Annotated in this window: 51 protein-coding genes, 1 tRNA gene and 2 pseudogenes (1 of these 54 running past the window's edge); 23 read left to right on the top strand and 31 right to left on the bottom strand. The window is 44.0% G+C overall.

Translation table 11 applies throughout. The annotated features are described in order from the left end of the window. Positions 1 to 260 carry the 5' portion of a helix-turn-helix domain-containing protein gene (locus tag BTV99_RS08300; protein ID WP_011512377.1) on the bottom strand. The gene continues 43 nt to the left of window position 1, outside the view, so only the first 260 of its 303 coding nucleotides appear in the window; its start codon is at positions 258 to 260; the stop codon falls past the left edge of the window. A 1-nt stretch (position 261) separates the two neighbouring features. Beyond that, positions 262 to 609: a type II toxin-antitoxin system RelE/ParE family toxin gene (locus BTV99_RS08295; RefSeq protein ID WP_075101971.1), complete on the bottom strand. Its 348-nt coding sequence runs from the start codon at positions 607 to 609 to the stop codon at positions 262 to 264. A gap of 243 nt (positions 610 to 852) precedes the next feature. Between BTV99_RS08295 and BTV99_RS08290 the strand changes: the two genes are divergently transcribed. Next, on the top strand, positions 853 to 1,443 hold the full coding sequence (locus BTV99_RS08290; protein WP_075101903.1) for a recombinase family protein: 591 nt from the start codon (positions 853 to 855) through the stop codon (positions 1,441 to 1,443). Positions 1,444 to 1,519: 76 nt separating this feature from the next. Here the strand turns inward: BTV99_RS08290 and BTV99_RS08285 are convergent, their stop codons facing one another. Further along, entirely contained in the window at positions 1,520 to 1,768 is a 249-nt protein-coding gene (locus tag BTV99_RS08285) for an antitoxin VbhA family protein (protein WP_075101902.1), read from the bottom strand. 128 nt (positions 1,769 to 1,896) lie between these two features. After that, positions 1,897 to 2,880: a hypothetical protein gene (locus tag BTV99_RS08280; RefSeq protein WP_143507107.1), complete on the bottom strand. Its 984-nt coding sequence runs from the start codon at positions 2,878 to 2,880 to the stop codon at positions 1,897 to 1,899. Positions 2,881 to 3,273: 393 nt separating this feature from the next. On the opposite strand from BTV99_RS08280, the gene BTV99_RS08275 reads away from it, so the two are divergent. Continuing rightward, entirely contained in the window at positions 3,274 to 3,483 is a 210-nt protein-coding gene (locus BTV99_RS08275) for a helix-turn-helix domain-containing protein (protein WP_075101900.1), read from the top strand. A 166-nt stretch (positions 3,484 to 3,649) separates the two neighbouring features. Here BTV99_RS08275 and BTV99_RS08270 read toward each other — a convergent pair whose 3' ends face one another. Together BTV99_RS08270 and BTV99_RS08265 are read right to left on the bottom strand one after the other, a co-directional pair. Then, positions 3,650 to 5,308 carry an ATP-binding protein gene (locus BTV99_RS08270; protein ID WP_075101899.1) on the bottom strand — a complete coding sequence of 553 codons (1,659 nt, stop codon included), beginning with the start codon at positions 5,306 to 5,308 and terminating at the stop codon, positions 3,650 to 3,652. Next, positions 5,305 to 6,399 carry a DUF4297 domain-containing protein gene (locus BTV99_RS08265; protein ID WP_075101898.1) on the bottom strand — a complete coding sequence of 365 codons (1,095 nt, stop codon included), beginning with the start codon at positions 6,397 to 6,399 and terminating at the stop codon, positions 5,305 to 5,307. Before BTV99_RS08265 ends, BTV99_RS08270 begins: the two co-directional genes overlap by 4 nt. Positions 6,400 to 6,890: 491 nt before the next feature. On the opposite strand from BTV99_RS08265, the gene BTV99_RS08260 reads away from it, so the two are divergent. From BTV99_RS08260 to BTV99_RS13895, 7 genes and pseudogenes are all read left to right on the top strand, one after another. Further along, positions 6,891 to 8,438 carry an anti-phage dCTP deaminase gene (locus BTV99_RS08260; RefSeq protein ID WP_075101897.1) on the top strand — a complete coding sequence of 516 codons (1,548 nt, stop codon included), beginning with the start codon at positions 6,891 to 6,893 and terminating at the stop codon, positions 8,436 to 8,438. A gap of 176 nt (positions 8,439 to 8,614) precedes the next feature. Beyond that, positions 8,615 to 11,047 carry an EcoAI/FtnUII family type I restriction enzme subunit R gene (gene hsdR / locus BTV99_RS08255; protein WP_218607500.1) on the top strand — a complete coding sequence of 811 codons (2,433 nt, stop codon included), beginning with the start codon at positions 8,615 to 8,617 and terminating at the stop codon, positions 11,045 to 11,047. A 90-nt stretch (positions 11,048 to 11,137) separates the two neighbouring features. After that, positions 11,138 to 12,559, top strand: a pseudogene (locus tag BTV99_RS08250) (N-6 DNA methylase); the annotation flags it as partial. A 281-nt stretch (positions 12,560 to 12,840) separates the two neighbouring features. Continuing rightward, positions 12,841 to 14,658 (top strand): restriction endonuclease subunit S, encoded by a 1,818-nt coding sequence (locus BTV99_RS08245; RefSeq protein WP_083608594.1) that lies wholly within the window; start codon positions 12,841 to 12,843, stop codon positions 14,656 to 14,658. A 218-nt stretch (positions 14,659 to 14,876) separates the two neighbouring features. Then, a pseudogene (gene thyA, locus BTV99_RS08240) lies at positions 14,877 to 15,161 on the top strand (thymidylate synthase); the annotation flags it as partial. Between the two features lie 48 nt (positions 15,162 to 15,209). Then, on the top strand, positions 15,210 to 15,779 hold the full coding sequence (locus BTV99_RS08235) for a dihydrofolate reductase (protein ID WP_075101894.1): 570 nt from the start codon (positions 15,210 to 15,212) through the stop codon (positions 15,777 to 15,779). Between the two features lie 3 nt (positions 15,780 to 15,782). After that, positions 15,783 to 16,160, top strand: a complete 378-nt coding sequence (locus BTV99_RS13895) for a TonB family protein (RefSeq protein WP_075101893.1) — start codon at positions 15,783 to 15,785, stop codon at positions 16,158 to 16,160. 136 nt (positions 16,161 to 16,296) lie between these two features. Here BTV99_RS13895 and uvrC read toward each other — a convergent pair whose 3' ends face one another. Next, positions 16,297 to 18,141: an excinuclease ABC subunit UvrC gene (gene uvrC, locus BTV99_RS08225; protein WP_075101892.1), complete on the bottom strand. Its 1,845-nt coding sequence runs from the start codon at positions 18,139 to 18,141 to the stop codon at positions 16,297 to 16,299. 141 nt (positions 18,142 to 18,282) lie between these two features. After that, positions 18,283 to 19,809, bottom strand: coding sequence for a DUF3360 family protein (locus tag BTV99_RS08220; protein WP_075101891.1), 1,527 nt, complete (start codon positions 19,807 to 19,809; stop codon positions 18,283 to 18,285). A 440-nt stretch (positions 19,810 to 20,249) separates the two neighbouring features. Between BTV99_RS08220 and BTV99_RS08215 the strand changes: the two genes are divergently transcribed. After that, complete coding sequence (locus tag BTV99_RS08215; protein ID WP_083608592.1) at positions 20,250 to 20,813, top strand: DUF4442 domain-containing protein; 564 nt, start codon at positions 20,250 to 20,252, stop codon at positions 20,811 to 20,813. Positions 20,814 to 21,103: 290 nt separating this feature from the next. On the opposite strand, the gene rplS is transcribed toward BTV99_RS08215, so the two are convergent. The 4 genes from rplS to rpsP all read right to left on the bottom strand — a co-directional run bounded on the left by rplS (position 21,104) and on the right by rpsP (position 23,618). Beyond that, complete coding sequence (gene rplS, locus BTV99_RS08210; RefSeq protein ID WP_075101890.1) at positions 21,104 to 21,526, bottom strand: 50S ribosomal protein L19; 423 nt, start codon at positions 21,524 to 21,526, stop codon at positions 21,104 to 21,106. Positions 21,527 to 21,730: 204 nt separating this feature from the next. Further along, complete coding sequence (gene trmD, locus BTV99_RS08205) at positions 21,731 to 22,495, bottom strand: tRNA (guanosine(37)-N1)-methyltransferase TrmD (protein ID WP_075101889.1); 765 nt, start codon at positions 22,493 to 22,495, stop codon at positions 21,731 to 21,733. 129 nt (positions 22,496 to 22,624) lie between these two features. Then, positions 22,625 to 23,158, bottom strand: coding sequence for a ribosome maturation factor RimM (gene rimM / locus BTV99_RS08200; protein ID WP_075101888.1), 534 nt, complete (start codon positions 23,156 to 23,158; stop codon positions 22,625 to 22,627). A 190-nt stretch (positions 23,159 to 23,348) separates the two neighbouring features. Continuing rightward, on the bottom strand, positions 23,349 to 23,618 hold the full coding sequence (rpsP, locus tag BTV99_RS08195) for a 30S ribosomal protein S16 (protein ID WP_075101887.1): 270 nt from the start codon (positions 23,616 to 23,618) through the stop codon (positions 23,349 to 23,351). 250 nt (positions 23,619 to 23,868) lie between these two features. Here rpsP and BTV99_RS08190 point away from each other — a divergent pair, with 250 nt between their 5' ends. Beyond that, positions 23,869 to 25,359: an ATP-binding protein gene (locus tag BTV99_RS08190; RefSeq protein ID WP_075101886.1), complete on the top strand. Its 1,491-nt coding sequence runs from the start codon at positions 23,869 to 23,871 to the stop codon at positions 25,357 to 25,359. A gap of 46 nt (positions 25,360 to 25,405) precedes the next feature. On the opposite strand, the gene BTV99_RS08185 is transcribed toward BTV99_RS08190, so the two are convergent. The 13 genes from BTV99_RS08185 to BTV99_RS08125 all read right to left on the bottom strand — a co-directional run bounded on the left by BTV99_RS08185 (position 25,406) and on the right by BTV99_RS08125 (position 38,350). Further along, positions 25,406 to 25,585, bottom strand: a complete 180-nt coding sequence (locus BTV99_RS08185; RefSeq protein WP_075101885.1) for a hypothetical protein — start codon at positions 25,583 to 25,585, stop codon at positions 25,406 to 25,408. A 51-nt stretch (positions 25,586 to 25,636) separates the two neighbouring features. Beyond that, positions 25,637 to 27,325: an ATP-binding protein gene (locus tag BTV99_RS08180; protein ID WP_075101884.1), complete on the bottom strand. Its 1,689-nt coding sequence runs from the start codon at positions 27,323 to 27,325 to the stop codon at positions 25,637 to 25,639. 198 nt (positions 27,326 to 27,523) lie between these two features. Continuing rightward, positions 27,524 to 28,240: a response regulator gene (locus BTV99_RS08175; protein WP_071002805.1), complete on the bottom strand. Its 717-nt coding sequence runs from the start codon at positions 28,238 to 28,240 to the stop codon at positions 27,524 to 27,526. A gap of 599 nt (positions 28,241 to 28,839) precedes the next feature. Further along, positions 28,840 to 29,256: a F0F1 ATP synthase subunit epsilon gene (locus tag BTV99_RS08170; protein WP_075101883.1), complete on the bottom strand. Its 417-nt coding sequence runs from the start codon at positions 29,254 to 29,256 to the stop codon at positions 28,840 to 28,842. A 104-nt stretch (positions 29,257 to 29,360) separates the two neighbouring features. Next, positions 29,361 to 30,794, bottom strand: coding sequence for a F0F1 ATP synthase subunit beta (atpD, locus tag BTV99_RS08165; protein ID WP_075101882.1), 1,434 nt, complete (start codon positions 30,792 to 30,794; stop codon positions 29,361 to 29,363). A 38-nt stretch (positions 30,795 to 30,832) separates the two neighbouring features. Further along, positions 30,833 to 31,714 carry a F0F1 ATP synthase subunit gamma gene (gene atpG, locus BTV99_RS08160; RefSeq protein ID WP_075101881.1) on the bottom strand — a complete coding sequence of 294 codons (882 nt, stop codon included), beginning with the start codon at positions 31,712 to 31,714 and terminating at the stop codon, positions 30,833 to 30,835. 210 nt (positions 31,715 to 31,924) lie between these two features. After that, a complete protein-coding gene (gene atpA / locus BTV99_RS08155) occupies positions 31,925 to 33,469 on the bottom strand; it encodes a F0F1 ATP synthase subunit alpha (RefSeq protein WP_075101880.1) in 1,545 nt (514 codons plus the stop codon). Between the two features lie 93 nt (positions 33,470 to 33,562). Continuing rightward, the gene (locus BTV99_RS08150) at positions 33,563 to 34,186 is read right to left on the bottom strand and encodes a F0F1 ATP synthase subunit delta (protein WP_075101879.1); all 624 of its coding nucleotides are present in this window, start codon (positions 34,184 to 34,186) and stop codon (positions 33,563 to 33,565) included. Between the two features lie 13 nt (positions 34,187 to 34,199). Next, positions 34,200 to 34,670 (bottom strand): F0F1 ATP synthase subunit B, encoded by a 471-nt coding sequence (locus tag BTV99_RS08145; RefSeq protein WP_075101878.1) that lies wholly within the window; start codon positions 34,668 to 34,670, stop codon positions 34,200 to 34,202. Between the two features lie 117 nt (positions 34,671 to 34,787). Next, positions 34,788 to 35,036 (bottom strand): F0F1 ATP synthase subunit C, encoded by a 249-nt coding sequence (gene atpE / locus BTV99_RS08140; protein ID WP_010197960.1) that lies wholly within the window; start codon positions 35,034 to 35,036, stop codon positions 34,788 to 34,790. Positions 35,037 to 35,069: 33 nt separating this feature from the next. Then, entirely contained in the window at positions 35,070 to 35,936 is an 867-nt protein-coding gene (gene atpB, locus BTV99_RS08135; RefSeq protein WP_075101877.1) for a F0F1 ATP synthase subunit A, read from the bottom strand. 718 nt (positions 35,937 to 36,654) lie between these two features. Then, positions 36,655 to 37,053 (bottom strand): ATP synthase subunit I, encoded by a 399-nt coding sequence (locus tag BTV99_RS08130; RefSeq protein WP_075101876.1) that lies wholly within the window; start codon positions 37,051 to 37,053, stop codon positions 36,655 to 36,657. A 409-nt stretch (positions 37,054 to 37,462) separates the two neighbouring features. Next, positions 37,463 to 38,350: a metal ABC transporter solute-binding protein, Zn/Mn family gene (locus BTV99_RS08125; RefSeq protein WP_075101968.1), complete on the bottom strand. Its 888-nt coding sequence runs from the start codon at positions 38,348 to 38,350 to the stop codon at positions 37,463 to 37,465. A 249-nt stretch (positions 38,351 to 38,599) separates the two neighbouring features. Here BTV99_RS08125 and BTV99_RS08120 point away from each other — a divergent pair, with 249 nt between their 5' ends. The 6 genes from BTV99_RS08120 (at position 38,600) to gluQRS (ending at position 44,053) form a co-directional block, all read left to right on the top strand. After that, entirely contained in the window at positions 38,600 to 39,136 is a 537-nt protein-coding gene (locus tag BTV99_RS08120) for a Fur family transcriptional regulator (RefSeq protein ID WP_075101875.1), read from the top strand. Positions 39,137 to 39,216: 80 nt separating this feature from the next. Then, on the top strand, positions 39,217 to 39,990 hold the full coding sequence (locus BTV99_RS08115) for a metal ABC transporter ATP-binding protein (RefSeq protein ID WP_075101874.1): 774 nt from the start codon (positions 39,217 to 39,219) through the stop codon (positions 39,988 to 39,990). Between the two features lie 79 nt (positions 39,991 to 40,069). Then, the gene (locus tag BTV99_RS08110; RefSeq protein ID WP_075101873.1) at positions 40,070 to 40,894 is read left to right on the top strand and encodes a metal ABC transporter permease; all 825 of its coding nucleotides are present in this window, start codon (positions 40,070 to 40,072) and stop codon (positions 40,892 to 40,894) included. Positions 40,895 to 41,089: 195 nt separating this feature from the next. Then, complete coding sequence (locus BTV99_RS08105; protein ID WP_075101872.1) at positions 41,090 to 41,929, top strand: metallophosphoesterase; 840 nt, start codon at positions 41,090 to 41,092, stop codon at positions 41,927 to 41,929. 545 nt (positions 41,930 to 42,474) lie between these two features. Beyond that, positions 42,475 to 42,912 (top strand): RNA polymerase-binding protein DksA, encoded by a 438-nt coding sequence (gene dksA, locus BTV99_RS08100; protein WP_075101871.1) that lies wholly within the window; start codon positions 42,475 to 42,477, stop codon positions 42,910 to 42,912. Positions 42,913 to 43,096: 184 nt separating this feature from the next. Beyond that, a complete protein-coding gene (gluQRS, locus tag BTV99_RS08095; RefSeq protein WP_083608589.1) occupies positions 43,097 to 44,053 on the top strand; it encodes a tRNA glutamyl-Q(34) synthetase GluQRS in 957 nt (318 codons plus the stop codon). A 99-nt stretch (positions 44,054 to 44,152) separates the two neighbouring features. Here the strand turns inward: gluQRS and ftsW are convergent, their stop codons facing one another. Together ftsW and murD are read right to left on the bottom strand one after the other, a co-directional pair. Then, positions 44,153 to 45,349 (bottom strand): putative lipid II flippase FtsW, encoded by a 1,197-nt coding sequence (gene ftsW / locus BTV99_RS08090; RefSeq protein ID WP_172953132.1) that lies wholly within the window; start codon positions 45,347 to 45,349, stop codon positions 44,153 to 44,155. Positions 45,350 to 45,661: 312 nt separating this feature from the next. Further along, positions 45,662 to 47,095: a UDP-N-acetylmuramoyl-L-alanine--D-glutamate ligase gene (gene murD, locus BTV99_RS08085; protein ID WP_075101869.1), complete on the bottom strand. Its 1,434-nt coding sequence runs from the start codon at positions 47,093 to 47,095 to the stop codon at positions 45,662 to 45,664. A gap of 764 nt (positions 47,096 to 47,859) precedes the next feature. Between murD and BTV99_RS08080 the strand changes: the two genes are divergently transcribed. The 4 genes from BTV99_RS08080 (at position 47,860) to BTV99_RS08065 (ending at position 52,516) form a co-directional block, all read left to right on the top strand. Then, a complete protein-coding gene (locus tag BTV99_RS08080; RefSeq protein ID WP_075101868.1) occupies positions 47,860 to 49,359 on the top strand; it encodes a SulP family inorganic anion transporter in 1,500 nt (499 codons plus the stop codon). Between the two features lie 134 nt (positions 49,360 to 49,493). Next, a complete protein-coding gene (locus BTV99_RS08075) occupies positions 49,494 to 50,348 on the top strand; it encodes a universal stress protein (protein WP_075101867.1) in 855 nt (284 codons plus the stop codon). Positions 50,349 to 50,834: 486 nt separating this feature from the next. Then, positions 50,835 to 51,173, top strand: a complete 339-nt coding sequence (locus tag BTV99_RS08070; RefSeq protein WP_010197981.1) for a P-II family nitrogen regulator — start codon at positions 50,835 to 50,837, stop codon at positions 51,171 to 51,173. An 80-nt stretch (positions 51,174 to 51,253) separates the two neighbouring features. Next, positions 51,254 to 52,516, top strand: coding sequence for an ammonium transporter (locus BTV99_RS08065; RefSeq protein WP_075101866.1), 1,263 nt, complete (start codon positions 51,254 to 51,256; stop codon positions 52,514 to 52,516). A gap of 148 nt (positions 52,517 to 52,664) precedes the next feature. Here BTV99_RS08065 and BTV99_RS08060 read toward each other — a convergent pair whose 3' ends face one another. The 3 genes from BTV99_RS08060 to BTV99_RS08050 form a co-directional block, all read right to left on the bottom strand. Beyond that, entirely contained in the window at positions 52,665 to 53,048 is a 384-nt protein-coding gene (locus BTV99_RS08060) for a DUF2147 domain-containing protein (RefSeq protein WP_075101865.1), read from the bottom strand. 306 nt (positions 53,049 to 53,354) lie between these two features. Further along, positions 53,355 to 53,618, bottom strand: coding sequence for a hypothetical protein (locus BTV99_RS08055; protein WP_075101864.1), 264 nt, complete (start codon positions 53,616 to 53,618; stop codon positions 53,355 to 53,357). A gap of 66 nt (positions 53,619 to 53,684) precedes the next feature. Continuing rightward, entirely contained in the window at positions 53,685 to 54,575 is an 891-nt protein-coding gene (locus BTV99_RS08050) for a DNA/RNA non-specific endonuclease (protein ID WP_075101863.1), read from the bottom strand. A 157-nt stretch (positions 54,576 to 54,732) separates the two neighbouring features. On the opposite strand from BTV99_RS08050, the gene BTV99_RS08045 reads away from it, so the two are divergent. Both BTV99_RS08045 and BTV99_RS08040 read left to right on the top strand, forming a co-directional pair. Beyond that, positions 54,733 to 54,823, top strand: a tRNA-Ser gene (locus BTV99_RS08045). 282 nt (positions 54,824 to 55,105) lie between these two features. Continuing rightward, positions 55,106 to 56,467 (top strand): integrase arm-type DNA-binding domain-containing protein, encoded by a 1,362-nt coding sequence (locus BTV99_RS08040; RefSeq protein WP_075101862.1) that lies wholly within the window; start codon positions 55,106 to 55,108, stop codon positions 56,465 to 56,467. Here the strand turns inward: BTV99_RS08040 and BTV99_RS08035 are convergent. Further along, positions 56,464 to 57,273: a hypothetical protein gene (locus BTV99_RS08035; RefSeq protein ID WP_075101861.1), complete on the bottom strand. Its 810-nt coding sequence runs from the start codon at positions 57,271 to 57,273 to the stop codon at positions 56,464 to 56,466. The two genes, BTV99_RS08040 and BTV99_RS08035, sit on opposite strands and share 4 nt — an antisense overlap. Between the last annotated feature and the right edge of the window lie 398 nt (positions 57,274 to 57,671).

Genomic DNA, 57,671 nt, shown 5'->3' with positions numbered 1-57,671 from the left:
TCGATACGAAGCTTGCCACCCATAGCTTCAACATATTTTTTCATGGTTGATATTTTAAGATCATTGCCGCGATTTTCTATAGCAGACAATGAAGGCTGCTTAATACCCATGGTTTGAGCCAGTTCTTTTTGAGAGATCTCTAACTCTTCACGAATACGAGACAGCTGGTTTTCTAAAAGCAATTGCTCTGCCAGTTGTTTAATACGCGCTTGGCTATCCAAAGAGCGCTCAGCTAACATCTCTTGTAATGTCTTAGTCATGTTATGGATCTCCTAAAGTTCTGAGGTGACACTCATACTGCTGGTCTGCAGTGGCTAGCATTTCTTTATAAAAACGCTTTTTATTACCTTTATCACCAATACAAAGCACAATCGCTTGCCGCTTTGGGTCAAAGGCAAAAAAGGCTCTGAGTGGATTGCCTCTGTGCTGAATACGCAACTCTTTCATGTTGGTAAACTTTGAATCATACACCGTATCTACTAAAGGGCGACCCAAGCTTGGACCTTGCTGTTCTAAAACCACCAAAGCTGCCAGTACTTTTTCTTGCGTTGATTCATCTTGCTGATCAAACCATTGGTTGAACAGCTCTGTTGTGATGACAGTCCACATATAAAAACCAATATATAGATTACAGTCTATATTATACATCTAATCGAGACAGTCTGCAATTATAGTGAGCGGCTCTTAACAGCCTATTCTTATAGTAGCGACCATATTTTCTATCATTAACCTATACCTTAACAGTAAAGTAATTAAGTGATAATCAATCTATCATTAGAGTTGTTTTTACTATTAAACGATAGTATTATCATTAAACAATAATATTTAAGTCTAAAAGATATGTTGATACCCATGACAGTCAGAATATATGTGAGAGCTAGCACAAAAGACCAAGATGCTAAGAGAGCCTTGTCTGACTTGATTGGCTTTAGTAAAGATTATGCTGACAGTCATGTTGATTACATTGAAAACTATAGTGGTACTAAGTTAGATAGACCAGAACTTACTAAGTTACTTGATGATGCAAATCAGGGAGATGTATTGCTTGTTGAGAGCGTGGATAGATTAAGCAGATTGTCTCAAGATGATTTTGGTATTTTAAAACAAAGAATGAAAGACAAAGGCTTAAGATTAATCGTAGCAGACCTACCTACTACGCATACAATTAATACTGGCATGAGTGGAGAGATATTGGCTGTAATCAACAATATGCTAATTGATTTGTTAGCAACAATGGCTAAATTGGATAATGACAAGCGTAGAGAGCGTATTAAGCAAGGATTAGCTAATAGTGGTTATAAACCTACAGGCAAAAAAGCTAATACACAGAAGCACAAACGCATTAGAGAATTAGCAAGTCAAAACAATATGAAAAAAGATGAAATAGCTAAGGCCTGTGGTGTTGGAGTGGCTACAGTTTATCGAGTACTAAAAGATACGTAATACGTCAGGTAATGAACTTAAATAATTATGCTTTGCTGAATTACTATGTCTAAAAATAAAACAGTAGTCATAAGCATTAATTATCTGCAAGCGCTACCTTAGTATAGTGAGCGTGTAGCAGCGCTATTACTTCTTTGATAGTTGCGATTCTACCTTCCTGATAGTCTTTGAAGATATGCTGAGTATCTGGATTGACAGGAAGGTTGTCTACTGCGAAACTAGCCGAAGTAATAGCCATAATATAGCGTCGTTCTTCTATTTCTTGTTGGCTAACGAGGATAGGACGATCATCAGTAATTGATTCTTCGAATTTAGAGTCTTCCATACTAGCTCCTATTAGTAATAATAAATTTGCTCAGCAAATTATATAGTCTTCTATCTAGATAACTTTTCTCTCATTGCTATGTCTTATTCGGCTGATTTAATTGTATTAATGATTTAGACATCGGTAAATCATGATTGTTTAATATCAAGAGCGATTGTGACTGAATAATTCGTACTTCTAACATTTCCTAGAGTTGCGTAACTTACTTGCTCTAAAGTTTTTTGGGGCCTATATGGACTAAATAACTCATCAATAGTGTAGTGAAAACTACCATCATCTACTCCAAATACATAATCAAAAAATATTTTGGCCATTGCAGACTGAGGGTGGCTAGCATCGCGAAAAGATTTATTGCGATTCCAACTACCACTATGTATTTTACCGAAAACCCTTTCTATATTACCAGAAACAGAATTTGAAGCATGTCTTCGAGTAATACCTGGTTTTTGCACGTATGCAGCAGCATTTTCAACAGATTTCCAAATGACATAATGCATGGTTGATACAGCGCATTCAGCTAGACATGATCTGAGAATGCTAATTAGCTTGTCACCGATAGGCGGTGCTAGATAGTTCAGTCTTGACCTAGTAACCAGGTAGCTTAAACACTCTCCTAGCTGTAACTTTTCACACCAGCTCTTAAATTGACTATCCGCTACTAGAGCACTGGTATTTTTTTTAGATTTAGCGTTTATCAAGATTTTAGTAAGATTCTCAATACTATAAGCAAATTCAAAGATCGCTTGATAGAAATCTATCTCGAGCTCTTTTTCTTCGTTGATGGTTACGTATTCGTAGCTATTTTCAGGAGCGAGTATAAGCAGATTTCGGTTAAAGAGATGCTGTAGTATTTCTTCATCCAATCTAGAGAACGGTGATAAAGATAATGATAAATTGTCATGTAGAGAGACTGTATTCCTTAGATTATCTGCTCCTATACTCTCTACAGTCGCTGCAAGTAGAAGCTTATCCACATCATTAAGCTCAGTGATTGAAGGAATACTGCTTAATTGAATGCTTCTGCATTGATTGATGTACTCTAGAGCGGTCTGTCTCATCCCTTCTTCTAAACGCTTTTGTTTAAGACGATACTCTAAGTACTCTTGATCCATTCTTTTTTCAAGCGCCTCCCCGCAATCATCACACCGCCATCTAATAAGATCCAATCGAGTTAGCTGTGAGCGAGTATAGCAAATATTAGTTGTACCGCAGTCTATGCATTGGCAGTCTAGTACAACAAGATGAGCATTTATTTTAACGATACTCGGTATATCCTGATGCTTAACACCAAACTCTCGACCTATCTCTTTGCAGGTATATATAAAACCACTTCGTTTATCGCCTTCTCTTAACCAGTACCTCTCACATATAAGCTTATTAGTCTCTGTTATATCTGACTGATACTCTAGTTTAGTTTTCACGCTCACCTCTAAATACCGACTATATCCCGTGGATATTGTAACTTACCACTGTGAGTATTGCTATCTTTAGCAGTGGTTAATGAGATGACAACAGATGAGCGTATGATTGCCTTTGGAAGGCGTGTCCGTGAGATGCGAAAAAGCAAAGGAATATCCCAAGAAAGATTGGCGGAGATGGCAGGTATTGATCGTAGCTATATGGGAAATATTGAACGTGGTGAGAAGAATATTACGCTCAAGAAGGCATATGAGATATGTGATGCGTTAGATGTTGAGATACAGAATTTAGTCTGAGATTCTGATTAAATATCGTGAAATTATATATTCTTGAAATATTGATTCGACTATATCTAAGGGTTGGGTTGATAGCTCTTTAATTGAACCTCTAGCATTTAGATAACTAATGTCACTCAGCTCCTCTATATATTAGAAAGAGAAGTTGAGTGACGCTTAATGAGTATTAAACAGACTTACTAGTATAGATAACTCTATACAATAGCATTATTTGTTCATAAACCTCATCGTATAAATCTTCTGTTAGTAGACTATATTTATTAGTCATCTCAAGAGTCTTGTACTCATCAATATTTCTATCAAAGGACACGGAGCATATAATAAGCTGATTGTCTTTCGATAAGCCATTGACACATAGATCAAATATTTTTTTCGTAATACTCTTATCTGGATCTTGTTGTTTAGGCGAGTCAATTAAAACAGGAAGCATAGGAACTGATGATCTGCTCTCAATCGTTTTCAAAAGGGCGTAGTGATACGCCAATACCGATCTTGGCGCTCTACTTCCTGTTTCATTCTTTGTGATAGAGTAGTACTTAGTAGCATCACCTACAAAAGGATTTTTAATTCCCAGTTCAGTCTGAGCAAACTTTAGATGTTGTTTGAACTCACTATTAATTTCTGTAGTACGTTTCTTATTAGCATATTCAGACATTTCAATAACTAGCTTGTGTCTAGAAACATTTAGATAGTCGATTTCTTGTGCCAACTCTTCTATCTGCTGATCAAAAGTATACTCAACCTCCTTACTAGCTTGAGATCTAATTATATCTTGTAAAGTTAGTTCACCTGATGTGTTTTGCAACATTATTTTTAGTTCACGGCTTATTTTTTGAGCTTCTTTGAGTTTTTCTTGAATAATATCTATTTTTTTATTGTATTTGGACTTCTGCTCATAAAGTTTAGGTAAGACTTGTAGTAGTATTTCTTGGTTTTTGAGTACCGCATACTTATCTTCTAAGCTTAGTATATTGGATAGAGAGCTAGCATCATTTTCTGCAAGTTGCTGCTTAGACTCTTGAATATCAGACTCTATCGCATCTCGAAAAGATAATGCTTCTACTAGCTGTGTTCTATAATCCGTCTCTTCTCGATGTAACTTCTGAGATTTAAGGAGAAATCGCTGCAATAGCTCTTCATAATATTCAGAATCAACGTCAAAAAGAACTCTACCAAAAGATCCTTCAAATCGTACTCTGGCAGCTTCAAGAGCATTCAATGTCGCACTAATTTTAGCTAGTTCAAAGTCTATAGAGCTTATTTCACCTTGTAATTTATAGTATTCTTTTGGCGTAACACCTGTATGAAAACGAAGAATGCGCTTTTGCCAATCTTTATACATGCTTAAACGCTCGAACGACTCCAGTACTCTACTCCAACCATTATCTTGATCGATATAGAAAGGTAAATAAAGAGTAGCTGGGTATGCCTGAGATTGTACACCTGTTGAAGTTAAGCTTAGTTCTAAGTTGAAATCGAAAATTTTACCTACTACTTTGGCTATTTCCATACGTTGAGTGGACGAAACTAATAATTTATTGCAATCACTGAGATCAAATATAGAAATACACTTATCGTGGCGTATAAAAGCATAATCACGTTCATTGATACTTATAACTACTTTTGAAATAAAATTATCATCTTTCCATTCTTTATCTAGACGGACATCCGCTCCTAAAGTGTAGTATAAACTTTTGATTAGACTTGATTTTCCAGTATCATTCTCACCATAGATCAAATTAATATCTGGTGAGAATTCATAGAAGAATCCTTTTCCATAACGAAGAGAGAGTAAGTGAGTACTTTTAAAGTATATTTTTTTCATTGCTCACCTTCTAATAGCTTCTGAATTATTGAGTAAACCACGATGCATTCTTTTTTTCCTGACTTCTCCAGAGCTAGTGCGTAGGCTGGATAAGCCTTATCAATAGCACCTATGACATCTGTTATGTACAAACTCAAATTTTTTTCGATTCCATCTTTGTCATAAAGTGCATTAGCAGCATCTAAATAAACACTGGTTGGATTTGTATTGCTCTGGTTCAAATCCATACAAACCCGAGAAAAAATCCCTTCTAATCGTATTAAACGTAATGTGTCCTTATTCATTTCGCTAAAAATAATCTTCGCGGTTTCCCAACTAGGTCTTAAGCTATCATTAGTATTAAGAGAGTCAATAATCTCATTAAACGCTTTGGATGAAAAACCTTTTTTTGATACTAAATCTGCAATCTCAGTAATGTCACCTGATTTAAATTTTGATTTTTCTCTACATTCCGTAGTAAGTAAATTTATCAGAGGATCGATATGTAGGTTCGTACTTATCTCATATTTTTTACTCAAAAAGTCGCACAGCTTACCTTTCAGATGAATCAAGTGGTCATGTAAGCTTAAAGAAGACTGTACAAATTTTAGTGTTGAGAGGTCTATGTCTTGTTCGTTCATTACAGCTTGTTCTGCGACTGCTTGTTTTAATTTAACTTGCTCACTTGGCTGCAAAATGTTTGCATCAAAAGAAGTCTTTCCTCCAACTTTCGAGAAGTTTACAATTGCATTAGTTACGAACATAAGCTTAGGTGCTTTGGATGTATAGCCTAAAAATGCCTTTTGTAGCAAAAATTGTTTTGCAATAATTGAAATAGGGGCTTTTTTGGTAGCCTTATAGAGACTATTAGGTGTCCAGTGTGACTCTCTTGTCTTAACCTGTACGAAGGTTAAATCCTGAGGGTTATCTTCACGATCAAATATAACGACATCATCATGATATTCGAAGATAAATACATAATCTCTTTCTTTCAACTCATAGTCCAACATTTCTGATAATGCCCAGCAGCTCTGGTAGTCAAACCCTCGTTGAGCTATCTCGCCGCCTCTTTCAGTCTGTGGAATACTAATTAAAGCATCAGCTAAAACCATACATTACCTTATACTTTGTAATATGGATTGTCTGGAATTGAATTGTGGCACACTATAGCACTGTGCTCGTATTTTTACAGACATTTATCTATAATAATTCAGTAGTGTAGCAAGAAAACTGAAATACCAACCTATAAAAATATTTTTACATGCATAATGTTAGTAGCTCTCTGACTAAGAGCATGTTTACAAGGGTTAGCTGTTTAATTACTAGGTTTGATGGTGAACCAATCGTTTATGGGTGATCAATTTGTCACCAAGTCATAATTGCACTTATTTTTTGTCAGGATCAAAGGGAGCGGATGTTTTTTTTGTTTCTACTTAGAAGGAACTATCGCAGCGCGTTGAGATGCTGATGCTATTACTCTATAGCCAAGGGCTAAAATCCTTACTAGGAAAACGCCCTTGGTCTCATAAGAAAGTGATATGGTAAATAGTGATAAATCATTTAGTGTTAAAAATACAATTACATAAAATTAAAGAGTACAGTTATGAATATGCTAGATGATTTGATTCTAGAACGAAAATCCGATAGTTCGGAAGAAGTAGTTATTGGTCTTGTAGGAGCCATTGGAAGTAATTTAGCTGTTTTCCAAAATATTTTAAAAACGGAACTAGAAGATACGTTTGATTTTCATGTTTTCATAATCAAGATATCTGAAGATATATTAGCCACCCACCCAAATATTAAAGATGTTAAAGGTTTTGATTCAAAAACCAGTAAGTATAAAAGAATTGATTCCTTAATGAATTTAGGAAATAAACTAAGAGAGCTGTATGGTGACGATTATATAGCTTTAGAGGTTGCAGCAAAAATAAGAGAATTAAGGATATCGTACAGTGGTCATAAGAAAAGATTTGCGTACATTATTAACTCATTGAAGCATGATGCTGAAGTAGGATCGCTAAATAAGTTATATGGACACACTTTCTTCCAAATCTCTATATTTGAGTCAGAAGAAAATCGAAAAGAAGCCTTAAATAATAATGTAGGAATGAAGATAGAGGAGGCAGCTAAACTCATAAAAAGAGATGAGAAAGAAGATGATAAGTGGGGGCAACGAACTAGTGTAGCGTTCCCACTAGCAGACTATTTTGTGAAATTTGATGACAAGTCTAGTATTCATATAAAGAATGCGATCAATCGTTTTATCAACTTGATTTTAGGAAATGCTTATATTACACCAACGTTTTCAGAGTCAGCAATTTATATGGCGTTTATGAGTAGTTTAAGATCGTCAGACTTGTCACGACAAGTAGGAGCTGTAATTTCCAAGGACGATAATATCTTATCTACTGGTACAAACGATGTACCTAAATTTGGTGGAGGTATTTATTCACCTCAATATGATGAAGATACTGGAGAAATTTATGATTATAAAAACGGTCGAGATTATAAAATTGGGGTAGATTGCAACCAAATTCAAAAAAGCAACTTAGTAGATGGGATTTTTAATTCTATTAAAGAAGAGCTAGAGGATATTGTTTTCGAAGATTCTTCTAGTGGACGAAAAATATTATCTGAAATAAAAAGATTAATAAAAGATAGCGAAATTAAAGATATAACGGAGTATGGCCGAATGGTCCATGCTGAAATGGATGCAATCTTAAATTGTGCGAGATCGAACAACTCGACACAAGGTGCGACCCTATATGTAACCACATTCCCATGCCATAATTGTGCTAAACATATTGTAGCTGCCGGTATTAAAGAAGTCATGTTTGTAGAGCCTTATCCGAAAAGTAAAGCACTAGACTTTCATAGAGACTCTATTTCCTTAGCAAAAGGGGAAAATAATAAATTAAGGTTTAAGCCTTTTGTTGGAGTTGGACCAAGAAACTTCATTAACTTATTTTCTTTATCTCTTGGTGTAGGAAAAGATTTGAAAAGGAAGGATCACGAAGGTAAAAGCATTGAAGACAAGTGGACACCTAAAACAGCTACACTAAGAGTTAGCGGAATTCCGGCTTCATATAAGCACTATGAACGAGAGATAACTGCAAAAATCCAGCAAATTAAAGATGAAATAGGTAATTAATATAAAGGTTTTTTATACAGGTCATTATTACTTTGCGACGAACTTCTTGAACAATCAATGAGATAACAACCTTTCAAGAAGTCCATTGCAATAAGTTATATATGATGATCTTCGTATCATAAAGTATAAGTTACCCTCAACACTAGCTAGATAGGAAGCCTACTGCCATGGCTGGTATCAACAAATTAGAATTATCTGAAACAGATATTATCAGCAAGTTTATTCTACCTGCCATTAAAAGCTCAGGTTGGGATGACATGACTCAAATTCGCGAAGAGGTGAAGCTTCGTGATGGGAAGGTTATTGTCCGTGGTCAAATGGCAGTGCGTAAGACGGTCAAATCTGCTGATATCGTTCTATATCACAAGCCTAATCTGCCGCTTGCGGTTATAGAGGCCAAAGCGAATAAACACTCTATTGGTAAAGGGATGCAGCAAGCGCTTGATTATGCTGGGCTACTCGAAGTACCGTTTGTGTTTTCATCCAATGGTGATGGCTTTATTTTTCATGATAAAACCAGTACCACTGTCCTCGAAACAGAGATTTCACTAGAGGATTTTCCAACACCAGCTGAGCTATGGGATAAATACTGTCAGTGGAAAGGCTATACGCAATCTCAGCTACCTATTATCACTCAAGACTATCATGATGATGGCAGTGGTAAGTCACCACGCTACTATCAGCTACAAGCCATCAATAAGACCATAGAAGCCATTTCTCGTGGACAGGATCGCATCCTGCTCGTAATGGCAACAGGGACGGGTAAAACTTACACTGCATTTCAAATCATCTGGCGTCTGTGGAAGGCTAGAGAAAAGAAACGTATCTTGTTTTTAGCAGATCGTAATATTTTGGTCGATCAAACTCGGGTAAATGACTTTCAGCCTTTTGGCACTGCGATGACCAAAATAGAAGGCCGTACCGTTGATCCAGCCTTCGAGATTCATCTTGGTCTATATCAAGCGCTAACAGGCCCAGAAGAGCATCAGAAAGCCTTTAAACAGGTTGCGCCAGACTTCTTTGACCTAATTGTCATTGACGAGTGCCACAGAGGCAGCGCTGCTGAAAATAGTGCTTGGCGCGAAATATTGGAATACTTTCATAGCGCGACACAAGTAGGCTTAACAGCGACCCCTAAAGAGACTAAAGAAGTCTCTAACTCTTATTATTTTGGGGATCCTCTTTATACTTATACCTTAAAACAAGGCATTGAAGATGGATTTTTAGCGCCCTATAAAGTAGTTCGAATTGATATCGATGTCGATCTACATGGTTGGCGTCCAACCAAAGGACAGACAGATAAGCGTAATGAGTTGATTGAAGATCGTATCTATAACCAAAAAGATTTCGATCGCACTTTAGTGATTGATGAGCGTACTGAATTGGTGGCTCAGACCGTCACTAGCTACCTTCAGCGTACTGACCCAATGGCCAAGACCATTGTATTCTGTAATGACATTGATCATGCAGAGCGAATGCGCCGTGCTTTGATTAACTGCAATCCAGAGCAGGTCAAAAAGAACGAAAAGTATGTCATGAAAATCACGGGTGATGATGAGTTAGGCAAAGCGCAGCTTGATAACTTCATCAATCCAAAGAAACCTTATCCAGTGATAGCGACAACGTCGGAGCTGATGACGACTGGTGTCGATGCCCAAACCTGTAAGCTAATCGTCTTAGATCAAAACATCAAATCGATGACCAAGTTTAAGCAAATTATTGGCCGTGGGACTCGTATCAATGATAAATATGGCAAACTATGGTTTACGATTCTCGACTTCAAAAAAGCAACTGAGCTATTTGCCGATGAGCGCTTCGATGGTACTCCTGAGCGTGTTATGAAAATGACACCATCACAGGTCAATAGAGGCAGTGATGAGCTAGATGAGATGGTAGATGGTGAATCAGGGGCCGAATTAGAGGAGACTTATGATACTAAAACGTCTCACAACAACGAAGGTGACAATGACTCCGATATGGGCGGCAGTGACGTTGATACAGGTGACGACCTTGGCGGCAGTGAGCCAGCGAAAAAATACTATGTGAAAGGTGTAGCTGTAAAAGTAACGGCACAGCGTATCCAATATTATGATACTGATGGTAAGCTAGTCACCGAGTCTTTTCAGGACTATACTCGCAAAACTTTCACTAAGCAGTTCGCTAGTTTGGACGAGTTTACCAAGCGTTGGAACGATACTGAGCGCAAACAAACCATCATTGATGAGCTAGCAAATGCTGGTATTATTTGGGAAGCACTACAGGAAGAGGTCGGTTCAGACATGGACCCCTTCGACCTAATTTGCCATGTGGTATATGACCAGCCACCCTTGACGCGTCGTGAACGTGCGAATGAAGTTAAGAAGCGCAATTACTTTACCAAGTATTCAGACACTGCTCAAAAAGTACTAAATGCCTTGCTCGATAAGTATGCTGATGCGGGTGTAGAAGAGATCGAAAGCCTAAACGTGCTTAAAGTAAAACCACTTGATCAATTAGGTAGTCCGATGGAAATTGTCAGAGAAGGCTTCGGTAGTAAACAAGATTATCAGCAAGCCATTAGTGATCTTGAAAGTGAAATCTATTGGGCACCGCCACCCAAACAAGCTTAAGCAACTAGAAAAAATTAGCTACAATCCATATATCTAAGCCTCTTATTGAGGCTTGTTTTATTCATACTGTTTATTGAAAAGAGAAACTACATGTCAATCAGTTCAGTTATTAAGTCTATTCAAGATATCATGCGTCAAGATGCTGGTGTCGATGGTGATGCCCAACGTTTAAGCCAATTGTCATGGTTATTGTTTCTCAAAATATTTGATGCACAAGAAGAAGCGCTTGAGTTCGAACAAGAAAACTATAAGAGCCCCATCCCTGAGCAATACCTTTGGCGTAATTGGGCAGCTGATCCCGAAGGTATCACTGGTGATGAGTTACTAGAGTTCGTAAATGATGAAATATTCGTTGAGCTAAAAAACCTGACAGCGCCAGTAGATACCAACCCACGTGGATTTGTGGTGCGTCAAGGTTTGAGCGATGCCTACAACTATATGAAAAACGGTACGCTGCTACGCCAAGTGATTAATAAACTCAACGAAGTGGACTTCAATCGTTCAGATGAGCGCCACCTATTTGGTGATATCTATGAGCAACTGTTGCGTGATTTACAGAGTGCAGGCAATGCAGGTGAGTTTTATACCCCTCGTGCTGTGACACGCTTCATCGTTGACCGTGTAGATCCAAAGCTCGGTGAGCGCGTTATGGATCCAGCTTGTGGTACAGGTGGATTTTTGGCCTGCTCATTTGATCATGTCAAAAACAACTATGTCGAAACTGCCGAAGATCATCAAGCGCTACAGCAGCAGATTTTGGGGTTTGAAAAGAAACAACTGCCGCATTTGCTCTGTACAACCAATATGATGCTGCATGGTATCGAAGTACCCGTACAGATACGCCACGATAACACTCTAAATAAGCCGCTGTCGAGCTGGGACAGTGATATTGATGTCATCGTAACCAACCCACCTTTTGGCGGCACTGAAGAGCACGGTATCGAAAAGAACTTCCCAGCTGAGTTCCAAACACGCGAAACGGCTGATTTGTTTTTACAATTAATCATTGAGGTCTTGAAAGATAAAGGCCGCGCTGCTGTCGTATTACCTGATGGCACCTTGTTTGGTGAAGGAGTAAAAACCAAGCTAAAGAAAATGCTGACAGAAGAATGTAATCTGCATACCATCGTGCGCTTACCAAACGGTGTGTTTAACCCTTATACGGGTATTAAGACCAATATTCTCTTCTTTACCAAAGGTCAGCCAACCAAAGATATTTGGTTTTATGAGCATCCTTATCCTGAAGGCGTCAAAAACTACAGCAAAACCAAACCAATGAAGTTTGAAGAGTTTCAAACCGAGATTGATTGGTGGGGCAATGAATCTGACGGCTTCGCCAGTCGTGTTGAAAATGATCACGCTTGGAAAGTTGACTTCAGCAGTAAGCGTAAAACAGCTGAAAAAGACGCAAAGCCACACTGGGACAAAGCAACAGTACTCTTAGGTGAAGTCAGTGCTTTAGAGCCTAATCTTAAAGTGTTACGTGCAGAACTAAAAGCTGCCAGCGATGAGTTAAAGCCTGATAACCTAAAAAAAGTTGAAGCGCTAGAAACTAAAATCAATAATCTGCGCCGTGATGCTAACAATAGCCAACAGGCTGGCGATGGTATATTCAATGCTATATTTAATTTTGATATAAAAAATCCGTTTGTTGATCAAGTCATTGATTATGACCCTAATAAATTACTCGCTGACTATGCCAAACAACAACAGAGTATCGATACTTTACGCAGCCAATTAAAAGATGTACTGGGCGCTGCGCTGTCTGCTAACACGACAGAGGACAAGTAGCTATGAATGCAAAAACGACCTTAGAGGTGGGTAAAGACGCAAACAAACCAGAGCAGTTGATCACTGAACATATCGATATCTGGACTAGCGCTATACTGGCTAAATCGACTAGTGGGCGTGGCAGTAGCAAAAAGTATGAGCTATACGGCATTAGCAAATTACGTGAGCTGATTTTGGAGTTAGCAGTACGTGGCAAGCTAGTGCCGCAGGATGCTAATGATGAGTCTGCCTCTGTTTTGTTAGAAAGAATAGCGGCTGAAAAAGCTCAGTTGATTAAAGATAAGAAGATTAAGAAGACTAAAGCAGATGGTAAAGTTAATGAAGATGAAAAACCTTTTGATCTTCCTCGTGAGTGGCAGTGGACTCGACTTAACTTTATAACAGAGATAAACCCACGTAATACGAATGTTGATGATAAAACTAAAGCATCATTTGTTCCAATGACTCTAATCACTACATCATACGATGGAGTACATGATTCTGAATCAAGGCCTTGGAGTGAAATAAAGAAAGGCTATACCCATTTTGCTAATGGCGATATTGCTATTGCGAAAATAACACCTTGTTTTGAAAATAGTAAAGCTGCTATTTTTCGTAATTTAGAAAATGGTATTGGCGCAGGGACAACAGAACTCCATGTTGCGCGTCCTTTTGGAGAGCAAGTTGAAAGAAATTTTCTTCTTTTATATTTTAAATCACCTAACTTCTTAACTATGGGTCAAAAGCTTATGACTGGCTCTGCTGGACATAAAAGAGTCCCAAGAAGTTTTTTTGAAAGCAATCCTATTCCACTTCCACCGCTTGCAGAACAAAAACGCATCGTCGCTAAAGTCGATGAACTCATGCTGTTATGTGATCAGCTAGAGCAGCAAACCGAAGCCAGTATCGAGGCTCACGCTACGCTTGTGGAAGTGTTATTAGCCACGTTGACAGATAGTGCTGGCGCTGATGAGCTGGCACAAAACTGGCCGAGAATTGCTGAGCATTTCGACAGCCTGTTCACTACTGAGCAAAGCATCGAAGCTCTAAAGCAAACTGTGCTGCAATTGGCGGTAATGGGTAAGTTAGTTCCGCAAAATCCAGATGAAGAACCTGCTTCGGTGTTGTTAGAGAAATTACGTAAAGAGCGCTCGGAGTGGCTTCAAAAAACAAAAGAGGAAAATCCAGAATCTAAAACGATGTTGAAGAAATTGAAAAAACTGTCAGATGCTTCTGCACCTTTCGGAATTCCATCTACATGGAAAACAGCACACCTTATAGATTTATGTACCTACTTAGTTGACTGTCATAATAAAACAGCACCATATGTTGATAGTGGTATTCCAATAATCAGAACCTCGAATATTAGAGAGAGAGAGTTTTGTATGACTGGTATGAAGTATATTTCTGAGGAAACTTACGAATATTGGTCGAGAAGGTGCCCTCCAAAACCCGAAGACATAATTTTCACAAGAGAAGCACCGATGGGTGAAGCTGCTATCATCCCTAAAGGAAGTGTTTGGTGTTTGGGGCAAAGAACAATGCTGATAAGACCATATCACAAGTATGTTTCGAACCAGTATTTACTTCTAGCATTAACAGAGCCACATTTGTTAGAAAGAGCTTCAGAACATGCAATTGGCTCCACCGTTAAACATTTAAGAGTTGGTGACGTTGAAAATTTAAACATTCCTTTACCACCTCTAAGTGAACAACATCGTATCGTTGCTAAAGTCGATGAATTAATGGCTATTTGCGATCAGCTAAAAGAGAAGCTAAAGCAATCTCAAGAGACACAAGTTCAGCTTACTGATGCGTTGGTTGATAGCGCTTTAGGGTGAGTTTTAGTATTGGGCTAAGTGTATTATATGTCTTGATAAGATATAATATCTCTTATCAAGACATTCTACTCGGTAGATCGAATAATGTTGGTGTTGCTGCGAAGGATAACTGACCGTTTACACAGTTCGTATTGTGCAGAATTAAAAATGCACAGTCAAAATATAGCGCTCTACATTAGAAAATAAAACGACTTGTGCATAAATTAGGGGTTGTAAATTTTTTAGGTGTGCCGTTCAATATCGCCAGCTATGCCCTGCTGACCCACATGATTGCGCAGGTTTGCGGGCTGGGCGTGGGCGAGTTTATCTGGACCGGCGGCGACTGTCATATTTATCAAAACCACCGCGAGCAAGTTGAGCTGCAACTGACGCGTGAGTGTTATGCACTACCGACATTGACGCTCAACCCTGATGTTGATGATATTTTTGCATTTAATTTTGAGGATATTAGCGTAAACGGTTATGAATCACATCCCGCTATCAAAGCAAAAGTCGCGGTATAAAGACTGTTTTTTACTTCATATGACTGACGAAAACAATAAGGACATATTATGAGTTATGCCAATACCCAAGTCGCCCAAATCGCTGCTATCAGTAGCAATCGCTGTATCGGCAAGGACAATGAGCTGCCGTGGCATATCTCAGCAGATTTGCAGCATTTCAAACAAATGACCACCAAAGCAACAGGCGGTGCGGTTCAAGGTATCGTCATCATGGGTCGCAAGACCTTTGAGTCGATGGGCAGCAAGCCGTTGCCAAAACGTGTCAGCTTTATTATCAGCAGTCAAATGGACTATGCCGAAAAGAGCGGCCTAGTAGGCAAAGACAATGCGTATGTGGTGCATAATTTGGATGATGCTTTAACGCAAGCTGCCAGTCTCGCCCATGGTGCTCACTTAGATACGATTTGGGTCATCGGCGGCGAGCGGGTATTTCGTGATGCCTTTATGTACACCGATCGTATTGAGCTGACACACGTCGATACCGAGATCCCTGACGGCGAGGCGTTTTACCCTGAATTGCCGAGCGACTTTGCAGTCGCAGAAGCGTCTGAGTCGATGCATGATGAAAAAAGCGGATTGGATTTTAGATTTGTGACTTATAAAAGCGTGGCAAACTAAAAAATGACGAAAAAACTTTTACCACTCGCACTTCTCTTCGCATTTATGACAGGCTGCCAGAGCCTGCCTCAACGAGAGCCTGTTATAGTTCCCCCTAAAGTCATGCGCTCCGTAGACTTTACTATCCCTCCTCGAGTATCAAGAAGGATGAGTCGGGGAGAAAGTTTGGACCTTGTACTTAAATTATATGTTAATAAGAACGGCACAGTTGACAAGGTCAGTATTCAAAAATCGTCAGGTAATCGACATCTAGATAGAAATGCTATTATACAAGCTCGCAAAATGATATTTCATGCAGCAACTAAAGACAGTAAGTTTATAGAATCAACCGTGAGGTTACCTATTGTTTATAAAATGCTTAGAGATGATATGCTTCACTGAGCTATAGTCGATTCTAAATAAAACAGATACATTCTATTTCAGCGCGGAACTGGTATAAATTTTTCTGGCATCCTCTGCCTGCAATTCATCCCAGCCCCACGGTATCGTTTTTGTACTGAACTCACGATATATCTGTTTACTCATGCAGCACTTTATAAATGGTCTTGGCCAATACTGGACCGATGCCCTGCACGCCTGCTAGTTCTTGCTGCGAAGCCCCTAGCAGTTGCTGCATCCCGCCAAAGTGATTGAGCAAGTCGCGGCGGCGCTTTTCTCCCAGCCCCGGTATCACCTCCAGCACCGACGACGAACGGCGCTTATCGCGCTTCTTACGGTGCGCTGTGATGGCAAAACGATGCGCCTCATCACGAATATGCATCAGTAAATGCAGCGCCTTGCTGTCCATGGGCAGATCCAGCGGTTCATGATCGATAAAATGTAATACTTCTAAACCCGCCTTGCGCCCTTCTCCTTTTGCCACACTCACAAGCAGCGTGTCATTTAAGATACCCAGCTCGGTCAGCACTTCTTTGGCGATATTAAGCTGACCTTTCCCGCCATCAATCAGCAACAGATCAGGCAGTGGCTGTTTTTTATAGCGCCGCGTCAGCACTTGCTGCATCGCCGCATAATCGTCACCGCCTTGGATATCATGAATCGCATACTGACGGTAATCGCGACGCCGCGAGCCACCTTGGTCGAATACCACACAGCTACCGATGGTCGCCTCGCCCATGGTGTGCGAGATATCAAAGCATTCGATACGGTCTATGGCGCGATCAGTGACATCAGCCAGTACGTTCTTTAGCGCACCAAAGCGCGCATGCAGCTCTAGATAGTCGCCCAGTTTGGTTTTTAGTGCATTGTTGGTATTCAGTTTGGCCAAGTCCAGCCACTCTGAACGATGCTCGCGCACATTGGTTTTGATAACGACTTTGCTCTCAAAGTGGGTGGCCAATGCTTCGCTGACTGCTTGTTGGTCAGGCAGCGCATGACTGAGAATAATCTCACTTGGCAAGTCGTCGGTCACCTGAAAATAAAATGAGGTAATAAATGCCGACAAATTATCCGCGAGTGACTCACTACTATCGACATCAGGGAAGTAGTTTTTGCCACCAAGTACGCGGCCGCCGCGCACTGTCAGTACATTGACACAGGTCATGCCAGCTTGGCTAGCAATGGCAATCACATCCGCTTCGCCCTGTACGGTATATACAGCCTGTTTGGCCTGCACTTCGCGTAGCATAGACAGCTGATCCCGATAAAAGACTGCTTTTTCAAAATCTAATGATTCAGCAGCACTTTCCATTTTTTCGATTAGCGCACTGTGAATATCGCTTGAGTCGCCTTTAAGAAAACGAATAGTATTATTCACATCTTCTGCATACTCTTCTGGCGACACCAAGCCCACGCAGGGTGCACGGCAACGCTTGATTTGATATTCAAGGCACGGTCGCTTACGCTGTTTAAAAAACGTATTGGTACACTGGCGCATCTGAAACATTTTTTGCATGAGCACCAAGGTTTCTTTGGCCGCATGAGCAGAAGGAAAAGGCCCAAAAAACCGACCCTTTTGATGATTGCCTTTGCCGCGGCCATAAGCCAATCTTGGATAAGGCTTATCCGCTGAGATAAATACATACAGATAAGACTTATCGTCACGTAGTAGCACGTTATAAGGGGGACGGTACTCTTTAATCAGGTTTTGCTCAAGCAGCAATGCCTCGGTCTCACTACGGGTAATGATGGTCTCAATATCGTGAATACGTGCCACCAGTGCCCGCGTCTTTGGATGGTCAATGGTCTTGGCAAAATAGCTATTGACTCGGCTTTTTAGCGATTTTGCTTTACCCACATATAAAATATCGCCGTTTTTTCCCAGCATTTTATAGACCCCTGGCAAGTTTGGCAGGCGCTGGATTAGATGTTTGAGGCGGGCTTTTTTATCATCGACAGGACTCGACTCTGAGACATTAACCATAAAATTTATTGCTCTTAAGACACTGATATACAGCTATTTATGGGGCGGTAGCCTGCGTTTTACAAGCTATCAAACTTATCCGCTTACGCACAAAAAAACCAGCACGAGGCTGGCTTTTCTTTTTTATGCTAAGCAAAACTTCTAATGACGGAAGTTCGGTAATAGTGCAGGAATGCCCGGCAACATCCCAACCACCGCCATGACACCAGTCAATATCACAAAGGTAATGACAGGTATAATCCAACGGCTCATCTTTGATAGGCTCGCACTACGCTCTTTTGAGCCAATCAAACCTAGGTTATCAAGCACCAAGGTAATCGACCAGCCAAAGGCTGGGTTGACCAATGCCGAGGCAAAGACCACAATTGCAGCAGACTGCGTGGTTTTACCTTCGCGCGTCATCTCCATACCCGCTTCAAGCAGCGGAATAAAGACCCCGACGATCAGCGCCACACACATCACCGGCTCCCAAATCGCCAAATCCATCGGATAGCCCCAGACACCTGCGATCAAACAAAACAGTCCTGTGAGTACTGCACCCGCTGGAATCGGACGCTTGGCAATCGCCGCTGGTACGATATACGTACCCCATGATGATGCAAAGTTTGCGCCGCCAAGGATAGAGCCTGCGACCTGACGAATAGAAGCACTGGTCATGGTGTCATCGATATCCATCAACACGCGCTCGGTACGCTTTGGGTAGCTGATCTTTTGAAAAACTTGATGACCCAAAAAATCCGGCGACCACATAGCGACGGCCAATACCGCAAACGGCAATACCACCACGAAGCTTTCAATCGTCGGCAGACCCAGCATCCAGCCCGTGTCCTCCCCCCACCAGTACATGGGGTTCATATTTGGCAGGCCAGGCGCTGTCTCAAAGGCAAAAGGCGCGCCCATAGCAAAGGCCACACCGCCACCGAGCAAGCAGCTTAATGGTACAGCCAGCCAGCGCTTTTGGAAGTTTTCTAATACCGCGTACAGGATGATGGTCAGCAAAATCACCACAAAGGCGATATGCGCCATGCCGATACCTTCGGCCCATGCAAATAGATTTTTGACCTGCGAGAGGGTGCCAATAAAACCCAAATAAAGCAGCAGACCGCCACACACGCCTTTACTGGTCAAGTTTGCCAGCAGACTGCCTCCTTTACTAATGGCTAGTAATAGACCAAAAGCACCGATGAGCAAGCCAAAGGCCATCGGGTGACCACCAGCGGCAACGACGATAGGAATCAGTGGGATCAGCGGCCCGTGCGTACCAGCAAGGTTGGCCGTCGGAAGCAAAAACCCTGAAAACAAAATCACAAAGAAAGCGACAATTAACAACTCATAGCGCACGTTTTCTAATACAAAGGCATCGCTTAGCCCAAGCGGCCCTGCAAACGTAGCGGCAATAGCGCCTACCATCACGACCTTACCGATCGTTGCGGCCATCGCAGGGATGGTGTCTTCATACTCAAAACGATAATCACGAAACGGCAAGTTTACCCGCCAGCGCTTGGGCTGCATGATTTGTAGTTCATGATTTAAATAGGCGTCACGACTCTCAAAGCTTGAGCTGGGCTTGTGTAGATCAAGGTAGCTGCCTTGTGGCTCGCTGTCGTAATTGGATGGATTTGATGGTGGCGGAGTAGACCCTGAGGCAGGGATCTGAGTGTTACTCATCACATTTCCTTATGTCGACTGAGGCTTCGATGGACGGGCAGTGCACTGATGTGACTTGATAAAATCACAGGGCAGTACAAATTGCAGGCTATTGTATGTCACAGGACAGTGAAATGCGAGCGCGGAACCATGTAAAGATACTATGCGTCTCTGTTTGATTGATAACTTAAAGTTTTAAGTTATCATTTTTGCAAACTTATCAATCATTTATTTTAGAAAAACAACCCCAAATTGCTTAGCAATGACCGCGCTCAGGGCGACATGCTGCCGCATATATTCATCATTTATCTTATTTATAATGAGGCATACTTACGCTTTAAACCTAGCGGTCAAGACGATTTTTACTTATGATAAATAGCTTTCACGCTAGATACCCTGCAACAGGTGTCAGCCATTTGACTGAATAATTAAAAATCGAAAAGAAGTAACAGGATTCCTTTATGAGCTTACTACCCACCAACCTTGAGACCTTAAAACGTCGCGCCAAACAAAGCATCATGCCATTGTTGACACCGCATTTACTCAAACTGCGTATCAACACCTACGCGCCTTACGTCGGAGCTGGCATCAAAATCGAGCATATCAGTCTCGATCAAGGTTTATGTGTGGTCAGTATGGGTTTGAATAGCTTGAATAAAAACATCGTCGGCACCCAGTTCGGTGGCAGCCTCTACTCTATGGTCGATCCGTTTTATATGCTCATGCTGATGCATCAATTGGGCAGTCATTATGTGGTATGGGACAAAAGCTCACATATCGATTTTGTCGCGCCAGGCCATAGCAAGGTCACCGCAAGGATGAAGATACCGAGCGCTGAAATCATTACCATTCAAGAGCTGGCCAAAGATGGAGGGGCGGTATTTCGCGACTACAGTGTCGATATCGTCGATGAGCAGCAAAAGGTTGTGGCCACTGTCACCAAGACACTGTATATCCGTTTGCGCAAGCACAGTAAATCAAAGGATCAAAGCATACGCATCGACACCGATGCTGATAGCGCTTAACCTCATGCATCTGCGTTCATAGGCACACATGTATTTGCGACCATGTGCACAATAGACTCAGCAAGCACAGCGGATACAGTTACGCCCATACAAAAACCCCAATCCAGCTATCGCATAGATTGGGGTTTTGTCTTTTTGGTATGGCCCGCTTATTTATAAATAAACCTATGAATAAGGGCTGGTATCTATGTGTGTCCGAGCCTTTGCTGGCGGTGATAATCACAGACTAACAAAGACTCAGAGCACCGCTTAGATACTTATGATCACGTATGTGCTCACGTAACTTGTGCTTAGATACCTGGCGCTGTTTCAACCGCATCAGGAACACCAGCGTCAGTTTTTTTCTGAGCTGCTGGACGAGCACCAAGCTTTTCGCGGATACGTGCTGATTTACCAGAGCGCTCACGTAAGTAGTATAGTTTCGCACGACGAACCGCACCACGGCGTTTCACTTCGATGCTATCGATCAGTGGTGAATGCAACTGGAATGCACGCTCAACACCGACGCCGCTTGAGATTTTACGTACGGTAAATGCTGAGTTTAAACCGCGGTTACGCTTAGCGATGACCACACCTTCAAAAGCCTGTAGACGCTCACGCTCACCTTCACGTACTTTTACTTGTACGACAATGGTATCACCGGGTGCAAAGCTTGGGTGTTCACGCAATTGAGCGTTTTCGATGACCTGAACCAATGGATGCTTGTTGCTCATGAGAGTTATCTCCTCACATTAGATAATAGAGGCTTCACGCATATCACCTGTTTGTAATAATGAATTGCATCTTATTATAAAAAGACGCAACGTAAATGGGTTATAACCAACGGCCACAATGTGATGACTCGTTTTATTATTGCTCAAAATTTTATTTTTTAACTGTTTATCAAATTTAAAAACGATAAAACGAAAGGTTAACCCTTATTTTTTATCTGTTTTTGCCAGTGCCTTTAGCCACTTCGCTTGCTCTGCCGTGGGGGTAAACGCCTGCCATAAGTCTGGCCGACGCGCTTGCGTACGACTGACTTGCTGAGCAAAACGCCACTTAGCAATATTGGCATGATGACCTGAGAGTAATACCTCAGGGACGCTCATACCTGCAAACTCATGCGGCTTGGTATAATGCGGACAATCAAGCAAACCATCGACAAACGAGTCTTGCTCAGCGGACTGATCATCGCCCATGATATCAGGCAAACGACGTATCACACTATCCATCAATACCATGGCAGGCAGCTCACCGCCTGTCAGCACATAGTCCCCCAATGACACCTCCCTATCGACATATCGTGATAGTAAGCGCTCATCAATACCCTCGTAACGACCGCACAATATAATCATGCCATCGTACTCGGCCATGCTGACCACACTACTCTCACTGAGCGTCTGTCCTTGTGGCGACATATAAATCACCGGACAGTGCTCACTATCGACACGGCAGCCGTGCTGACTCGCTCGCAAGCGCGCATCCTCTATGGCTTTTGATAATGGCTCAGCCATCATCACCATGCCAGGACCGCCACCATACGGGCGCTCATCAATACGGCGGTAGTTATCGGTGGTATAATCACGTGGATTTATGCACTCAATCGTCACGTGCTCTCCAGCGACTGCCCTTCCAGTGATACCAAAATCACGAATCGTGGCAAACATCTCAGGAAAAATACTAATGACGGCAAAATACATCTGATATCTACTTAATTGACGCAATGATCATACTGGCGCTAACGCCAAAAAATTGTCTTACTCATACTATTACTAGTTATTAGCTTAATAGCTACTTGATTAATAGATCTCTGACTAATATCTATTTAACTAATAGTCACTTGGCCATGCCACCAGCACCGTTTTTTCAGTCATATCGACCTCAATAACGGTTTGTTTGTGCCATGGAATCAGGCGCTCTTCATCATCCAAGCTGTCTGAGTTTGCTTTCACGCGCATGATGTCATGCGCGCCAGTTTCAAACATTTCGGTGATATCGCCCAGATACTCTTCTTGCTCGTTTATCACGCGCAAGTCGATCAAGTCTGACCAATAATATTCATCCTCAGCCGTTTCTGGCAAGACGTCTTGCTCGACCCAAACGGTCACACCGTTCATCGTCTCCGCAACATTGCGATCAGGTACCTGCTCAAACTGAGCGACGATTCCTGTGCCTTGTTGACGCCATGCTTTCACCGTCAAAGGCTTCATGCCAGTGGCAGTTTTCATCCACCACGGCTGCATGTCAAATATCGCCGTCCGATCCTCTGTATCACTAAACACCCACAGCCAGCCTTTAATACCATAAGGCTTTTTAAGCTGACCGATTTTCATAAGGGTATTAGCGGCTGGAGCAGATGACATAACGGCTAACCTAGTAATGACTAACAAACGGTAAGTAAAACAATCACGATTAAAACAACAATCATTAAAAACTGCGTTAAAAGCGATAAACAGTTAATGGCGCACCCTGGTCAGACCAGTTACGCTATGTGTTCTCAAGTCTATTGAGATTGCCATAGTCAAACTATAACCACCTCAGCGACCAACAAACTTAAGCAGTGGCTTCAGTTTGAGCGGCAGACTTGCTATAAGCTTTTGCTAATGAAGCAACGCGATCTGAAGGCTGTGCACCTTTGGCGATCCACGCATTGTACGCTTCCATGTTTAGGCGTACTGCTTCTTCAGACTCTTTAGCGAGTGGGTTAAAAAAGCCGATGTTTTCAATATAGCGACCGTCACGCGCGCGGCGTTGATCAGCAACAACTACTTGATAAAATGGGCGTTTCTTGGCACCGCCCCGTGCTAAACGAATAACAACCATGTGAATTCTCTCTTTCGCAGGTATACCAAAAAGGGCATAATTATATCACAGTCTTGATTTATTGAAAACATAAACTGTGCTTATTTAATTATTTATTAACAATAGCTTAAATGGCTATCGATGTAAAATCCTTCTAGGATTTGCGTATGGCAATCCTCTGCTATTGCGCCGTTATTTTTGGTGGATGACATCCTTTCTAGACCAAATAACGCTATACTTTATAACGCCTCATGTAACCTATTGGATTGTTATGACTCCATCAAATCCGCCAACCCGTCGCAAAGGCTGGCTTGCGCGCTCTTACTCCAACACTTGGCTGACGACTTTGATGGTCGCCTTTATCGTGCTGATCAGTGTCAGTTTATCGATTTTGTTTTTTTGGCGCAGTCTGTATTTGCCAGAGCTCAAAAATCATGCGCGTTATTTGACCAGCGAGCTAAAGCTGATGAATAGCGTCAATAAAGATTGGCAAGCGCGCCCTGAGGTGCGCCAGTGGATTTATCGGCACTCGCATGTGGTGGTGGTGGATAATCCAAGCGACTTTCCGGAGGTGGCTGATAAAGCCTTTGTCGGTGTCTTTACCGACGTGTTGCAGCGAGAGATTGGCGCTCAATTAGGCCGACCTGTTGAGGTGTATTTTAAATTTAAGCCCACGCCGCAATTATGGGTACAAGACAGCCGTGACGACAGTTTTTGGATTCGTGAGCCTGTGGTGTATTACTCGCAGTATAGCCCAAGTCTGCTGGTGTTATTTTTGATTGGTTTGCCTATCTTGTCCTTGCTCACCATTATTTTACTGGCGCGGCAATTAAACCGTCCGCTGCGCTATTTGCAGCGCGCCGCGACCAATTATATCCGTCTTGGTCACGCCACCACTCTGCCCACTCAAAAAGGCCCAACAGAGATACGTCAGGTCAATATGGCCTTTAATCGCCTATTTACCACGCTCAGCCAAGCGCAAAAAGAGCGTACCATCATGCTCGCCGGTATCTCTCATGATTTGCGGACGCCGCTGACCCGAATGCGGTTGACCGCCGAGATGCTGCCGGATGATTTTTTTCGTGAAGGGCTGATTTATGATATTGAAGATATGGATGCTATTTTGGAGCAGTTTATCTCGTTTATGAAAGATGGCTCTGATGAGCCTGTGAGCCTGACCAACCTAGACACCATATTTAATGAAATCATGGTGCAATTTGCGCCAATGGAGTTTATCTATCAATCTGAGTGCCATAAAGTGGTACCCGTCCGGCCGCTTTCTATCAAACGTTTGATTATCAACCTTGTAAATAACGCCAATCGCTACGGCAAACCGCCCATTTATCTATCGGCAACCGTCATACCGACCTTTGTCGAAACCGCTGTGGATGAAGAAGCCGATGTGGTGACGGAAAACGTGGTAAACCAAGAAGCACAGGAGCAATTGGTAATCTGTGTGCGCGATTGCGGCGATGGCGTGGCAGAAGACCAGTTAGAGCGAATTATGCAGCCGTTCGAGCGTGGCGAGACGGCACGTACCACACAAGGCAGTGGTCTAGGCTTAGCCATCGTCAGCCGTATCGCAGGGTTACATCATGGTACGGTTGAGGCCATCAATCACCCTGATGGCGGTTTACAAGTGTGCGTACGTATCCCGCTACTCTCTAAGGTGGCTGGCGATGAAACCTTAGCCGCCGATACGCCCACTACCTCAGAGTCATCTGATGAGAAACACGCCATAGACAAGCCGCCTAACCCTTAAAAGTTAGGGTTAGGGGCAGACCCAAGCCGGCCCTTGGTCTTAAATCTCAGTCTTTGCTGCCAATTACCGGCGGGATGTACTTAGCACTATTGGTAAAGGCCAGCGGCTGGGTAATCTCCGCTTTGGCCGCCTCTACGGTCTGAGTGCTGCTCGGCTGCTGCACAAATAAATAATACCCCAAGGTAATCGCATTTACTATCACCAACCCGCCAAATAAGTATGGCATCCTTTGCCCTCCTCTACTATTGCTCTGCTGATCACTGACTGTCTTTGCTTATCATTGGTTTTCAATATCACGCTCACTTCTTTCTTGCGTCAACTCATCTGCCGCCAATATCTGTGTCAAGGGCTTAATCGGCCAAGTCATGACAAACCTTGCGCCACCAAGCTCACGGCTTTCATCTACCTTCATACTGCCGTTAAACCAAAAGGCGATGCGCGAAACGATAGACAGACCAAGTCCATAGCCACCCGATGCACGGGTGCGACTGTCATCCAAGCGCGAAAACGGGATAAATACCTTTTCGCGGTCTTCTTCTGGGATACCGTGACCATCATCTTCGACACTGACAAAGGCATTGCCCTTTTTGACGCCAGCACTAATGATAATAGTGGTTTCTGCATAGCGTAGGGCATTGCCAGCCAAGTTCTGAATGACACGGTGTAAATAGCGCTTATCAGCCACTGCCGTGACCTTCGCACTGGGGAGTTTGGTCACTATCTTGATGGGTTTACCTAGCGCGTTGGTTTCGCGCTCGACTTGCTCTAGCAGCTCTCGAAGATTGACAGGCTCTAGATCAAGCTTTGGTGAGCCTTCTTCTAGCTTGGCGTACGTCAAAATCTCATCAATCAAACTATTTAGAGACTCAATATCTTCATCGATATAGTCACGCTGCATAAAGCGCGAGTCCTCATCATCGGTATCGGCCAGCATATCGACGGCAAACCGTATACGGGCAACAGGCGTACGCAGCTCATGCGAGACCGCGCGTGTCAGCTCACGCTGTGACTCAATTAAACGTTTGATATGCGAGGTCATGGCGTTAAATGTCGCTGACAAGCGAGCAATCTCATCTTGGCCGATGACCTGTACTTGGATATCTAGATTGCCTTTACTGACTTCGTTGACGCCCACTTGTATCAATTGTAGCTTACGCTCAAGCGGAAAAATCAGCGCATACACACCCAAGCTAATAAGGAACATACTGATCAAAATCATACTGATGATCAGATTGAGCGGAAACCAGTTAAACAAAGGAACCGGGCCGATCAAGATAGCCATGTCATTGATTTCGGAAGGCACTATCACTCTGATCGCTGAGTTGCTCTTACTACTGTTAGTATCCTGCAAAGAGATGACCACCTCATCACGGCGCAAACGCGCTATCTGATCAGAATCCAGATCGAGGGTGTTGACCGCCTGAAACGCAAGCGGAAAAGAAAACTTGTCTTCTAACTCAGCGAGGCGTGCACGCTTATCCGATAAAGTCATGTGATAAGACAAATCATCTAACAAAAACACAGCAATAGCACGCACTTGCTGTTCGGTCACCTGTGACACCCTCGCGGTCAAGACGCTCTGGCTGTCGGGCAGACGATAATAAACATCTGCATATACCGGCTGATTGTTATAACGAACCACGGTATTGTCATTTTCAAAACGGCGTAGCTCGCTGGCGGTGAAGTCCACTTTATCAATCGGTATGACACTAAATGTCGAACCAAACAAGCTACTGGCATCTGATAACCAATACGCTCGCTGCTGCTCATTGTCCTGATGCGCAATTCCTTCACTGACCAAATGAAACGCCCCTTTGGCCATGGTTTCTCGATAGGACTGCACCCGCTCTTTATTGATGGTGTCCATCAATAACTGCGCGAACAAGGCCACGCATAAACAAACGATAAGCAGCCCGGCATAAATCCGAACGAAAATACTGTGTTTTAAAGAAGAAACTAATGACATACGTGCCGTGACCAACTTAGTAAATAAAATCCGCTGATAGTACTCAGCATAGTGCTGCTACATTATGATGGCTTAATTAAACCACATAACGCTGTATTTAAGTTTAAAAATTAAAATTTAGCCACAAAAAAACCAGCAAAGGTGCTGGTTTTTTTGTGAGAATGCGAGACAATCTGTTTTCACTCAGATGTGAGCTGATTAGTTGCCTTCTTTAACAAACAGATAACCCTTACTACGGACGGTCTTGATACGTTTAGGGTTTTCTGGATCATCACCGATTTTTGGACGGATACGTGAGATACGCACATCAATGGAGCGGTCTTGACCATCATATTCAATACCGCGCAGGCGCTCAAAGATATCTTCACGCGATAAAATACGACCAGCATTCGATGCAAGTAACCATAATAGGTCATATTCGGCGCTAGTAAAATCTACCAGCTCATCACTAAGCGTGACTGAACGACCACCATTATCGATGACCAACTCACCAAATTCAAGACGCTGTGGCACATCTTCTGATGGCGCGTTTTCTGAGCGACGTAGCAACGCACGAATACGAGCAAGTAGGACGCGTGGCTGCGCCGGTTTGGCAACATAATCGTCAGCACCCATCTCAAGGCCGAGTACTTGATCCATATCTTCAGTACGGGCTGTCAGCATCAAAATTGGATTCTGGTAATGGGGACGTACTTCACGGCACACTGTCAACCCATCGCTACCAGGAAGCATGACATCAAGCACCACCATATCAGGCTGTTCGTTGACGATACGGCGAATCGCACGATTGCCATCGGTCTCGATGGCGACTTCTAGACCGTTTTTGACCAAGTAGTCTTGGGTCAACATGGCCAGACGCTCATCATCTTCAACAATCAAGATTCGGGGGGTGTTGTCTTCTTCAGTCGTTGTCATTGTTATATCCTCTAATACATCTCATTTAAAAGCAGTAAAAGTAAGAGCGGTAAAATTAATAGCACCATATTGTGGCACGATTGATGTTTGTATAGCTGTTACAACTTGGTAGCACAGTATACTATTAAACGTACGGCTTCCTATACTATAGCCTATAGTCAGTAACAAAACCTATAAACTATAATGATTAAAACTTTAGTTTACGTCCAAAGATTCTACCTTTTTCATGCAAATTAACGGTTTAAAGACTTTTTTAGCGCTTTAATACTGGCATAGACATTGACGCATCACTGTTTACGCATCGCTCAGCACCTATGACAATAGCAATCATGTTTTCAACGCTCACGCAGCATTTACATACTATCGTCTCTAATATAGCCAGATATGCTCATTGTCGCCAGTGTCTTTTTATCTCTGTTAATAAAGTCAGCAGCAAACCACGATATTGATTACTTTTGTCATATGATTTTAGCTGACACCGAATATATGACAAACAAACCTATATAACAGACATAAAAAAAACAGCCCATGATGGACTGTTTTTTATGATTACTAACCATACCAAATAAGAGAGGCTGCTTAGTATGATAGAAAATACATTAAGCGCGGTTTTTATATTTACGAATCGTTTGTAGCTGTGCCACGGACTCTGCTAAAGAAGCCAAAGCGGCATTGGTCTGAACCGTATCAGACTGATTGACCAGCATTTGCTCTGCTTTTTTACGAGCTTCGATGATTTTACTTTCATCAAGATTGTGTGCACGCATGGCGGTATCCGCCAGTACGGTGACCATCTTTGGCTGAACTTCTAAAACGCCACCTGAAACATAAATCACTTCTTCTTCACCGTTTGGTGTTTGCACGCGCATCGCACCCGGTTTTAGCAAAGTAATAAGCGGTGTGTGACCTGGCAATACACCAATCTCGCCTTCGGTACCCGTAGCTATTAGCATGCTGATCTCGCCCGAATACAACTCTTCACGAGCACTTACGACGCGACATTGTAACGTTGCCATATTTAACTCCTTACGATCAAAACTCAATCAAAACTGCGATGCGTTATCTACTGGCAAGTAGACAGACAGTAGCCCACTTGCCTTTTAGCAATTGCTAACGCAACTTACGCTGCAGTAGATTTCATTTTTTCTGCTTTGGCCACTACTTCTTCGATGCTACCAGCCATGTAGAACGCTTGCTCTGGTAGGTCATCGTATTCACCAGCGATGATTGCTTTAAAGCTGGCAATGGTATCGCGTAGTGGTACATATTTACCAGGCGCACCAGTAAAGACTTCGGCAACGTGGAATGGCTGAGATAAGAAGCGCTGGATCTTACGAGCGCGATAAACAACCAGTTTGTCTTCTTCTGACAACTCGTCCATACCTAGGATGGCGATGATGTCTTTTAGCTCTTTATAGCGCTGCAACACTTCTTGCACACCGCGAGCGACGTTATAGTGCTCTTCACCAATGACTTGTGGATCTAGCTGACGTGAGGTTGAATCTAGTGGATCAACCGCAGGATAGATACCTTGTGAGGCGATGTCACGGCTTAGTACGACTGTCGCATCCAAGTGAGCAAACGTCGTTGCTGGTGATGGATCCGTCAAGTCATCCGCTGGTACATAGACGGCTTGCACTGAAGTGATAGAGCCTGATTGCGTTGAGGTAATACGCTCTTGCAGCAGACCCATCTCTTCAGCAAGTGTTGGCTGATAACCAACCGCTGATGGCATACGACCAAGTAGTGCTGATACTTCGGTACCCGCTAGTGTATAACGGTAAATGTTATCCACGAACAATAGTACGTCACGACCTTTGCCAGTGGCAGGATCTTTGGTGTCACGGAAGTACTCCGCCATGGTCAGACCCGATAGGGCAACACGTAGACGGTTACCTGGTGGCTCATTCATCTGGCCGTATACCATCGCAACTTTAGACTTACTGAAGTCTTCAGTGTTTACAACGCCAGCTTCTTGCATTTCGTGATAGAAATCGTTACCTTCACGAGTACGCTCACCCACACCAGCAAACACGGATAGACCTTCGTGTTTTAGAGCGATGTTGTTGATAAGCTCCATCATGTTGACGGTTTTACCAACACCGGCACCACCGAACAGACCAACTTTACCACCTTTAGCAAACGGGCAAAGTAGATCGATAACTTTGATACCCGTCTCTAGCAGCTCAGTGCTGTTTGACTGCTCAGCATAGCTTGGTGCATCACGGTGAATCGACCATTTTTCGTCAGCGACAACTGGACCTTCTTCATCGATAGGACGACCAAGAACATCCATGATACGACCTAGCGTACCTGTACCCACTGGTACAGAGATAGCCGCGCCAGTGTTGGTCACAGGCAAGTTACGCTTTAAGCCTTCAGTTGATCCCATCGCAATAGTACGTACGATACCATCACCTAGTTGTTGCTGTACTTCTAGGGTGGTTTCGGTACCATCTACTTGCAAGGCATCAAAAATTTGAGGAACTTCATTACGGTCAAACTCAACGTCAAGAACCGCGCCAATAATCTGTACAATACGACCGCTACTCATTGCGTTCTCCTTGAACTTCTATATATAGGTGTAGTCAATTATGAAACAGCAGCAGCACCGCCAACGATTTCCGAGATTTCTCGGGTAATCGCCGCTTGACGCAGCTTGTTATAAACCAACTGTAAATCGTTAATAAGGTCACCAGCATTATCTGTCGCCGCTTTCATCGCAACCATACGAGAGGACTGCTCAGAGGCAATGTTTTCCATTACCGCTTGATAGACAATCGATTCGATATAGCGACCAAGCAATTCATCAATCAATGTCTTGATGTCAGGCTCGTAGATATAATCCCAGCTAAGCTCTGTCTGTAAGCCGCTCTCTTCGTCACCAAATGAACCCTCTGGTAGCGGTACTAATTGATTGACTATAGGCTTTTGAGTCATGGCATTTACAAACTGGTTGTATACCACATAGATACGGTCGATATTACCGTTACTATAATCTTCAAGCATGGCCTGAACTGGTGCGTTTAACTGTTCAAACGTTGGTTTGTCGCCGTAGTCAGTCACCGCTGACGTCACTTTACCACCAAAGTTTTTGAAAAAACTCACCCCTTTAGCGCCAATGACTGCAAACTCAGTTTGTACAGACTGGTCTTGATAATCTTGGATACTTTTAGATAAGGCTTTGAATAAGTTAATATTCAAACCACCCGCCAGACCGCGATCAGAGGTAATGACAATATAGCCAACCTTATTGACCGGACGCGATTCCATATACGGATGTTTGTAATCTGATGAGGCATGCACCAAATGTGAAATAACCCGGCGCATACTATCAGCATACGGGCGACCCACTTCCATGCGCTCTTGGGCACGGCGCATCTTACTCGCTGCTACCATTTGCATAGCGCGAGTGATTTTTTGGGTGCTTTTAATACTGGTGACTTTGGCACGTATCTCTTTTAAGCTTGCCATAATGATTCCAATATAAGAGGGTTAAAAAGCATTGGCGCATGCAGCATTTGATAAACACTCACCTTTAAAAAAGGCAATATTTTGTGCATAACGCGATCTAATACCGACGGTGGTTAAGACAGTGGCGCTTTTGTCTTAGCAAAAAGCGTATCAGACAACGCGCCACTTTTTAAACGATCAGTCATCACCAGATCGGCTTAACCCATTAAATTAATAACTGTGATTTTGTTTAAAAGTCTGTACTGCTGACTTTAAACGACCTGCGATATCATCGTTGTAGTTCGCAGTGTCATCAATCTCGCGCATCAATTCACTTTGCTCATCATGCATATAGCGTAAGTAGGCTTCTTCAAAAGCACCAATCTTTTCAACTGGTACATCAGCTAAGAACCCTTCGTTTGACGCATAGATAACGGCCGCTTGTTCAGAGATTGACATTGGCTGATACTGTTTTTGTTTCATCAGTTCAGTCACGCGCTCACCATGATCAAGCTGTTCACGAGTCGCATCATCAAGATCAGAGGCAAACTGAGCAAAAGCTGCCAATTCACGATACTGAGCCAGAGCGGTACGAATACCACCAGAGAGCTTTTTGATGATCTTAGTCTGCGCAGAACCACCAACACGAGATACCGAGATACCAGCGTTTACTGCAGGACGAATACCTGAGTTAAACAAGCTAGACTCTAAGAAAATCTGACCATCAGTGATTGAGATCACGTTGGTTGGTACGAATGCTGATACGTCACCTGCTTGGGTTTCGATGATAGGCAGAGCGGTCAAAGAACCGGTTTTACCTTTCACTTCGCCATTGGTGAATTTTTCTACATAATCAGCGTTGACGCGTGATGCACGCTCAAGTAGGCGTGAGTGTAAGTAGAATACGTCACCAGGGTATGCTTCACGACCTGGCGGACGACGTAGCAAGAGTGAAATCTGACGATACGCAACCGCTTGCTTTGATAAGTCATCAAAAACAATTAGGGCATCTTCACCGCGATCACGGAAGTATTCACCCATCGTACAGCCTGAGTATGGTGCAAGGTACTGTAGTGCTGCTGGCTCTGATGCCGAAGCGACTACAACGGTGGTATATTCTAGCGCACCGGTTTGCTCAAGCTTACGTACGACGTTGGCGATAGTAGAGCGTTTCTGACCGACTGCGACGTATACACACTTGATGCCAGAAGCTTTCTGGGCGATGATCGCATCGATGGCCATGGCGGTTTTACCCGTCTGACGGTCACCAATGATAAGCTCACGCTGGCCACGACCGATTGGAATCATGGTATCAACGGCTTTATAACCTGTCATCACTGGCTGATCGACTGATTGACGGTCGATAACGCCTGGAGCGATTTTTTCGACTTTATCTGTCAATTTGGCATCGATAGGGCCTTTGCCATCGATAGGATTACCCAAGGCATCTACAACACGGCCTAGCAGCTCAGGACCTACTGGTACTTCAAGAATACGACCAGTACAATAGGCTTTTTGACCTTCTTGCAGCTGTAGGTAATCACCAAGTACTACCGCGCCGACAGAATCACGCTCTAAGTTAAGCGCCATTCCATAGATTTCGCCTTCAAACTCAATCATTTCGCCGTACATGGCATCTTCAAGACCATGAATCTGCACGATACCGTCAGATACTTTGACAATCGTGCCTTCATTCTTTGCAGTTGCACCCGCATCAAGGTCTTGAATACGCTGCTTAATCAGGTTACTGATTTCCGCTGGATTCAATTGTTGCATTGCCTTGTTTCCTTTAATTTATGATAACCCGCCCACTGACTTAAATGCTCTTACGCTCACGCAGATTTTATTTGGCTGCGCTACTGAGTGGCATTAGGCAGTTAGCTGTGTTTTTAACTGTTGTAACTTGCCGCGCATCGAATCATCAATGATTTTGTCACCGACTTTGATCGTAGCGCCTGCCAATAGACTTGGATCGACCGACTCGTGAATCACCACACTCGCATTTAACGAGGCAGCAAGACGCGTTTGAATCGTTTCACGCTGGGCGTCGGTCAATGGATAGGCAGAGGTCACATATGCGTCAAGCTGCTTTAAGCTTATGGCCTTGTGACGGCGATAATGCTCATAAACTTCAGGAAGCAGCGCCAGACGCTCTTGTTCTGATAACTGTTTAACGAAGTTACTAAGTGCTACTGATACTTTAGGATAGCTGGTGTCAGCGCTTGGTTGAGCACCTTGGTTCTCATCTAATAGCTGCTTAAAAGCAGAGTCATTAGAACCCGCTACTTGTGTATCATAAAGATCGACCAAAGCAGCTGACTTATGCTCAGCAGAAACAGCTGGATTGTCCAGCCAAGTACTGAACGACTTGTCATTGACAACGCGGCTGGCAATAAATAAGAAGTTTTCCCACTCATTTACCACACCATTTTCGTTGGCATAGTCAAACGCGGCTTTAGCGTACGGTCGTGCTAAGGTTGATAAGTCAGCCATGATATCCTCACAATTACAGCTTCGCCGCCAGTTGGTCTAACATACTGGCATGTTTTTGCTCATCGACTTTGTCTTGCAAAATCTTCTCAGCACCAAGTACAGCCAGTTCAGCAACTTGCGCACGTAATGATTCACGCGCTTGATTGATTTCTTGGTCGATAGATGCTTGTGCTTGTTGGCGAATGCGCTCACCTTCTGCTTGCGCTTGCGCTTTTGCATCTTCGACAAGCTGGTTGGCACTCTTGTTGGCTTGCTCGATTAAAGCCGCGGCTTTAGTCTTCGCAAGATCAAGCTCCTGCTGGACATCTTGCTCTGCGGTCGCCAAGTCTGCTTTTGCTTTTTCTGCGGCATTCAAGCCTTCAGCGATTTTACGCTGACGCTCATTAATGGCCCCGATAAGTGGTGGCCACACGAATTTCATGCAAAAAATCACAAATATTGCAAAAGCAATGGCTTGACCGACGAGGGTAAAATTGATATTCACGTGATCACCTCTTTGTTAATGAAAAATCAGTTTCATTGATCATGTTTGGCAGTCAAATCTTGACTATATTGGATAATAAATCTTTGAATACCAAACATTTACAACTGAGCTTTCGGATTAACCTGCTAGAGGGTTAGCGAACAACAACAGCATAGCAATACCAACACCGATCATCGGAATAGCATCAAGAAGACCTGCTACGATGAACATACGAGTTTGCAACTGAGAGCCAAGCTCTGGCTGGCGTGCAACACCTTCTAAGAACTTGCCACCTAGAATAGCAAAGCCAATACCTGTACCAAGTGCGCCAAGACCGATAAGTAGCGCTACTGCGATAACTGTGTAACCACCTAATACTGGATCCATTGATGTATCCTCATTTACCTATTGAATGTCTAATTAATGTTCAGTTGATGATGCAAGCGACAAGTAAACTATCGTGAGCATCATAAATACGAACGCTTGAAGTGTAATAATCAAAATGTGGAAGATAGCCCACGGTACCGATAACGCCCATTGAATCCAAAACGGCATTAGAGCAATCAGTATGAAAATCAATTCCCCAGCATACATGTTACCGAATAAACGCAAACCTAATGAGACAGGCTTTGCAATTAGAGTAACGGCTTCTAAGATGAAGTTGATGGGGATTAAAATAATTTGTAAGATAGGATTCTTGGCACTAAATGGATGCAGCGTTAGCTCACCAATAAAGCCGCCCACGCCTTTCTCTTTGATGCTATAAAAAAGAATTAGCAAAAAGACAGAGAATGACATGCCAAGCGTGATATTAGGATCAGTCGTTGGAACAATCTTGAAGAACACATGATGTGGATCATGGCCCATCATAGCGCCGATCTGCCCTGCCAGACTTGGAATAAAGTCGATAGGCAATAGATCCATCAAGTTCATCAAGAAGATCCAGACAAAAATAGTCAACGCCAAAGGCGCAATTAGTTTTGACGTACCACTGTATGAATCGCGCACGTTGTTATCAACAAACTCAACGATCATCTCAACCGCAGCTTGCGTCTTGCTTGGCACGCCTGAGGTGACTTTTTTGGCAACCATCCAAAAGATGGCACAAAATAAAATACCCAGACCAATTGACCATAGCATAGAATCAAGATGGATAGCGTTAAAGCCCATTTGCCCTGCTTCTTCAGCAGTATAAGCAACTTTCCAGCCCTCGCCCGGCAGATAACCGTACGTCCAATTCGTTAAGTGGTGAGAGATATATTCTGATGATGTTTGCTCGGATGCCATAATGTAAGCTTCTTATTAATCAACGATTTAATCAACTACCAAAAATATGGTTGTCATCTGATGAGGTGTGGTCTTTCTATGTATGTTGCGATTAAGCAAATATATAGAACAAACCAAAGCACTCATGTAACCAATAACATCCAACCCATAGTTCTATTACGATGCGATGTTTGATGGCGTAAGTTAAATTTTAGCTATCAAAAAAGGGCTTATGATAATTCAGTAATAGCCCTTGCATGTATACGCAAAATTATTATATATGTGCTTGCTTACTGCCACATTTTTGTAGCTATCGCTCAATTCGGCGCTTATAAGCAAAATATTTAGCTGCCTATATTAATGCAGCGTTGTATTCGTGTAAAGTCAATTATGACTTTTTTATCCGCCGTATGAATAAGTTAGCGGCCACTGACCTTTAGTCGTATAGGTTTGCTTCATTTGCTGGGTAGAAATATTTAATACTAAACCCAAAGCTTATTGAGACGTTGTGTTGTTTTAATCGTCATTTTGCGCTTATCAATGAATCTTCGTCGCCTATATCGCTATCTTTATATTCCTATCGATAAAAATCATATCAATAGAAATAAAGCACATGTCATTTTTTGACTTTATAGAATCAGTCATAGAGAAATTGGACGGCAGGGTGACTTGCCTAGTACTATTTAATCAGTAACCATCGCAGATAGATCATAATCGATACCATCATGAGCTACCAGCACTAGCGTATGTGCCACAACATCCAACTGTGACTAATTTGCATTACCATAAAACCGATAAACAGCGCTGGCGCAGATAGGGGTTGTACGGTAATAAAAATTAGTGCAAAACCAAACACAGTCAATAGCCATTTGGCCATCTGACCTCGATATAGCTGGCTGACAATGTGTCTGCGCGCGCGATATCCGGTGTACCAAAAAACAAAAAAAGCAAATACAGCCTGTGTAATAAAGCTCAGTAGTGCACCGATTGCGGTGCTCTTTGCGATGATAAGCTGACTATGTAGCCAGCTTATATCTATCATCCAAGCGGCAATGATCAAGATAAATAACAGCCAGGCTTGGCGTTTGATATAAATACCAATCTTGTCTTTTTGGGTGCGTTTGGCAGGTTTGGTCATGGTACGCCTATAGCCTTATAGCATTGGGATAAGGCAGCAAAAATACTTGCGACCTCTTTATCCGTGAATGACTCACTCTACAGGTGTTACCTTTTAACCAAAATAAAACGCCACTTATTATAAGGAGGCTGCAGCCGTTAAGCAAGCAAAATCTACCTTTTATCCCTCCCCTACCCCAATCACTGCTCATGGCTGCCATCAAGAGCGGCAAGCCTGTGCCCGTTATCATTCATCCTAAATAAAGGGAGTGGCGCTATGCCAGCATGCTCCTGTGTTTATCTTATCGTCGATCGACTATTTTTCAGATAGCTTAAAATCAGATGCCTTAAAAAATACTGTGGCATTTGTATAATAGCCGTCAATCATGCACGTCAGTCAGATACTTAAGCGTTATTGCGCTTAATTGCGCTTATTTATCGATACACTGATGGATTTGCTGCGCCATCGTTTGCCAGCCACTGATAAAGTCTGTGCTGTTACTCATGTCTTCTGCTTGTACTGTGGTACTGACGGGCTGTAATTTGGCCAGCAAGCCTTTGGCAGGTGCATTTGGACTGACCAAGCACATTCGCTTGGTTGGGCGCTGCTCATTTAACCGGCGTAATTGACTGGCTTTTGGTGCTAAGTGGTGATCGACACTCAAGCTACCAACAAGCTGTAAATTGATGCTGTCTTCGATATATTGATACGCATCATGATAAGCCCAGTAGGGTGAGGGAGTTTTTGTGCTATCAAAGCTGGCGGCGGCCACCGCACTGTCTAAACGCTGGGCGAATTTTTGTGCATTGGCATGATAAAGGTTTTTATATTGCGGATTGGCATGGCTATGGATAACAGCCAAGGCACGAGTGATGGCTTTGGCATTATCAGGCTCGAGCCAGATATGAGGGTCTAGCGTGCCAGCGATGGGTTTGCCTTGGACATCACGTAGCGGATGACGATTAAAGGCATCAAACTCAAATAAGGCAATGGCATTAGGCGCTGTCTTTAAGCTTGAGGCCAAGTTGTTTTCTAGCGGCTCACCAAACCAAACCACAAACTTACTGTCGCGTATTGCCTTGATATCACCAGGGCTGATACTGCCATGATGCCCGACTTCGCCGGCTTGTAGCAGCCGCTTGGCAGACGGCGCGCCTTCGGTCACCGCCTCACTCAATAAAAACAGCGGATAGTTGCTGACGCTGACGGTGGCTGCATGCGCGCTCACACAGGCCAGCCCCAACCATAGCAGTAGCGATGCTAGCAGACGCTGCAAAATCGGATAGACACGCAAATAATCATAAAACATTGGATTCATAGTCAGCTCTTTGGTATATAGTTGGTAAAAAGTTAAGCAAATATAGATGCTGGGCATCGGACATATCGTTTTGTGGTTGCTATCACCCCAGCTCGATCATCCCCATCAGATCACCCTTTGACAGTGGCAGGTCAATTTACTTGCTTATTCAATATTTTGGTTGCTCGGTAATTTTATTTTATTATGTTATAATATAACAATAGAAAACGCCATTGCTAAAATGCTACGTAATTTTTAGGAGTTTTCCTCATGTCTACGAGTTTGTCAGTCTGCGATCACTTGCATGATGTGCAAGACTTTACGCCGCATGATGTGACTGAGCGCCTGCGCGCAGCAAAGGAGCAGTGCCGACTCAGTGGTGCGCGTTTTACGCCGTTACGGCAGCAGATATACCAGCTGGTACTCGAAGCCAACCAACCCGTCGGCGCGTATGATCTGATCACCCAGTTGCAGCAAATGCGACTAGTCGGACCTGATGAAGCTGATGACGTGTCGGCGCAAAAAACGACAAAAAATGTGGCACCACCCACGGTATATCGCAGCTTGGAGTTTTTACTCGGTGAGGGCTTGATTCACCAGCTTACCTCTATCAACGCCTACGTGCCCTGCTGTCATCCTCGCGCTCAGCATACGGCGGCGTTTTTGATCTGTGCCCAGTGTCAGCGGGTACAAGAATGCAGTAGCGTACCGGTACAAGAGATGATGAGCTTTGCTGAAAAAGATGTGGGGTTTGTGGTGGAGCGTAGTGTCATTGAGCTGAGTGGTCGCTGCCAAGCCTGTCAGTAATACCGACGGTTTATTATTTGCTCGTTGATTTATCATCCATCGTTTATCTTACCTTGAGTCCTTGCCCTATGAGCGCGCTTATGTCACCGTTTACATCTACCACTACGACTGATACAACACTTGATCGTAAAAAGCTACTGAGCTTGAGTGACATCAGTTTTCATATTGGTCAGCAGCGTCTACTGTCGAATATCGATATCGATATTGCTGTCGATGAAACACTTAGCCTCATTGGGCCCAATGGCGCGGGCAAGTCGACTTTGGTCAAGCTTATTTTAGGCTTGCTTGAGCCGACCAAAGGGCAAATCACCGCTCACCAGCCTCTACAGCTAGGTTATGTCCCGCAGCGCTTTGCCGTGCCGCCGATACTGCCATTACGCGTCTGTGATTTGTTGGCACAAGCGGACAAAAAACGCCTAACGGCCAAGCAGCGACAATTTATTTTTGACAATTTGTCTTTGACGCATCTGCTGTCACGGCAGATGCTGCATTTGTCAGGTGGTGAGACGCAGCGCGTGTTGTTGGCGCGGGCACTGCTGGACAAACCCAACTTGTTGATTTTAGATGAGCCGATGCAAGGGCTTGATCCTGATACTGAGGTTTGGCTGTATCAGTTTATTGATGAGCTACCAGCGTTTTTGCGCTGCGCCATGCTCGTGGTGTCACATGATTTACATTGGGTGATGAAAGGCAGCCGGCGGGTGATTTGTCTCAACAAGCATATCTGCTGTGAAGGTCAGCCAAGCGAGCTTGCGATTAGTAGTGAGTTTCAAAAGCTGTTTGGTCACCACTATGAGCAACCGTATGTGCATCAGCCGCATGCTTGCGAGCATCATGCTCCCAGCGAATTATAATACATGCACTCAAACACGTTGATGACTGCCTTAAAAACACAGCGTTAATGCAAACTAAAAACTGTTACGGATATCTTTTATGAGCGCTTGGTTAGCCATCATTGCCCCGGCTTGGATTGCAGGTAGTATTTTAGCGTTGCTCTCAGCGCCTCTGGGGTGTCTGGTATTGTGGCGACGCATGGCTTTTTTTGCCGATGCACTGGCGCATGGTACGCTGCTTGGCGTTGCTTTGGCAGTGTGGTGGCAATTACCTATGGGCGTTGGGATTGCTATCATTAGTATCGCGGTGGTCTTAGGACTGGTCCTTATCGATGATGAACGCTTGCCTGTCGATGCAGTACTGGCCGTCGTCGCGGTGTCGCTGCTGTGCTTGGGACTACTGACATTGACTCAGCTGACCGACCAGCAAGCCAATGTACTGGGGTTTTTGTTCGGTAATTTACTTGAGCTGGATTGGGCTGATCTGCCGCTGCTTGCCACCAGTGTACTGGTGGGTTTAGGACTGCTTATCTATATATGGCCTGCGCAAATCAAGCTGGCCACTCATGAGGCCTTGGCACGGATTCAAGGTATCAATCCTGCGCGCCAGCGGTTATTTTTTATGGGGGTATTGGCAGGGTTTTGTGCCATTGCCTTGCAGGCGGTGGGTAGCCTACTGATCAGTGGCCTTTTGGTACTGCCAGCCTTGAGTGCACGCTTATGGGCATCTTCGCCCAAGCAAATGGTCCTCATGTCTTTACTGATCGCTCAGGTTGGCGTCACGCTGGGCGTGTGGGGCAGTATTTGGCTGGACATCCAGACCGGTCTTGCTATTGTTTTGATATTAGCGATTTTGTTTTTTATTGCGTTGTTTTTTAGCAAATTAAAAACGCTTAGGTTTTGGTCAGCAGAGCGCCGGCACTAGGTAACCACTGGGTTATAAACAAGTTTTACCTTGATGTTATCCAACTTTATTTCATCAATATTGCTAGAGCTTTCATTCACTTTATGTTATAAACTTGCTTTAATAGGGCTGGCATCAGCCATGCCAAATCACCATTGTTTATCCATAGTCGTTCTGGCAACTTTGATTGTTTTGAGTCGATGAGGGAGCGCCCCAATGCCAAGCTATCCTGTCAACACGCTTTGCCCACCTGATGAACAACTCAATATTTTACAAATCACGGATTTGCACCTATCAACGCCTGTCAACAAGAGCACAGACGATCGTAGCGGTGACGCTGTTTTGTGTCAGCACAGCTTTGAGACGGTACTGGCGCAAGCATTAAACGATGATATTCGCTGCGATTTGATTGTGGTGACGGGCGATTTGGTCAACCGAGTAAAACCTGATATCTACGATCATATTTTTGCCGTCCTACAAGCGACTGGCATTCCTTTTGCTTGTATCGCCGGCAACCATGATGTGACCGATGAGCTGGGCTATGATTTGCCGTTTTTTCAGCGTGAGCTGGTGGCCAAACCAGCTGACCCGCGTTTGCTCAGTCGGCATGTGATTGAGTCTGCTCATTGGCAGTTGTTGTTTTTGGACTCATCCATCGCAGGCAAGGTTTCAGGTGAGATCGCGCCAAGCGATATCGATTGGCTATGTCAGCAGCTCAGCCACTGTAGCAAGCCTGCGCTCATTGCCGTCCATCACCATCTGATTCCTGTCGATTCTGACTGGATCGATACCCATATGGCAAAAAACAGCGAGGATTTTTGGCAGCAGATGAGTGCGTTTACGCACTTAAAAGTAATCATCAGCGGTCATACTCATCAAGAGCAAGTACGCTATTATCAAGGGGTCACGGTATATAGCACCCCTTCTACCTGCTATCAGTTCAAACCTTTTGCAAATGACTTTGCCTATGATAAACGTGCCCAGCCGGGTTACCGTTGGTTGCAATTAGCCAACAATGGAGAGGTTGCAAGCTGGGTAGAAAGACTGGATACTTGACGCCCAGATTTATCGCGGCGAGCGTGATGCAGCCCTGATGTATCGGACTTCTTGCCGATATTGCTGGCTTAGATAGGTGATGTCTGACTCCATTAAAACACCAACAATGATAAAAACTGCTTCATTATTATGAAAAACAGTGATACAACTTATCAAACCAGATGATGATTAAAATATAAAGATAACCTATAGCCGAGATTAGACAAAATTATAATAGCTAGGATGGCTAACCTGACCACACGCTAAGTATTCATAGTCCGTGTTTTGTTATATTGTTTAGCGACCAGTAGGCCAATTACCCTATTTACACTGAGGTATTTGCATCAAGGTATTTAAATAAAAATATACATAACCATATACTGGGGTACTGATATGTCGCTGTCGTCATATCGAGACAACTTTATTATTAGATCAGCTGTGTTACTTGTGTTACCAAGTGGTAAAACGTTTTATAAAGGGACAACTTATAGCGTTTATAAATTGATAACGTCTTGTCTTTTGATGCGTCGTTTTATTGAATTAATTTGAAAAAGTAGGATACCCATATGAGCACCCTGACCACGAATCCGAGTGAAGTGAAGTTTACTCCTTATGTGCCAGCCGAAGGCGAAGAGTATATGTCTGATGCGCAATTGGCGCACTTTAAGGCGATTTTATTGGACTGGAAAAACCAATTGATTGGTGAGGCAGACCGTACCAAGACTTATATTCAAGATGAGTCAAGCGCCATGCCAGATATCAATGATCGCGCCACTCAAGAAGAAGAGTTTGCTTTGGCGCTGCGTACGCGTGACCGTGAGCGTAAGCTCATTCGCAAAATCGACAAATCCATGGCAGAAATCGAAAATGACGACTATGGCTTTTGTGAAACCTGCGGCGTAGAGATTGGCTTGCGTCGTCTCGAAGCGCGTCCAACCGCGACCCAGTGCATCGACTGTAAGACTCTCTCAGAAATCAAAGAGCGCCAAAACCAAGGCGCATAGGCATATAAATCCGAGAGATAACAAATCAATAGCATTATCTCAGCACAAGCGACCATCATGTGGTCGCTTGTTGCGTTTTATAAACATCTTTTGGCCAGCAGATACAGTATCCTATATGACCTAGTCCGCGATAACGGCGTCCCTTAACCTGTCATCGTTTATTTTAATTATCCTATAAATGCCTATGCCCACGACCTCCATACCCACACCGCCTATCGGCCGATTTGCCCCCTCCCCAACCGGCGAGCTACATCTTGGCTCACTGACCACCGCCCTTGCCAGCTACTGCCATATAAAATCACTTGGCGGTAAGTGGTTATTGCGTATTGAAGACACAGATACAGAGCGCTGCGATCGGCAGTTTACTGAGCAGATCTTGATCGACCTAGAAGTGCTGGGGTTACACTGGGATGGTGATGTGGTGTATCAATCTGAGCGCATCGATATCTATAATGAGTATCTGGCCTCGACCCTACGGCCACTGACCTACGGCTGTCAGTGCTCACGTAAAGACCTAGAGCAATATTGGGCGCAGCAAGATCAAATCCCTGCCCATACAGATACTGCGACACAGCTGACTGTGCTGCCAAACAGAAAACGCTATCCGCGGCGCTGTGTCACCAAAGCATTAGATAGGCTACGGCACAAGCTACGCATACAGCTGCCCGATTATCTCATTGGGTTTCATGATGGTATTCAGGGACAACAGTGGGACAATCCGCAGCAGACCTTGGGCGATATGGTGGTGCGTCGACAAGACGGCATGATCAATTATATTTTGGCCGCCAGTCTCGATGATGGCTTGCAGGGGGTTACGCACATCATGCGCGGTTTGGATATCCTGCCCATGACCACCGCCCAAATCAGCATCATGCAAGCAGCACGCCTGCCCGCGATTGACCGATGGTATCATCTGCCGCTGATCTGCAGCCCAAACGGGCAAAAGCTGTCTAAACAAAACCTAGCGCAGCCAATAGACACCCGCGACCCAAGTCAGCTAATCGCGACCGCATTACAGCTTTTGCAGCAGCCGAGTGTCGAGATAGACACACCTGCGCGGATGCTCAAGCAGGCGACTGCACAGTGGGACCACGCGCCGCTACAAGGCCAGCAGCAGTTGAGCTTGGTAAATAAACAATAGACCAACAGCAAAAAGCGCCACTCATAATAGCGACGCTTTTTAATCACTTTGCAATACAGTTAAGCCCTAGGAATATAGTAACGGTGTTTGGTTTAGGGCTTAATAGTAACGGCACTGACTCTTTTCAATCTCAGGGCTTTCTTTGTAGATTTTTAGCAGCAGCGCTACCATCACAAGGCTGATCAGCATAGATGAACCACCATAACTAAAAAACGGCATGGTCAAGCCTTTGGTCGGAATCGCTCCCATATTCATCGCCGCATTGATGATGGTTTGCGCAATAAACACCACACCGATACCAAAAGCGGTATAGCTCATGCGCATCTGTCGACGTTTTAGCGCGTTGTAACTGATGCGCATCGCACTACCGATGATCAGCGCCTCAAGCACCAAGACCATCGTCACCCCGACAAAACCCAGCTCCTCACCTGTGATGGCCAATAAAAAATCGGTATGCGCTTCAGGCAAATGCGAGAGTTTTTGTACACTCTCACCATAGCCCACGCCAGTAAACTGCCCACGACCAAAGGCAATCAAACTGCGCGCCAACTGATAGTCGGTATCTTGCACATCATCGAACGGATCCATAAACGACATCACTCGCACCAAGCGATACTGCGCCGTTGTCACCATCAACACAGCCCCACCGATGGCAGCGGCAGTCAGTGCGACAAAGTGCTTGTAAGGCGCACCTGCGATATAAAAAATCGCAAAAATCGTGCCTAAAATAACGACAAACGAGCCAAAGTCTGGCTGTGAGAGTAGGAGCATGGTAATCAGCACCACCACCAACATAATGCGCAAAAACCCATCTAAACCATTGCGCACTTCAAACGAGCGGCGTACCACAAAGTCAGAGACAAAGACAATCATTACAAGCTTTGCCAGCTCGGCCACCTGAAAGTTAAAGACACCCAAATTTAACCAGCGTTTTGAGCCGTTAATCGGAGTACTAAACAAGGTAGCAACGAGCAGCAAACCGGTAACCCCCAGCAGTATAAACTGGGTCTCTGTCTTATAAAGTCGCCGCAAAGACACCCCATAATAAGGGATGGCGGCGATGATAAGTCCAATGGTCATGTAAAGCAGCTGGTTTTTAAAAAAGTACAGCTCGCTCATACCACGGCTCAGGGCGAATGGGATAGAAGCAGAGGCGACCATCAACAAGCTGAGCACCAGCATACAGCCAACGCTCGCTATCAAAACAGCACGCGCTGACGGCATCGATAAAATACCATCAGCGCCAGTGGCTGTCTTTGGTTGGGACGAAGAACGAAAAAGAGAAGAGAGCGCCATAATTTTATATACACTAACGAACGAAAAACACGGCGTCTATACAACGCCACCGTTTAAAAAAACACATACCAACAAACAAACCTGAGGCTAAGGCTAAGGCTAAGACAAACAACGACTGACCATCATCGACCATCGGCGCGATTAACCATTACTCAAGCAATGACACAGTCATCTCTACGCTTGATTAGTAGGCTGGCTATAAAAGACAGTAGCAGCAATCTATAAGCAAAACAATCATTTATCAAAAAACACCTGTGCGCCTTGCCCATCCACCAGCTGCCGGCATAGAATGCCAGATAGCCACTCATACCACTAAGGGGTCGCTGTCTCTGCCGACTCGCTTGCTAACTGATGGACCAATTGACTAAAATGCTCACCGCGCGCGGCATAGCCGCTGTATTGATCAAAGCTGGCACACGCAGGCGACAACAGCACAGCCTGTACTTGCGAGAGACTGCTTGAGGTCACTTGCAAGATGGTGGCAAAGGCGTTTTCTAGCGTTTGGCACTGATGTAGCGTTACGTCATGACTGATCTTAGCCGCGCGCAAATGCTGCTCTATCAGCGGTGCATCTTCGCCAATAAACAAAACCTGGCTGACGTACTGATTGATAAAAGGCGTCAGCTCACCAAACGCCTGCCCCTTGCCCTGCCCGCCTAATACCAGCAGCAGCTTGCCATCTTTTGGCGCATAGACAGCGCCAAGCCCTTCGATGGCTGCTATGGTCGAGCCGATATTGGTGCCTTTTGAGTCATTAAAATAATCGATACCAGCCACGCTTGCCACGTATTCACAGCGATGCTCAAGACCTGTGAACTGCTGCAAAGTCGTCAGCATACTCGCCAGCGGCAACCCCGCCAGCTCGCCTAACGCCAGCGCCGCTTGCGCGTTGAGCAAATTATGCCGACCTTTAATCAACAGTTTGTCTGCCGACAGTAGTTTTTGTGTACCACGCGCCAAATAAGTCTGCCCATCGGAATCGACAATCAGCCCATATTGGTCTTTGTCAGGCGCATGAATACCTGTACTGATTCTGGGTAAGTTATCAGCCACCAGTGGTCGCGTCAACGCATCTTCGCGGTTGATGACCACTGACTTAGCGCCTTGAAAAATACGATGTTTGGCTTGATGGTAGCCGAGCATATCGCCATGACGATCGAGATGATCAGGCGACATATTGAGCACAGTCGCTACTTGCGCACCCAGATTGCTGACCGTCTCTAACTGAAAGCTCGACAATTCAAGTACAGCCAGCGCCATTTCACTATTTTCTAGTAGCGTCAGCGCCGGTACGCCGATATTGCCACCGACACCGACGTTGACGCCCGCATCTGCCGCCATCTGACCAACCAAAGTGGTTACCGTGCTTTTAGCATTAGAGCCTGTAATCGCGACGATAGGGACACGGCAGGCGTCACAAAATAATTGAATGTCGCTGACCACTGGGATATGGGCTTGACGCGCCGCCGCCACCGCAGGCGTGCTAAGGGCGATACCTGGGCTGATAATGATACGCGCCGCCTGCTGCAATAGCTCAGCGTCAATCGCGCCAAACTGACGCGTCGTCACGGCCTCTGGCAGCTTCGCTGCCAACGCTGGCGCCGCTTGCGCATCGGTGACAGCGACCTGATAGCCTTGCTTGACCAAATAATGCGCCACCGACAGCCCCGACTGCCCCAAACCGACCACGACTTGTAACCCACTGCCTTTATGAAGTAAGGCTTCTGTTGTAGTACTGGTGGTCATATCTATTCCTTCTATTAAAATTAAACAAGCAAACGATGGGTAATATGGCTAAGATACAGGATAAGACGAATAAAAGAGGCTCTATATAGTGGCTGAAGCGACGGGCATAGCATTAACTATGCTGCTGTATCAAGCGTTAGGCGCTACCGTCAAGATAACAATCATGATAACGGTATCGTTCAGATTTCGGTACTGATTTTTTATGACTTTATGCTATTATGCGCCTGTTTTTATATTCAGGGTCTAATGCTATAATAGCCGCCCTGATCTGTCAGCACAGGGTTTTTGCTAAGTCTTACTCTAAGTCTTGAGCTTGGCATTTTAGTGTAGCATGTTGTTAGCGTTTGCGTGCTATTTGCCCCTCAGTCACTTTTGATTTGCGGCGACTGTAGGCTACCTTGCTATCAAAATCAAACTACTGTGCTTGTTGGGCAGCGTTTTATCACCTTCTATTGCAGCATCTCATTGCTGACTCTATACGTTATTGTAGGTGCTATTTTATATACACTACTTTAAGCACCCATTTTAAATACTATTTTTTAGGCAATCTGATAGGATTTATCATCATAGTTATTATTGGTGAGTGTATTTGTGATACCCATCAATAAACCCATCGATGTGTTGATGATTGACCTCTGATAATTCAATACCACAACATGACAAGGCGCATGTTGTGGTAAAAAAAGATGAACCGCTATTTTATAGCGACGCGATCATTTTATGGATGATTACTTTTTTTGCCTCTAACCCTATGCAGTTTACTTATGACATCTTTTATTGATAACTTACGTGACGAGTGGTTTTCCAATGTTCGTGGTGATGTGTTATCAGGTCTGGTCGTTGCCCTCGCCTTAATTCCTGAAGCCATTGCCTTTTCTATCATCGCTGGGGTCGATCCAAAGGTCGGCTTGTATGCCTCGTTTTGTATCGCGGTGGTGATCAGTTTTGTCGGTGGTCGTCCAGGTATGATTTCGGCGGCGACAGGCGCGATGGCACTGGTGATGGTCGACTTGGTCGCCGAGCATGGTTTACAGTATCTACTGGCCGCGACTTTACTGTGCGGCGGCATTCAGATTGTGATGGGTATTTTAAAGCTGGGTAATTTGATGCGCTTTGTCTCGCGCTCGGTGGTGATTGGCTTTGTCAACGCCTTGGCGATACTCATCTTTGCCGCCCAGCTCCCTGAGCTAAATCCAATGACTGAGCGCGTCGGGATGACGGTCTACATCATGACCGCAGCGGGCCTTGCGATTATTTACTTGTTTCCGCTGATTCCGAAAATCGGACGGGTGATCCCATCGCCGCTTATCTGTATCGTGGGCCTGACGGCGGTGGCGATGTATATGAACCTTGATATTCGTAACGTCGGCAGCATGGGTGATCTGCCAGATTCGCTGCCGATGTTTTTGTTGCCAGACATCCCTCTAAACCTCAATACTTTACTGATCATCGCGCCTTACTCTATCGCGCTTGCCATCGTAGGTTTGCTAGAGTCTATGATGACGGCGACCATCGTGGATGAGCTGACAGATACGCCAAGTGATAAAAACAAAGAATGCCGTGGTCAAGGGATGGCCAACGTGGTGTCAGGGTTTTTTGGCGGTATGGCCGGCTGTGCGATGATTGGTCAGTCGATGATCAACGTCAAATCTGGCGGTCGGACGCGCTTGTCGACCTTGATTGCCGGTGTGGTGCTGCTCATCTTAGTGGTGTTTTTGAGCGACTGGGTCAGTCAAATCCCAATGGCCGCACTGGTGGCGGTGATGATTATGGTGTCGATTGGCACCTTTAATTGGCAGTCTATTCGTGAGTTTAAAACGCATCCGATGTCATTTAACATCGTCATGCTAGCCACGGTCGTGACCACAGTCTTTACGCACAATCTGGCGTACGGTGTCGGTGTCGGTGTCCTGCTCTCTGCCTTGGCCTTTGCCAATAAGATTGGTCAATTCTTAACCATCTTTAGTGAGTACGATGAGCGTAGCAACACGCGTTATTACTATGTGCAAGGGCAGGTATTTTTTGCCTCGACCACGCAGTTTTTGCACAGCTTTGATACCAAAGAAGCCCTAGATAGTATCGAGATTGACGTCAGCCAAGCGCACTTTTGGGACGTCAGCGCCGTGGACACTTTGGACAAGCTGGTCATGCGCTTGCAACGAGAAGGCATTGATGTCAAAGTGGTGGGACTCAATAATGCAAGCCGAACCCTGATTGACCGTTTTTCTATCCACGATCGCCGAGACATTGGCTTACTGGATTAATGCATTACCAGTAGATAATTGAATATATAGTTTAATAAACAGCTGCGTTGGTTGAGAGAGTTGGGCATCAGTCACATTGCCCAGCTTTTCGCCAAGCAGCTGTCTTTTTATTGTCGGAATGATGTGGTGGTCTTATGAGTAATTTAAAACCAGATAGTGTGATTGCCTGCTTGGACTGTCCTGATCACGTGCAAGCCGTGTTGGAAGCCAGTATGTGGGCAGCGACTCGCCTGCAGGCGCCTATCGGCCTCTTGCACTCGGTGCCAAGCTTGCAACAAAAAGCCGCGGTAAACTACTCTGGCTGCCTAAATATCGACGACGAAAATACTTTGCTTGAGCAATTTACCAATAAAGAACATCTAAGCAACTGTGAATTAAAAGCCCAAGGCAAGCTGCTGTTGCATCAAGCCACCACCTACTGCGAGCAGCAACGACAAAAACTCAAAACCTATACGTTGCATCGGCACGAAAACCTCAGTGAAAGTATCGATTATGTCGATGACAAAGCGCAATTGATCGTCATCGGTCATCATGTCACTTGCAAATCGACTTTGAGCCGACTCATCAGAGTCAGTCTTTGCCCCATTTTGGTGACTCATGCACCATTTTTGCCCCCTACAACGGCGCTATTTGCCTTCGACAACAGTCCCACTTGTCATAAAATGCTCAATTGGCTCTGTAAAACGCCGCTTATTCGCGCCCTAACCGTCCACATCGTGATGGTGGGCAAAGAAAACTCTGAAAACTGCGATGCGCTGCGCGAAGCTTACGCACGCCTCAAGCAAGCGGGCATCAAGTCGAAAAAGGCGTTACTCGATTGCCGCGACGTGACAGCAGCCCTCAATTATTATCAAACCGAAAATGACATTGGCCTGTTGATGTCAGGGGCATTTGGGCAGTCGCGCTTACGTGAGCTATTGCAAGGCAGCGATACGGAAAAATTACTGGTCAGCACCCAAACCCCTTATCTGCTTTTTCCTAAAGCATAAGAGCTATCCCAAAGACTATACGCCACACCGTCTGCCGCCTGATTCTCTTATCTTACCAGCGCTGAGTAATGTGTTTATGCTCGGCGCGTTTTTTGACCTCATCCCCTATACCTCATCCCTTATATAGTGATGATAGGTATCCCTTTTTGTTTTTATTATTTATAAAAACCGCTTAGCAAATCGTCACATGAAATAAATCGATAGCCTCCCCAAGCACCTAGAAAGTTGGTTATAATAAAGTTTTCATAGGCTTAACGCCAAAGGTTGATTGACGCGGTATGACGCATGACGATAAGTATAATCGCGGCGTTATAGTGCGTGATGTGTGTCATGATACTGGTGATTTTTGTACCAATAAGCCCACTCCTACCTCCCCCCTTGAGTAGGTTTGGCACAGTTCTTGAATGACCTATATCAAGCATGACTACGATGAGATGCACCACAACTTCTCTCAACCTGCGGCATCACACAAATAAGGAATTTTTTATGAAGCTAATCACTGCGATCTTAAAACCGTTTAAGCTCGATGATGTGCGTGAAGCGCTTTCTGACATCGGTGTCAAAGGCGTCACAGTCACTGAAGTTAAAGGGTTCGGTCGCCAAAAAGGCCACACAGAGCTCTATCGCGGCGCAGAATACGTGGTGGACTTTTTACCTAAAGTAAAAGTCGAAGTGGCTGTTATTGACGAGATGGTCGAGCCTGCTATCGAAGCCATCACCCGCATCGCGAGCACAGGTAAGATCGGTGACGGCAAAATCTTTGTCACAGCACTCGAGCAAGTCATTCGTATTCGTACGGGCGAGACGGGTCCTGACGCTATCTAAAGCGCACGACCTACTTACAAACGCTGATTTGTAAGTCCTACCTAACGCTCTATATTGCATCAATTCAAGGGGGAATTAACATGCAAAACCAAATCTTTGAGCTTCAGTACGCACTTGATACGTTCTATTTTTTAATGTGTGGCGCGCTCGTCATGTGGATGGCAGCGGGTTTTACCATGCTAGAAGCAGGGCTGGTCCGCTCCAAAAACACCGTTGAGATTTTAACCAAAAACATCACTCTATTCGCCACCGCCTGTACCATGTATATGATTTGCGGTTATGCCATTATGTATGGCGGCGAGTGGTTTTTGAGCGGTATCGCAGGTGGCGACGCCTTGGTCGCCGATGCGCTAGCTGCCTCTAGCGAAAACGGATTTGGCGGTGACTCTGTCTACTCTGCAGCCTCTGACTTTTTCTTTCAAGTGGTGTTTGTGGCGACCTGTATGTCTATCGTCTCAGGCGCGGTGGCTGAGCGTATGAAGCTATGGTCGTTTTTGTTGTTTGCAGTGGTCATGACAGGGCTGATTTATCCATTAGAAGGCAGCTGGACATGGGGCGGCAACGATGTGTTTGGTTTATATAACCTTGGCGACTTGGGGTTCTCTGATTTTGCTGGCTCAGGTATTGTGCATATGGCAGGAGCGGCGGCGGCATTGGCAGGCGTACTACTACTAGGTGCGCGCAAAGGCAAGTACGGACCAAAAGGTGAAATACGGGCGATACCGGGGGCCAACCTGCCACTGGCCGCCCTTGGGACTTTGATACTGTGGATGGGCTGGTTTGGGTTTAATGGCGGCTCCGTCCTCAAGCTGGGCGACATCGCCAGTGCCAACTCTGTGGCCATGGTGTTTTTGAACACCAACGCCGCAGCCGCAGGCGGCGCTATCGGAGCATTGCTGCTGGCACGTTTGATCTTTGGTAAAGCGGATTTGACCATGCTCTTAAACGGCGCACTCGCTGGGCTGGTCGCCATCACTGCCGAACCATCGACCCCTTCTGCCTTACAAGCCACGCTCTTTGGGCTGATCGCTGGGGTTATCGTGGTCTTGTCTATCTTGGCACTCGATAAACTAAAAATAGATGACCCAGTGGGTGCAATATCGGTACACGGCGTCGTGGGTCTGTTTGGTTTACTTCTCGTGCCTATTACCAATCCTGCAGCGACTTTTTTGGGTCAAATTGCAGGCGCGGCGACGATCTTTGTCTGGGTGTTTGTCGCAAGCCTAATCGTTTGGGCACTGATCAAGCTGATCATAGGTCTACGCATCTCTGAAGAGGATGAATACGAAGGCGCAGATATCGCAGAGTGTGGCATGGAAGCGTATCCTGAGTTTGTGATATAAGGCACAACCTAGCGTTTCTTAATCCAGTGCCTCTTCATCTAGCGTACTTTCACCGACTGTATTAAAGAGATGCCCCATCAAAAATCCCGCCAGACCTCTCGGTTTGGCGGGATTTTTGTGTTCTAACGCTTAATATAACGCGTATAGTTTATTTCTTTTTCCACTCTTGGCTACGTGAGAATGGACCGATATAGCCTTTTAGCTTTAGAGTATTGCCATTTAAACTGGCTGTCATGCGATAGTCTTTACCCTTTTCTGGGTCAGTGATCGTACCACCGCTATATTTACCACCACCGTCAGCTTTTAGGCCTTTGATGACAGTCATGCCGACGTGTTTTTTGCCTTTGGCGGAGTTCGTTGCAATGAGCTTACCGGTCAGCACCCCGTTAGACTCGGTAATTTTTACCGTGCCTTTTGGCTTACCGTCGTCATACGTCTGCCATGTTGTATTGTGTAATGGATCAGCGGCAAACGCCATGGTCGCCATACTGATACCGGCAGCTGCTAAAGCGGTTTTTGTAAATAGTTTCATAGAGTGACTCCCTTCATACAATGATTAATCAAACAATGATTACTCGAAACGTGATGTTTCTGCTGTTCTATGCTCATCCTTTGCTAGAATCTTTTATATAAGCGCTGCGATTTTACTCATCAACGCCGCACATCGTGAGTTAATATGTGGCGTTTGATGGTCGTTATCGCGATTGCTCACAAGCTTTTGTTCAAAGATTTGAGCGACATAAGCGATGTCTTGACCCATTATAAGCAATTTTATCTGTTTGCCTAGTAATTTTTTTGTACTTTATTATTTCTATAAAACCAAAACCATATCAAAGAGTTACAGGAAAGGGTTGTCGATATTTTTGTCCGATTGGTCATCATTTTCTTTTGACTTTGCCTCGTTATTACTATAAGGCAAACCATTATCAAAAGCTTGCATAATTTTGGTTGTCAGCTCGTGTAGCTGCTGAGCCTGATGATGCCCTGCCGCATCGAAGGTCACATCGATATCGCCATAAATCGTGATTTTGTCCTGCTGATTTTCGATGACCAGCTCTCCAATTTGCATGCTTTGGTGGTTATTGGCAAAGGGTTCAATCATTTTGTCATCCTTTTTATAGTAATTCAATCATGCATGTCAGCACATTGAGATGTCACTAAAAGCGCGTTAAGCCTGTAATTGAGTCAGTAGCCACTCAATAATGGCCAAAACAAACAGCAGCCATGTCGGTTCCTCTACTGGCTGATCAGGCAAGTCGGCGCTATCACCTGCCTTTAGTGGCAGTGCAAACGCTTGCGCTTTGGTCTGGCGATCGAGCACCGGCAAAACATCAATGCCGACTTTAGCCGTTAGCTCATCTACACTAATGACCTCTATGCGCTCTGACTCATCATTGGGCGCGTAATACACCCCTGCTTGATTGGTCGCTGGAATATAGACGGCCTTGAAAAAATGGCTGGGTACCAATACGCGCTTGGCAAGCTGTTTGGTCTTTTTGCCCGTAAAAGCCACGCCCGTGATGGTATAGACTTCGCCATACTGCTGGGTTAAGTAGCGGGTAGCAGACTCGATATTACGCCAGATATAGCGATTGTTACGCGGTGACTGCGGGGCGATATTCGCCAGACTAAAACTATCATATTGCTGACTGCGAGTGGCCATATTGGCATTGGGCGCTAGATGCCCACGATCATAGCCTGAGCCTGAATAATCAGACAACGAGGCACGCATAGACTTAGGTAGACGGCTCTCCTCATGAAAGCTGTCTTCGCGGTCGATGGTTTTTGCTTGCTGCAAGCGGCGGCGGTCTAGATGCTCAGCTGACCACAATGGTGTCCGTGACACGCCCGAGTACATAACGGCAAACCCGTCCATACACAAGGCTTGAGTATTCTTATCAAGCTTGGTATTGGTAAACTCTGGATAAACCCCGCCATAAAAAGATTGACTACACTGAGTAAGGTCATCTGCCTGCGCTGATGATAGCCCTACTACAATAGCAAATACCGCCATTATGCTGTTGTTCAAAATACCTTGATACCCACCAACTCTTATCATGCAACTCTCAATCGTCTATACTTGTTATTTCGTATGCGTATCCTAGCAGGCGTCCATCAATAAAGAAAGATAAGGCGTAAGTCGTGACTTTTTAAATGGTATCCGCTATACTTAGCCAGTCAAAAATCAGTATCGTGCAAATGCGGTCTGTCTAAACGGTGAAGTGGGTGAGTGGCTGAAACCGCACGCCTGGAAAGTGTGTATACGTTCATAGCGTATCGAGGGTTCGAATCCCTCCTTCACCGCCAATCTTATAAAATCTTAGTTTTCCCAGCTTGTCCTAAACTATCCTATATACATCTTAAACCCTTTAAATATAACGCGTCTAGCGTTTTTTTATGTCTAACGTTTTCCTAATCTATCCGAACATAACCCACCTATCCCATGGCTTGTGTTGGTCTATCTGTTGGTCTATGATTTCATTAGACCTCAAAAAGACCAACATTTAGGCTTTATGATTCAGCATTAGACCAACGTACTTGTTGTATTTGTTGATTCATATAGCTTGTAGCCATAGGGAATAGACCAACATGTTAAGCGATAGTAAGATACGCAAGCTTAAACCTAGTGAGAAATGCACACCTTCACGTCCTGACAAATACAGTGATCAGCAAGGCTTACAGCTATTAGTACGCAATACTGGCACAAAGACATGGATAAGCGCCTATCGCTTCGATGGTAAGCAGACACGGCTCACACTTGGTACTTACCCCATCATGTCGCTTGCTGAAGCTAGACAAGCCAATACTGAGATTAAAGCGCTGCTCGCTGATGGTATCGACCCAAAAAATAAAAAGCGTCAAGACAAGCTTGCTAACATCCACGCGCAGAAATTTAATGACTACGCCTTAGACTGGCTCGCTGAGCGCAAGCGCAACGTTAAGCCGCGTACCTATCAGCAAGACTATAACCGGATGCATAAAGACGTGTTGCCCCACTTTGAAGGCATGGCACTAAAAGATGTAAGCTTTGAAGATTGTCGATCGATGGCAGATGAGATCGAAACGCGTGTGAACAAAAACGGTGAGCCGCCACGTGAGGTGACCAGACGAACCATTGATTTGGTTGCTAATGTCTTAAGACGTGCCAAACGCGAACGCATCATTGAGCAAAATCCAATCGATGATCTAAAGGAACTCTACCCCAAAGCCAAAAGCCAGCATATGAAGCACGTGGATATCCATGAGCTACCTGCTCTTCTTCAAGCTATCGAGGGTTATCATGGTCATAACCAAACCCGATTGGGTATGAAGTTTTTAGCTTATCCATTTTGCCGCACTATTGAGCTGCGTATGATGAAATGGTCACACATCGATTTTGCCAACCGCTTATGGCGTGTTGATATCGATAACCTTAAGATTGCGCGTAAGCACGTCGTGCCACTATCCGATCAAATGCTCGCAGTGCTAGAAGAGATGAAAGCCATCACGGGGCAATATGAATATGTGTTCTATCATACAGGCATGCATCAGCCCTACAGTGAGGAGTTTATCAATAACGCACTCGATATCTTAGGCTACGCAGGCAAACAAACAGGTCACGGCTTTCGTCATATCGCCTCAACCAATCTAAACGAGCTTGGCTATATGGGTGACGCGATCGAGAAGCAATTGGCACATGATAAAAAAAGCAGCATTCGCGCGGTTTATAACCACGCGCAGCATTTAGAAGAACGCCGTAAGATTATGCAGGTCTGGGCTGACTTTTTAGATTTGCTAAGAGATAAAGGTGAGGTAGTAGATTTTCGAACTGCTAGGCAGGAAATTGAGCAATCGCTTGCAAGTAATCAGCCAGATTCATTACGGAATGCTAATAAACAAGATCTGATCAAAGCGCTATTAGAGCAAGGTATCACAGCTGATGAGCTGCAAGGTTATATTGATAAGGCCTAGTATAAATCTTTGCCATCAACATCGACATAATCGAGCTCATAAAATCGATTTATTAATATATCAAGCGTGGCTGTCTCTGACAGTCCTTGCACCTGTGCCATCTTCTCTAATCTAGCTTTGGTTTTTTTTGTCAGTGGTAGATGATATGGCTTTTTTGTCTTACCCGCATCACGATATTTTTGTTGGCTCCAAGCGCGCTTCATCTTATCAATAATTCGTTCTTTACGATCAGACTGAACATAACTTTCAATTTCTTTGTCATTAATTGGAAAGTCCACAATGTCTAAGGCAGCTAAAATATGACTTCTTATTTCTTCGTGCAAACTTGTATCTCTTCCTAAATAATTGTACCTACCATCCTTTCTTAAATAATCTCGAGTCCATTCTATCTGTTCTTTATTATTTTCAGCCAGCCATTTAGAATAATTATCCTTCTCAAAAACAACATGCCATCTTTTCTTTATATTGTTTAGTAAAATTATTTTATTATCTATATACGTTGTATTATTTTTATCGTCAAAAAAATAATACAATTCATTCATTAGGTCATGACTATTTTGGTCAAAATTATACCCATACTCTGATGATAAAATATGCAGAGCAAAGATCTGCGCTCTTAAACTATCTGAAACCCATTTAAAATGCACCTCAGGTATTAAGCTATGTAACATTTTTGAATAAGACTCATCTACAAGTTCTCTAAAATTCTCATGCTGCGCTAGTGCGTTTATTAATGCTTGGTACCGATCAGTTGCACCAATATTAGAGAAGCTGACGCTCTTATTAGAAGCTAAATATTCCTGCACCCATCTCACCTGTCTTTCAGATAAAGACCTAATATTCTTATTAAAATATGAGCGATTATCATACTTTATTTGTGAGGGACGATAATCATAATAAAGAGCCTTATAATGTCCTTTTTGATAATATTATATTATCACTCGTGATATTATAGTATTACAACTATATTATTTTAGTAAAAAACTTATATCATTAAAATTATATCTTTTCAACATTTTGATAATATTTATGTAGTAGTAATTTAATCTATATTTTTAGATATCAGTGACTTACCTCGATTTTATGCTATGCAATCCTTCAGTAGACCTCTTGCAAAAGTCATAGTCTAAGCTCGGAATTAATGATACCAGCAAACAGCTTCATTCTAAGATCATAGCGCTGACGACGGTTGCGATATTTATGA

The organism is Psychrobacter sp. Rd 27.2, from assembly GCF_001921755.1.
Classification (GTDB): domain Bacteria; phylum Pseudomonadota; class Gammaproteobacteria; order Pseudomonadales; family Moraxellaceae; genus Psychrobacter; species Psychrobacter celer.
The sequence above is the reverse complement of the archived record's forward strand: the minus strand, read 5'-3'. Positions and strand labels throughout refer to the sequence as shown.

What these genes read in the sequence shown, in the direction of transcription:
- BTV99_RS08295 (WP_075101971.1), bottom strand. Translation starts at nt 609, where the DNA reads ATGTGGACTGTCATCACAACAGAGCTGTTCAACCAATGGTTTGATCAG.
- BTV99_RS08290 (WP_075101903.1), top strand. Translation starts at nt 853, where the DNA reads ATGACAGTCAGAATATATGTGAGAGCTAGCACAAAAGACCAAGATGCT.
- BTV99_RS08285 (WP_075101902.1), bottom strand. Translation starts at nt 1,768, where the DNA reads ATGGAAGACTCTAAATTCGAAGAATCAATTACTGATGATCGTCCTATC.
- BTV99_RS08280 (WP_143507107.1), bottom strand. Translation starts at nt 2,880, where the DNA reads ATGGATCAAGAGTACTTAGAGTATCGTCTTAAACAAAAGCGTTTAGAA.
- BTV99_RS08275 (WP_075101900.1), top strand. Translation starts at nt 3,274, where the DNA reads ATGACAACAGATGAGCGTATGATTGCCTTTGGAAGGCGTGTCCGTGAG.
- BTV99_RS08270 (WP_075101899.1), bottom strand. Translation starts at nt 5,308, where the DNA reads ATGAAAAAAATATACTTTAAAAGTACTCACTTACTCTCTCTTCGTTAT.
- BTV99_RS08265 (WP_075101898.1), bottom strand. Translation starts at nt 6,399, where the DNA reads ATGGTTTTAGCTGATGCTTTAATTAGTATTCCACAGACTGAAAGAGGC.
- BTV99_RS08260 (WP_075101897.1), top strand. Translation starts at nt 6,891, where the DNA reads ATGAATATGCTAGATGATTTGATTCTAGAACGAAAATCCGATAGTTCG.
- BTV99_RS08245 (WP_083608594.1), top strand. Translation starts at nt 12,841, where the DNA reads ATGAATGCAAAAACGACCTTAGAGGTGGGTAAAGACGCAAACAAACCA.
- BTV99_RS08235 (WP_075101894.1), top strand. Translation starts at nt 15,210, where the DNA reads ATGAGTTATGCCAATACCCAAGTCGCCCAAATCGCTGCTATCAGTAGC.
- BTV99_RS13895 (WP_075101893.1), top strand. Translation starts at nt 15,783, where the DNA reads ATGACGAAAAAACTTTTACCACTCGCACTTCTCTTCGCATTTATGACA.
- uvrC (WP_075101892.1), bottom strand. Translation starts at nt 18,141, where the DNA reads ATGGTTAATGTCTCAGAGTCGAGTCCTGTCGATGATAAAAAAGCCCGC.
- BTV99_RS08220 (WP_075101891.1), bottom strand. Translation starts at nt 19,809, where the DNA reads ATGAGTAACACTCAGATCCCTGCCTCAGGGTCTACTCCGCCACCATCA.
- BTV99_RS08215 (WP_083608592.1), top strand. Translation starts at nt 20,250, where the DNA reads ATGAGCTTACTACCCACCAACCTTGAGACCTTAAAACGTCGCGCCAAA.
- rplS (WP_075101890.1), bottom strand. Translation starts at nt 21,526, where the DNA reads ATGAGCAACAAGCATCCATTGGTTCAGGTCATCGAAAACGCTCAATTG.
- trmD (WP_075101889.1), bottom strand. Translation starts at nt 22,495, where the DNA reads ATGTATTTTGCCGTCATTAGTATTTTTCCTGAGATGTTTGCCACGATT.
- rimM (WP_075101888.1), bottom strand. Translation starts at nt 23,158, where the DNA reads ATGTCATCTGCTCCAGCCGCTAATACCCTTATGAAAATCGGTCAGCTT.
- rpsP (WP_075101887.1), bottom strand. Translation starts at nt 23,618, where the DNA reads ATGGTTGTTATTCGTTTAGCACGGGGCGGTGCCAAGAAACGCCCATTT.
- BTV99_RS08190 (WP_075101886.1), top strand. Translation starts at nt 23,869, where the DNA reads ATGACTCCATCAAATCCGCCAACCCGTCGCAAAGGCTGGCTTGCGCGC.
- BTV99_RS08185 (WP_075101885.1), bottom strand. Translation starts at nt 25,585, where the DNA reads ATGCCATACTTATTTGGCGGGTTGGTGATAGTAAATGCGATTACCTTG.
- BTV99_RS08180 (WP_075101884.1), bottom strand. Translation starts at nt 27,325, where the DNA reads ATGTCATTAGTTTCTTCTTTAAAACACAGTATTTTCGTTCGGATTTAT.
- BTV99_RS08175 (WP_071002805.1), bottom strand. Translation starts at nt 28,240, where the DNA reads ATGACAACGACTGAAGAAGACAACACCCCCCGAATCTTGATTGTTGAA.
- BTV99_RS08170 (WP_075101883.1), bottom strand. Translation starts at nt 29,256, where the DNA reads ATGGCAACGTTACAATGTCGCGTCGTAAGTGCTCGTGAAGAGTTGTAT.
- atpD (WP_075101882.1), bottom strand. Translation starts at nt 30,794, where the DNA reads ATGAGTAGCGGTCGTATTGTACAGATTATTGGCGCGGTTCTTGACGTT.
- atpG (WP_075101881.1), bottom strand. Translation starts at nt 31,714, where the DNA reads ATGGCAAGCTTAAAAGAGATACGTGCCAAAGTCACCAGTATTAAAAGC.
- atpA (WP_075101880.1), bottom strand. Translation starts at nt 33,469, where the DNA reads ATGCAACAATTGAATCCAGCGGAAATCAGTAACCTGATTAAGCAGCGT.
- BTV99_RS08150 (WP_075101879.1), bottom strand. Translation starts at nt 34,186, where the DNA reads ATGGCTGACTTATCAACCTTAGCACGACCGTACGCTAAAGCCGCGTTT.
- atpE (WP_010197960.1), bottom strand. Translation starts at nt 35,036, where the DNA reads ATGGATCCAGTATTAGGTGGTTACACAGTTATCGCAGTAGCGCTACTT.
- atpB (WP_075101877.1), bottom strand. Translation starts at nt 35,936, where the DNA reads ATGGCATCCGAGCAAACATCATCAGAATATATCTCTCACCACTTAACG.
- BTV99_RS08130 (WP_075101876.1), bottom strand. Translation starts at nt 37,053, where the DNA reads ATGACCAAACCTGCCAAACGCACCCAAAAAGACAAGATTGGTATTTAT.
- BTV99_RS08125 (WP_075101968.1), bottom strand. Translation starts at nt 38,350, where the DNA reads ATGAATCCAATGTTTTATGATTATTTGCGTGTCTATCCGATTTTGCAG.
- BTV99_RS08120 (WP_075101875.1), top strand. Translation starts at nt 38,600, where the DNA reads ATGTCTACGAGTTTGTCAGTCTGCGATCACTTGCATGATGTGCAAGAC.
- BTV99_RS08115 (WP_075101874.1), top strand. Translation starts at nt 39,217, where the DNA reads ATGTCACCGTTTACATCTACCACTACGACTGATACAACACTTGATCGT.
- BTV99_RS08110 (WP_075101873.1), top strand. Translation starts at nt 40,070, where the DNA reads ATGAGCGCTTGGTTAGCCATCATTGCCCCGGCTTGGATTGCAGGTAGT.
- BTV99_RS08105 (WP_075101872.1), top strand. Translation starts at nt 41,090, where the DNA reads ATGCCAAGCTATCCTGTCAACACGCTTTGCCCACCTGATGAACAACTC.
- dksA (WP_075101871.1), top strand. Translation starts at nt 42,475, where the DNA reads ATGAGCACCCTGACCACGAATCCGAGTGAAGTGAAGTTTACTCCTTAT.
- gluQRS (WP_083608589.1), top strand. Translation starts at nt 43,097, where the DNA reads ATGCCCACGACCTCCATACCCACACCGCCTATCGGCCGATTTGCCCCC.
- ftsW (WP_172953132.1), bottom strand. Translation starts at nt 45,349, where the DNA reads ATGGCGCTCTCTTCTCTTTTTCGTTCTTCGTCCCAACCAAAGACAGCC.
- murD (WP_075101869.1), bottom strand. Translation starts at nt 47,095, where the DNA reads ATGACCACCAGTACTACAACAGAAGCCTTACTTCATAAAGGCAGTGGG.
- BTV99_RS08080 (WP_075101868.1), top strand. Translation starts at nt 47,860, where the DNA reads ATGACATCTTTTATTGATAACTTACGTGACGAGTGGTTTTCCAATGTT.
- BTV99_RS08075 (WP_075101867.1), top strand. Translation starts at nt 49,494, where the DNA reads ATGAGTAATTTAAAACCAGATAGTGTGATTGCCTGCTTGGACTGTCCT.
- BTV99_RS08070 (WP_010197981.1), top strand. Translation starts at nt 50,835, where the DNA reads ATGAAGCTAATCACTGCGATCTTAAAACCGTTTAAGCTCGATGATGTG.
- BTV99_RS08065 (WP_075101866.1), top strand. Translation starts at nt 51,254, where the DNA reads ATGCAAAACCAAATCTTTGAGCTTCAGTACGCACTTGATACGTTCTAT.
- BTV99_RS08060 (WP_075101865.1), bottom strand. Translation starts at nt 53,048, where the DNA reads ATGAAACTATTTACAAAAACCGCTTTAGCAGCTGCCGGTATCAGTATG.
- BTV99_RS08055 (WP_075101864.1), bottom strand. Translation starts at nt 53,618, where the DNA reads ATGATTGAACCCTTTGCCAATAACCACCAAAGCATGCAAATTGGAGAG.
- BTV99_RS08050 (WP_075101863.1), bottom strand. Translation starts at nt 54,575, where the DNA reads ATGATAAGAGTTGGTGGGTATCAAGGTATTTTGAACAACAGCATAATG.
- BTV99_RS08040 (WP_075101862.1), top strand. Translation starts at nt 55,106, where the DNA reads ATGTTAAGCGATAGTAAGATACGCAAGCTTAAACCTAGTGAGAAATGC.